The 57,671-nt window shown below is 48.5% G+C and carries 57 protein-coding genes and 1 riboswitch; of the genes, 33 read left to right on the forward strand and 24 right to left on the reverse strand.

The features are described from left to right. On the reverse strand, nt 1–428 hold a 428-nt coding region (locus tag OM95_RS13740), incomplete at its 3' end, for a Rieske 2Fe-2S domain-containing protein (RefSeq protein WP_041874947.1). 236 nt (nt 429–664) lie between these two features. On the opposite strand from OM95_RS13740, the gene OM95_RS13745 reads away from it, so the two are divergent. The 5 genes from OM95_RS13745 (at nt 665) to OM95_RS13765 (ending at nt 4,531) form a co-directional block, all read left to right on the forward strand. After that, nucleotides 665–1,774: a GGDEF domain-containing protein gene (locus OM95_RS13745; RefSeq protein ID WP_041874950.1), complete on the forward strand. Its 1,110-nt coding sequence runs from the start codon at nt 665–667 to the stop codon at nt 1,772–1,774. A gap of 209 nt (nt 1,775–1,983) precedes the next feature. Then, entirely contained in the window at nt 1,984–2,913 is a 930-nt protein-coding gene (locus tag OM95_RS13750) for a S8 family peptidase (RefSeq protein ID WP_291516422.1), read from the forward strand. A 36-nt stretch (nt 2,914–2,949) separates the two neighbouring features. Continuing rightward, nucleotides 2,950–3,426, forward strand: a complete 477-nt coding sequence (locus tag OM95_RS13755; protein WP_291516424.1) for a thermonuclease family protein — start codon at nt 2,950–2,952, stop codon at nt 3,424–3,426. A 257-nt stretch (nt 3,427–3,683) separates the two neighbouring features. Beyond that, a complete protein-coding gene (locus OM95_RS17380) occupies nt 3,684–3,857 on the forward strand; it encodes a VOC family protein (RefSeq protein ID WP_291516426.1) in 174 nt (57 codons plus the stop codon). A gap of 17 nt (nt 3,858–3,874) precedes the next feature. Next, complete coding sequence (locus tag OM95_RS13765; RefSeq protein ID WP_041874952.1) at nt 3,875–4,531, forward strand: HD domain-containing protein; 657 nt, start codon at nt 3,875–3,877, stop codon at nt 4,529–4,531. Nucleotides 4,532–4,547: 16 nt separating this feature from the next. On the opposite strand, the gene OM95_RS13770 is transcribed toward OM95_RS13765, so the two are convergent. The 7 genes from OM95_RS13770 to OM95_RS13800 form a co-directional block, all read right to left on the reverse strand. After that, nucleotides 4,548–5,030, reverse strand: a complete 483-nt coding sequence (locus OM95_RS13770) for a MarR family transcriptional regulator (protein WP_291516428.1) — start codon at nt 5,028–5,030, stop codon at nt 4,548–4,550. A 76-nt stretch (nt 5,031–5,106) separates the two neighbouring features. Further along, complete coding sequence (locus OM95_RS13775) at nt 5,107–5,787, reverse strand: RNA pseudouridine synthase (RefSeq protein WP_041874954.1); 681 nt, start codon at nt 5,785–5,787, stop codon at nt 5,107–5,109. Beyond that, entirely contained in the window at nt 5,784–6,374 is a 591-nt protein-coding gene (locus OM95_RS13780) for an RlmE family RNA methyltransferase (RefSeq protein ID WP_041874956.1), read from the reverse strand. Before OM95_RS13780 ends, OM95_RS13775 begins: the two co-directional genes overlap by 4 nt. A gap of 85 nt (nt 6,375–6,459) precedes the next feature. Next, a complete protein-coding gene (locus tag OM95_RS13785) occupies nt 6,460–7,713 on the reverse strand; it encodes an MFS transporter (RefSeq protein ID WP_291516430.1) in 1,254 nt (417 codons plus the stop codon). Continuing rightward, complete coding sequence (locus OM95_RS13790; RefSeq protein ID WP_291516431.1) at nt 7,682–8,521, reverse strand: ABC transporter permease; 840 nt, start codon at nt 8,519–8,521, stop codon at nt 7,682–7,684. The genes OM95_RS13785 and OM95_RS13790 overlap by 32 nt, the downstream gene beginning before the upstream one ends. After that, nucleotides 8,514–9,338, reverse strand: coding sequence for an ABC transporter permease (locus OM95_RS13795; RefSeq protein WP_041874957.1), 825 nt, complete (start codon nt 9,336–9,338; stop codon nt 8,514–8,516). The genes OM95_RS13790 and OM95_RS13795 overlap by 8 nt, the downstream gene beginning before the upstream one ends. Next, on the reverse strand, nt 9,335–10,213 hold the full coding sequence (locus tag OM95_RS13800; RefSeq protein WP_291516433.1) for an ATP-binding cassette domain-containing protein: 879 nt from the start codon (nt 10,211–10,213) through the stop codon (nt 9,335–9,337). Before OM95_RS13800 ends, OM95_RS13795 begins: the two co-directional genes overlap by 4 nt. Nucleotides 10,214–10,242: 29 nt before the next feature. Between OM95_RS13800 and OM95_RS13805 the strand changes: the two genes are divergently transcribed. Then, nucleotides 10,243–11,289 carry a spermidine/putrescine ABC transporter substrate-binding protein gene (locus tag OM95_RS13805; protein WP_291516436.1) on the forward strand — a complete coding sequence of 349 codons (1,047 nt, stop codon included), beginning with the start codon at nt 10,243–10,245 and terminating at the stop codon, nt 11,287–11,289. A gap of 5 nt (nt 11,290–11,294) precedes the next feature. Here the strand turns inward: OM95_RS13805 and OM95_RS13810 are convergent, their stop codons facing one another. From OM95_RS13810 to OM95_RS13820, 3 genes are all read right to left on the reverse strand, one after another. After that, nucleotides 11,295–11,531 (reverse strand): hypothetical protein, encoded by a 237-nt coding sequence (locus OM95_RS13810; RefSeq protein ID WP_291516438.1) that lies wholly within the window; start codon nt 11,529–11,531, stop codon nt 11,295–11,297. Between the two features lie 148 nt (nt 11,532–11,679). Next, a complete protein-coding gene (locus OM95_RS13815; protein WP_041874962.1) occupies nt 11,680–12,474 on the reverse strand; it encodes an alpha/beta fold hydrolase in 795 nt (264 codons plus the stop codon). Further along, entirely contained in the window at nt 12,474–14,105 is a 1,632-nt protein-coding gene (locus tag OM95_RS13820; RefSeq protein WP_041874964.1) for an ABC-F family ATP-binding cassette domain-containing protein, read from the reverse strand. The genes OM95_RS13815 and OM95_RS13820 overlap by 1 nt, the downstream gene beginning before the upstream one ends. 283 nt (nt 14,106–14,388) lie before the next feature. Between OM95_RS13820 and OM95_RS13825 the strand changes: the two genes are divergently transcribed. The 3 genes from OM95_RS13825 (at nt 14,389) to OM95_RS13835 (ending at nt 17,876) form a co-directional block, all read left to right on the forward strand. After that, a complete protein-coding gene (locus tag OM95_RS13825; protein ID WP_041874967.1) occupies nt 14,389–15,177 on the forward strand; it encodes a hypothetical protein in 789 nt (262 codons plus the stop codon). A 90-nt stretch (nt 15,178–15,267) separates the two neighbouring features. Continuing rightward, on the forward strand, nt 15,268–17,043 hold the full coding sequence (locus OM95_RS17385) for a DEAD/DEAH box helicase (protein ID WP_291516439.1): 1,776 nt from the start codon (nt 15,268–15,270) through the stop codon (nt 17,041–17,043). Nucleotides 17,044–17,210: 167 nt separating this feature from the next. Further along, on the forward strand, nt 17,211–17,876 hold the full coding sequence (locus tag OM95_RS13835) for a hypothetical protein (RefSeq protein WP_291516442.1): 666 nt from the start codon (nt 17,211–17,213) through the stop codon (nt 17,874–17,876). Here the strand turns inward: OM95_RS13835 and OM95_RS13840 are convergent, their stop codons facing one another. Further along, nucleotides 17,877–18,230, reverse strand: a complete 354-nt coding sequence (locus tag OM95_RS13840) for an STAS domain-containing protein (protein ID WP_291516443.1) — start codon at nt 18,228–18,230, stop codon at nt 17,877–17,879. A 221-nt stretch (nt 18,231–18,451) separates the two neighbouring features. Between OM95_RS13840 and OM95_RS13845 the strand changes: the two genes are divergently transcribed. Beyond that, entirely contained in the window at nt 18,452–19,795 is a 1,344-nt protein-coding gene (locus OM95_RS13845; protein ID WP_041874969.1) for a TolC family protein, read from the forward strand. Between the two features lie 27 nt (nt 19,796–19,822). On the opposite strand, the gene OM95_RS13850 is transcribed toward OM95_RS13845, so the two are convergent. After that, on the reverse strand, nt 19,823–20,155 hold the full coding sequence (locus tag OM95_RS13850) for a hypothetical protein (protein WP_041874971.1): 333 nt from the start codon (nt 20,153–20,155) through the stop codon (nt 19,823–19,825). Between the two features lie 205 nt (nt 20,156–20,360). Here OM95_RS13850 and OM95_RS13855 point away from each other — a divergent pair, with 205 nt between their 5' ends. Next, the gene (locus tag OM95_RS13855; RefSeq protein ID WP_041874973.1) at nt 20,361–20,909 is read left to right on the forward strand and encodes a hypothetical protein; all 549 of its coding nucleotides are present in this window, start codon (nt 20,361–20,363) and stop codon (nt 20,907–20,909) included. 15 nt (nt 20,910–20,924) lie between these two features. Here OM95_RS13855 and OM95_RS13860 read toward each other — a convergent pair whose 3' ends face one another. Beyond that, complete coding sequence (locus tag OM95_RS13860; protein WP_041874974.1) at nt 20,925–21,863, reverse strand: hypothetical protein; 939 nt, start codon at nt 21,861–21,863, stop codon at nt 20,925–20,927. A 100-nt stretch (nt 21,864–21,963) separates the two neighbouring features. Between OM95_RS13860 and OM95_RS13865 the strand changes: the two genes are divergently transcribed. Next, a complete protein-coding gene (locus tag OM95_RS13865) occupies nt 21,964–23,529 on the forward strand; it encodes an FAD-dependent oxidoreductase (protein ID WP_041874976.1) in 1,566 nt (521 codons plus the stop codon). On the opposite strand, the gene OM95_RS13870 is transcribed toward OM95_RS13865, so the two are convergent. Beyond that, nucleotides 23,510–24,343, reverse strand: coding sequence for a S1-like domain-containing RNA-binding protein (locus OM95_RS13870; RefSeq protein ID WP_041874978.1), 834 nt, complete (start codon nt 24,341–24,343; stop codon nt 23,510–23,512). The two genes, OM95_RS13865 and OM95_RS13870, sit on opposite strands and share 20 nt — an antisense overlap. A gap of 108 nt (nt 24,344–24,451) precedes the next feature. Between OM95_RS13870 and hflX the strand changes: the two genes are divergently transcribed. Both hflX and OM95_RS13880 read left to right on the forward strand, forming a co-directional pair. Continuing rightward, complete coding sequence (gene hflX, locus OM95_RS13875; protein WP_041874981.1) at nt 24,452–25,879, forward strand: GTPase HflX; 1,428 nt, start codon at nt 24,452–24,454, stop codon at nt 25,877–25,879. Nucleotides 25,880–25,896: 17 nt separating this feature from the next. Further along, nucleotides 25,897–26,325 (forward strand): SRPBCC domain-containing protein, encoded by a 429-nt coding sequence (locus OM95_RS13880; protein WP_041874986.1) that lies wholly within the window; start codon nt 25,897–25,899, stop codon nt 26,323–26,325. On the opposite strand, the gene OM95_RS13885 is transcribed toward OM95_RS13880, so the two are convergent. From OM95_RS13885 to OM95_RS17390, 3 genes are all read right to left on the reverse strand, one after another. Continuing rightward, a complete protein-coding gene (locus OM95_RS13885) occupies nt 26,322–26,831 on the reverse strand; it encodes a DUF488 domain-containing protein (RefSeq protein ID WP_291516447.1) in 510 nt (169 codons plus the stop codon). The genes OM95_RS13880 and OM95_RS13885 overlap by 4 nt on opposite strands. Before the next feature lie 39 nt (nt 26,832–26,870). Continuing rightward, a complete protein-coding gene (locus tag OM95_RS13890; protein WP_291516449.1) occupies nt 26,871–28,985 on the reverse strand; it encodes a TonB-dependent siderophore receptor in 2,115 nt (704 codons plus the stop codon). Next, a riboswitch (TPP riboswitch) is annotated at nt 28,973–29,077 on the reverse strand. It overlaps the preceding gene by 13 nt. A 61-nt stretch (nt 29,078–29,138) precedes the next feature. Beyond that, on the reverse strand, nt 29,139–33,134 hold the full coding sequence (locus tag OM95_RS17390; RefSeq protein WP_291516451.1) for a DEAD/DEAH box helicase: 3,996 nt from the start codon (nt 33,132–33,134) through the stop codon (nt 29,139–29,141). A gap of 152 nt (nt 33,135–33,286) precedes the next feature. Here OM95_RS17390 and OM95_RS13900 point away from each other — a divergent pair, with 152 nt between their 5' ends. The 12 genes from OM95_RS13900 to OM95_RS13950 all read left to right on the forward strand — a co-directional run bounded on the left by OM95_RS13900 (nt 33,287) and on the right by OM95_RS13950 (nt 44,118). Beyond that, a complete protein-coding gene (locus tag OM95_RS13900; protein ID WP_291516453.1) occupies nt 33,287–33,790 on the forward strand; it encodes a DUF6789 family protein in 504 nt (167 codons plus the stop codon). 9 nt (nt 33,791–33,799) lie between these two features. Continuing rightward, on the forward strand, nt 33,800–34,225 hold the full coding sequence (locus OM95_RS13905; RefSeq protein WP_041874989.1) for a hypothetical protein: 426 nt from the start codon (nt 33,800–33,802) through the stop codon (nt 34,223–34,225). Between the two features lie 91 nt (nt 34,226–34,316). Continuing rightward, a complete protein-coding gene (locus tag OM95_RS13910; protein ID WP_041874990.1) occupies nt 34,317–34,505 on the forward strand; it encodes a hypothetical protein in 189 nt (62 codons plus the stop codon). A 59-nt stretch (nt 34,506–34,564) separates the two neighbouring features. Continuing rightward, nucleotides 34,565–35,041: a YbhB/YbcL family Raf kinase inhibitor-like protein gene (locus tag OM95_RS13915; protein WP_291516455.1), complete on the forward strand. Its 477-nt coding sequence runs from the start codon at nt 34,565–34,567 to the stop codon at nt 35,039–35,041. Beyond that, nucleotides 35,041–35,193: a hypothetical protein gene (locus OM95_RS17395; RefSeq protein ID WP_291516457.1), complete on the forward strand. Its 153-nt coding sequence runs from the start codon at nt 35,041–35,043 to the stop codon at nt 35,191–35,193. The genes OM95_RS13915 and OM95_RS17395 overlap by 1 nt, the downstream gene beginning before the upstream one ends. Before the next feature lie 129 nt (nt 35,194–35,322). Beyond that, nucleotides 35,323–36,027 (forward strand): pseudouridine synthase, encoded by a 705-nt coding sequence (locus OM95_RS13920; protein ID WP_041874991.1) that lies wholly within the window; start codon nt 35,323–35,325, stop codon nt 36,025–36,027. A 93-nt stretch (nt 36,028–36,120) separates the two neighbouring features. Beyond that, nucleotides 36,121–37,440 (forward strand): alkaline phosphatase D family protein, encoded by a 1,320-nt coding sequence (locus OM95_RS13925; RefSeq protein ID WP_041874993.1) that lies wholly within the window; start codon nt 36,121–36,123, stop codon nt 37,438–37,440. An 81-nt stretch (nt 37,441–37,521) separates the two neighbouring features. Further along, entirely contained in the window at nt 37,522–38,379 is an 858-nt protein-coding gene (locus OM95_RS13930) for a hypothetical protein (protein ID WP_041874994.1), read from the forward strand. Nucleotides 38,380–38,420: 41 nt separating this feature from the next. Then, nucleotides 38,421–39,635, forward strand: a complete 1,215-nt coding sequence (locus OM95_RS13935) for an MFS transporter (RefSeq protein ID WP_041874997.1) — start codon at nt 38,421–38,423, stop codon at nt 39,633–39,635. A 109-nt stretch (nt 39,636–39,744) separates the two neighbouring features. Beyond that, nucleotides 39,745–41,436: a HEAT repeat domain-containing protein gene (locus OM95_RS13940; protein WP_041875000.1), complete on the forward strand. Its 1,692-nt coding sequence runs from the start codon at nt 39,745–39,747 to the stop codon at nt 41,434–41,436. 49 nt (nt 41,437–41,485) lie between these two features. Continuing rightward, nucleotides 41,486–43,267 carry a M23 family metallopeptidase gene (locus OM95_RS13945; protein ID WP_041875001.1) on the forward strand — a complete coding sequence of 594 codons (1,782 nt, stop codon included), beginning with the start codon at nt 41,486–41,488 and terminating at the stop codon, nt 43,265–43,267. 50 nt (nt 43,268–43,317) lie between these two features. Continuing rightward, entirely contained in the window at nt 43,318–44,118 is an 801-nt protein-coding gene (locus OM95_RS13950; RefSeq protein WP_041875003.1) for a TfoX/Sxy family DNA transformation protein, read from the forward strand. Here OM95_RS13950 and OM95_RS13955 read toward each other — a convergent pair. Further along, nucleotides 44,105–44,368, reverse strand: a complete 264-nt coding sequence (locus OM95_RS13955) for a hypothetical protein (RefSeq protein WP_041875006.1) — start codon at nt 44,366–44,368, stop codon at nt 44,105–44,107. The two genes, OM95_RS13950 and OM95_RS13955, sit on opposite strands and share 14 nt — an antisense overlap. A 142-nt stretch (nt 44,369–44,510) precedes the next feature. On the opposite strand from OM95_RS13955, the gene OM95_RS13960 reads away from it, so the two are divergent. The 4 genes from OM95_RS13960 (at nt 44,511) to OM95_RS13975 (ending at nt 48,070) form a co-directional block, all read left to right on the forward strand. Further along, nucleotides 44,511–45,563 carry a P1 family peptidase gene (locus OM95_RS13960; RefSeq protein WP_041875071.1) on the forward strand — a complete coding sequence of 351 codons (1,053 nt, stop codon included), beginning with the start codon at nt 44,511–44,513 and terminating at the stop codon, nt 45,561–45,563. 24 nt (nt 45,564–45,587) lie between these two features. Further along, nucleotides 45,588–46,685: a PrpF domain-containing protein gene (locus tag OM95_RS13965; RefSeq protein WP_041875009.1), complete on the forward strand. Its 1,098-nt coding sequence runs from the start codon at nt 45,588–45,590 to the stop codon at nt 46,683–46,685. Then, nucleotides 46,678–47,529: a class I SAM-dependent methyltransferase gene (locus OM95_RS13970; protein ID WP_041875011.1), complete on the forward strand. Its 852-nt coding sequence runs from the start codon at nt 46,678–46,680 to the stop codon at nt 47,527–47,529. Before OM95_RS13965 ends, OM95_RS13970 begins: the two co-directional genes overlap by 8 nt. Nucleotides 47,530–47,701: 172 nt before the next feature. Beyond that, nucleotides 47,702–48,070, forward strand: a complete 369-nt coding sequence (locus OM95_RS13975) for a hypothetical protein (protein ID WP_041875013.1) — start codon at nt 47,702–47,704, stop codon at nt 48,068–48,070. A 3-nt stretch (nt 48,071–48,073) separates the two neighbouring features. On the opposite strand, the gene OM95_RS13980 is transcribed toward OM95_RS13975, so the two are convergent. Beyond that, nucleotides 48,074–48,556 (reverse strand): hypothetical protein, encoded by a 483-nt coding sequence (locus OM95_RS13980; protein ID WP_041875014.1) that lies wholly within the window; start codon nt 48,554–48,556, stop codon nt 48,074–48,076. A gap of 11 nt (nt 48,557–48,567) precedes the next feature. Further along, nucleotides 48,568–49,413 carry an NmrA family NAD(P)-binding protein gene (locus OM95_RS13985; protein ID WP_041875017.1) on the reverse strand — a complete coding sequence of 282 codons (846 nt, stop codon included), beginning with the start codon at nt 49,411–49,413 and terminating at the stop codon, nt 48,568–48,570. 101 nt (nt 49,414–49,514) lie between these two features. On the opposite strand from OM95_RS13985, the gene OM95_RS13990 reads away from it, so the two are divergent. Both OM95_RS13990 and OM95_RS13995 read left to right on the forward strand, forming a co-directional pair. Next, entirely contained in the window at nt 49,515–49,970 is a 456-nt protein-coding gene (locus tag OM95_RS13990) for a hypothetical protein (protein WP_041875020.1), read from the forward strand. Next, nucleotides 49,967–51,334: a GAF domain-containing protein gene (locus tag OM95_RS13995; protein ID WP_041875022.1), complete on the forward strand. Its 1,368-nt coding sequence runs from the start codon at nt 49,967–49,969 to the stop codon at nt 51,332–51,334. The genes OM95_RS13990 and OM95_RS13995 overlap by 4 nt, the downstream gene beginning before the upstream one ends. 231 nt (nt 51,335–51,565) lie before the next feature. Here OM95_RS13995 and OM95_RS14000 read toward each other — a convergent pair whose 3' ends face one another. Continuing rightward, entirely contained in the window at nt 51,566–53,275 is a 1,710-nt protein-coding gene (locus tag OM95_RS14000) for an AAA domain-containing protein (protein WP_041875023.1), read from the reverse strand. 213 nt (nt 53,276–53,488) lie between these two features. On the opposite strand from OM95_RS14000, the gene OM95_RS14005 reads away from it, so the two are divergent. Then, nucleotides 53,489–56,056 (forward strand): U32 family peptidase, encoded by a 2,568-nt coding sequence (locus OM95_RS14005; protein WP_291516462.1) that lies wholly within the window; start codon nt 53,489–53,491, stop codon nt 56,054–56,056. On the opposite strand, the gene OM95_RS14010 is transcribed toward OM95_RS14005, so the two are convergent. Further along, a complete protein-coding gene (locus tag OM95_RS14010) occupies nt 56,048–56,347 on the reverse strand; it encodes a chorismate mutase (RefSeq protein ID WP_291516464.1) in 300 nt (99 codons plus the stop codon). The two genes, OM95_RS14005 and OM95_RS14010, sit on opposite strands and share 9 nt — an antisense overlap. Nucleotides 56,348–56,359: 12 nt before the next feature. Continuing rightward, complete coding sequence (locus OM95_RS14015) at nt 56,360–57,577, reverse strand: class I SAM-dependent rRNA methyltransferase (protein ID WP_041875027.1); 1,218 nt, start codon at nt 57,575–57,577, stop codon at nt 56,360–56,362. Nucleotides 57,578–57,671 lie beyond the last annotated feature (94 nt).

A 57,671-nucleotide genomic window follows, 5' to 3' on the forward strand; every position in this document is an offset into this window, starting at 1 on the left:
AACATAACGGCGGCGGCGGTTCCCGCCGCTCCGGCTCCGACGATGACGAAGTGCTGTGACTCTGTGCCTTTGCGTGGCGCAGTCACTGGACTTTTTTTGTCGGTGACGAAGACTTTGTTATCCCGAACCTCCACATGCCAGGCCGAGATCGGGTTTAATGCCGGCGCCTTGATCGCTTCGCCAGTGCGTAAATCAAAACATGAATGATGCCAAGGGCACACGACTTTATCGCCACTGACGATTCCAGCTTCGAGGGGGCCACCGTAATGAGTGCATTTAGCACCGACGGCAAAGTAATCACCTTCGTGACGGACGAGCAGCACCGGCTCTCCGCCGATGTGACCAAGCAGGCTTTCATTGTCTTTAAGTATTTCCTCAGAAACTCCCTTAGAGAAGTCCGGTCCGCTGACTTTTGCACTTACAGCCATGACACATCTCCTTGATGGCCTTAATCATAATCCCATTCCCCGCCCCCCGCAGGCGGTGTCGGAAAGTTGTGCATAAAAACAACAATGCGCTCTGAAAATCACTCGACTCGTGCTTCGACTATGTTGCTTGTCTCAATCCGAAACAGGACTCTTGATTAAAAATCCGTCGCAGACCTTCAATCAAGACCTCAGAATTCCGATGAGAAGCAAGGTTGTTGAGTCGCCAGGAGGCTACGTTGAAACAGTGGATGAAAAAACTTGTCGAGCAGTTTGATATGGACTGGGGCACGCCTTCTTCAGAAAAAGGTCCTTCCCCCACGCCCTCATTGACTGAAGACCGCGCCACTTTGCTTTACATTCTGGATGTTTACAACAAACACCTTTTTGAAATTCAAAATCACTCTGTGCGCAAAGTTCGCGCCAAACTGGACACCTTCGCCAAAGAACTCGTCCAGGCCGATTCGGAAGCCACGGAAAAAACACTGTTTCGTCTGCGGCAGTTTATTTCGAGCTATCGCATTGATGAATACACCTACGTGCAAAACACGTTTGACGACTTCAAACGCATTATCTGGGATTTTGCGGATCACTTAAGCGAAGAAGCCCAGGTGGAAGATGCCTCGCAAGCCGATATCAATCAAAGCTTGGAAGGCTTGCGTGAAGCCGTCGAATCCAATTCCATCGAAGAGCTACGCGCTCGTTCCCGAGAGTTCATTAACTTTTATCTGAAACATCAGAACTCGACCAACGAACGCCGTTCCAAACGCATGGAGTCCATCAAGAAGAACCTGACAACCGTGAAAAAACAGTTGATGGAAGCCAATCAGACCATGCGTCGCGATCACATGACCGGCGCGCACAATCGCCGTAGCTATGATGAGCAAGTACGACGCTATCTGCAGTTACACGACATTGATAAAGATCCGATGACACTCATCCTGTTAGACATCGACTTCTTTAAGAAAATCAACGATGCCTATGGGCACGATATCGGAGATTTTGTCCTTAAGGAATGTGTGCGACTGCTGCAGGAAAGTTTTTCCCGTGAAGAGGACTTCTTAGCCCGCTTGGGAGGCGAAGAGTTCGCTGTAATTCTTCCGGGATGCAACGCGGAAGCCGCCACCAAAATGGCCGACGAAGCCATGGCCCGCATTCGCAAAGAAGTGTTTGTCCATGACAAGCTGGAGATCCGCTTTACGATTTCAATGGGCATAGCTGAAATCACGCAAGGTGAAAATGCCGATAGCTGGTACAAGCGTGCAGATGAGGCACTGTATGAATCCAAACAAACCGGGCGCAATAAGTATACTTTAGCCAAAGCCCCTGGTATTAAGCGCGTCGCTTAAACAGCACCACCTCTCGGTGGTGCTCCCTGTCTCTTGAGGTGTCAAAAATTTAGACAGTTGCCCAGACAGTTCTAGTGACTGAAGTTTTCTGATCACTCGCCGCGATTTTCGGGGTGTTCTGAAAAATCTGAACAGTCGCAGTGAATCTCCAGACGAAATCGAATTGAAGGCGTCGCCAGTTGGCTTTCGCTTTGCTTTGTAGGTTCGTCATGATGACACGAACTCTTCCCCAAAAAATTTTAGTTCTGCTTTTGTTTTTGAATTTAGTGACACAAGCACAAGCCAGCATCGCTGACAGTAAAGACCGCGACATTGTCGTGGCAATCATCGACACTGGTATTGATATCAATCACCCGTTGTTGCGTGATCATCTGTGGGTCAATCCCCAGGAAGAGAAAAACACTTTAGATGATGATGGCAATGGATATGCCGATGACCTCCATGGATGGAATTTTGCTTCTAACAACCGCGATATCTCGGACAATCACGGGCATGGAACTCATGTCGCTGGCATTATTCTGCAAAAGGCGAAAACACATCGTGTGAAGTTCATGATCCTAAAATACTATGATCCTCTTCAGTCAGGGGATGACAACTTGCTGGCGACGGTGAAAGCCATTCGCTATGCAACGAAAATGAAGGCAGACATTATCAACTATTCAGGTGGTGGCGACTCAAGAAGCCCGCTGGAAGAAGCTGCTATTCGTGACGCGCAAAAACAGGGAATCGTTTTTGTCGCGGCGGCCGGCAATGAAGGGCGCGACACCGACCGCGTCGGCTACTATCCAGCGGGCTACCGATTGAGCAATATCATTTCCGTCGCCGCCATAGATTCTCGCAAGCGCCTTTTGGCCAGTAGCAACTATGGCTCCAAGTCCGTAGACATTGCAGCGCCGGGAAAGAACGTGTTCTCTTCCCTGCCTGGCGGTCGTTATGGTTTTATGACTGGAACCTCGCAGGCCACGGCCTGGGTCAGCGGTCTGGTTGCCTCACTGCTGGCCCGAACAGAAAAGTCCCTCAGCCCCGAAGACATTAAAAGATATCTGGAAAAAAGTGCTACCAAAGACCGTTTTTTAACCAAAAAGATTCGCTCGCAAGCGCGCATAGCGGCTTTAGCGACATTGCAGACGACTCCTTAGTTTGACGGCTGACAAAACAGAAGATAGGCTTAATTTATGAATTGGCATCTGCGCACCTTCTTCTATTTTGTCCTGGCAACAACCCCGATCTATTCTGTGGCCTCTGAGTGTCTGCATAACGATACGACGTTTCGCTGTGTGAAGGTTTTAAAGAATTATGACGGCGATACTCTGACTGTGAATATCCCGAACGTTCCCGCTCTGATCGGCAAAAACATTTCTGTCAGGGTTTTAGGAATTGACACCCCCGAGGTGAAAACTAAAAACCGCTGCGAAAAAGAAGCGGGAAAAATCGCCCGCAATCTGGTCGCCAACACCCTGAAGAATGCCAAAACAGTCGAACTTCACAATGTCCAGCGTGACAAATACTTCCGCATCCTGGCGGATGTCATAGTCGATGGCCGATCGTTGAAAGACATTCTGCTGAAGAACAATCTTGCGTACTCTTACGACGGTGGAACAAAGAAGCACCCGGATTGGTGTAAAGTTTTACGGCAACCCGCGAACCAATGATTTGTAACAGAGCCTTGGACAAGTCTTGACTACAAAGACCAGCCAAGGAAAATGGGCCATGAGAATTAATGGCGTACCCCCAAATCTATTTCCCTGGTACCAAAGAAACTTGGGTCTTATGCGGGACTCTGACGGCGCTTTTGTGATTCCCAGTGCGCACCCTTCCCGACTCTACGGCTGTCAACTGCCTTCCCTATGACACGAGCTATTTCTCGCCTTCGCCAACGCGCTGTTTGTTCAACCTTCAGGTGGACAATGTGGCAGCGTTACTGACCTCCATGGCTGAAAACGGTGTTCGTATTGATGATCGGATTGAAGAGAATGAACACGGATTGTTTGCATGGGTTTATGACCCTCAGGGCAATAAAATAGAACTCTGGGAGCCTTCTCACCATAATAAGACGCTGATCAATTTGCCTGAAGCGGAATGAGTGATAGGATGGGGTCCATGGAAAGTCACACGCCCGCATCTTCAGAAGAAAATAAATGGTTTCAACTTTTTAGCAATAAAGCCCGGGTTCTTTATCCCCCAACGGACCCCGCGCACGACTACTTGCACATCATGCGGGTCGTGAACACCGCCAAAAACCTGTGCCTTCACGAAAAAGGTGACTGGAACGTTGTGCTGCCCGCAGCTTTTTTTCATGATTACATCAACGTTCCCAAAGGCGATCCCCGTCGCCCCTACGCCTCTCAGCTTTCTGCAGAATCTGCGATTGAATATCTAAAGTCCGTAGGCTATCCGGAAGAGTATTTCGAAGCGATTCGCCATGCGATTGAAGCCCACAGCTACAGCGCCAATATTCCGGCAAAAACACTGGAAGCTAAAATAATTCAGGACGCCGACCGGTTGGACAGTCTGGGGGCGATTGGTATTGCCCGTTGCTTTGCCACGTCCAGTCTGATGAATCGACCTTTCTATTCTGAAGAGGACCCCTGGGCAGAATCACGCAGCCTCGATGACCGAAGTTTTGGTATTGATCATTTTTTTCAGAAGCTTTTTAAGTTGGTGGAGCACCTGAATACCCCGACAGCAAAAAAAGAAGGCGAGCATCGCATCGCCTTCATTAAAACTTATTTGGATCAAATCAAAAGAGAAATTTAGGAACGACCTTGCTCGTTTATTTCTCTCCGAACATAGGAGCCGTTTCTTCGACAATACCCGCCGCTTGCACAAATTCTTTCATCAGAGCCGCCAACTTTTTGGTCTTCTCTGGATCCATTCTTTGCAAGCTTTCGATCATTTCTTCCTGCACTGTACGAGGGATGACGCTAAGTTTTTTCTCGCCTTCAGGGGTTAAAGAGACGACCACGCGGCGAGAATCTTCTTTGGAAGTCGCGCGGGTTACAAAACCTTGTTCTTCTAATTTTTTTACAACGACAGAAACGGAACTTTGATGAGTGGTTGTGCGAAGTGCGAGGTCATTGATAGAAAGGCCCGGTTCTTCTTTAAGCTGCTTAAGAACAAAAATCTGAGCAGCACTTAATCCAATGTCTTTTTCAAACTGACTGGATGAAACTCGCAGCGCTTTAAAAATAAAGCGAATGCAGTCCATCACTTCTCCAACTTCAGCTCGATAGGGCGAAAAAGATTCTTTATTCATATTTTTATTTAACGACGAGAACTGAATAATAACAAACTTATTTTACATGAGTTCTCATATATGACATTTTGCAAAGTTAAGGAGCGGCAGATACTGCGATCACGGGAGGAAGACCTAGTGCTTCTGCTCCAGGCGCCCGAGTGAAGTCAACTTTGTAAGAGCGCAGAGAAATCTTATTGGCACCACAATCTATACACGAACCATAAAGTGAGTCACCGTGAATGGGAAATCCGTGTCGACTCAGCTCAAAACGAAGCTGGTGCGCACGGCCTGTGACGGGATTTAAATCCCAAACAAGATCCTGATTATTTTTTTCCAAAAAAACTGCCGTGGTCAGACTGGGTTTTCCCTGAGGGCTTTCATAAGCGCGACGCTTTCCGCGCAGAAGGCGCGACCGCCACTCGAAGGTCTGCCCTTCTTTCAACGCGAAGAATTCCCTCTTGTTGGGAACACTTTCTGGAATATGATCAAATCTCTGATTGCAGGTCACGGCACGATATGTTTTCTGAACCTGCTTGAGTTCAAACCACACATTGCCTTTTTTGTGAGCATTCGCATTTTTAGCAAACAGCACAAGACCCGAGACTTCAAAATCTAGACGGTGGATGGGGAAAATTTGCTGTCGTAGCTGGTTCTGAAGTTCGACTCCTAAGCACATCCGATTGTCTTCGGCTTCGTAACGACTGGGTGTCGTCAACACGCCGCTGGGCTTATCGCAGACGACAAAGTTCTCATTCTCAAAAACTATTTGAATCATTTTTTACTGATACCCACCAAAAAAATTTCTTTGGAAATTTTGCGCGTGGAATCCGGCTTCACAGCCTCGCACTTCACAAAAGATTTTTTGATATCATCCCGAAGTTTCGTGAAATCATCACTGTGAAAAAGCTTGCAGATAAAGTGCCCATCTTTCTTTAGGAAACGACGAGCGACATCCAGAGCCAACTCACACAACTCCATGGAGCGGGCCTGATCGGTCATACGTATTCCAGTGGTCTTCGGCGCCATATCAGACATGACTAAATCAAACGGAGGTTCAAAGCCGTGCTCTTTGAAAATCTCTTCCAGATTCAGATCACGCAAGTCGGCCTGAATAAAAACGGCATTTTTCAGTTTCACGGTCACGGGACTTAAATCGACCCCGAGGACTTTCCCCTTATCACCCACCATTTTCGAAGCGTATTGCGACCACGATCCGGGAGACGCTCCTAAATCCAAAACAACTTGCCCGGGCTTAAATATTTTGTATTTCTTGTCGATCTCTTCAAGCTTAAACACCGAGCGCGCGGCGAAATTTTCCTGCTTAGCTTTTTTGAAATAATGATCGCGTGGATTGTAAGTCATATCGGTGGGTTATCTGACTTTCGTGGGCCAAAGTCCACCACTTCTTGCGGCAAACGGCCTTTGGCGGTCGCTTCTTAAAAAAGATTCACTCTTTGGTCTCTTTGACGAGGGCTAAAAGCCCCCCTCCCAAAACAAAGAGGACTAAGAGCCCCATCATTCCCATTCGCGAATTCCCGGTGACTGTCACCCCGACGGCAACGATCAAGGGGCCTAATATCGAAGCGAACCGACCCACCAGGTTGAATAAACCGAAATACTCTCCGCTTTCTTCCGGTCGGATCATACGCCCAAACATCGATCGACTCAGGGATTGCACACCCCCTTGGACCATCCCGATCACCGTCGCCAGAAGATAGAAATGCCACGCTTGCGACATCCAAGTCGCCGCGACGACAGTCAAACTGTAAACCACGATACACGCCAAAATCGGCGCTTTTGTTCCCCAACGTCGTGTGAAGGTTCCAAAAAAATAAGCGCAGGGGAAACCGATGAACTGTGTGATCAACAACGCCGCAATCAGATCTTTGGCTGCGAAACCGATCGAGATACCATAGTCCACAGCCATCGTCATGACGGTGTAAACTCCGTCGATGTAAAGCCAGTAGGCCACCATAAAAAGCAGAAGATTCTTTTCCTGAAGAAGGGCTTTGAAGGTGCGACGAAGAGTTTTTACACTTTCCTGAGTCAAGCGCCATATATTGTGGGACGAAACTTCAACATGCGGCTCGGGAACATTTTTCGCCAAGGGAAAAGAAAATACGAGCCACCACACGGCGACCATCACAAAAGAGATTCTAATCGCCGTCACACCGTCGGGAATTCCAAAAGTGGCTGGGAAAAGATACATCAAAACATTGATCAAGAAAAGAACGCCGCCCCCCAGATATCCCATGGCGTATCCTAGCGACGAGGCATAATCCATCTTTCTTCCCTGGGCCACGAAGGGCAAAAGCGAATCGTAAAAAACGCTGGCCGCATTGAAGGCCGCCATGGCGATTCCATAAGCCAGGATGGCAGCCACCCAATCGCCCATGGGAATGAAGCCCATCCAGGCGCACGAAAGAACTCCGATCACGGTAAAGATCATACAAAAAAGTTTTTTAAACCCTTTGAGATCTGCCACCACGCCCAGCGTGGGACTTAATAGAGCGATCGCCAGGCTGGACACGGAAATCGCCGTCCCCAGACGCGCCGTCGTCACCACGGCATCTGTTCCATGACTCCAGTAAGACTTAAAAAAAATCGGAAAAAAACCAGCCATGACCGTCGTCGAATAGGCACTATTAGCCCAATCATACAGCGCCCAGCTAAAAATTCTTTTCTTCTGATTTGCTTCCATTGGTCCCCCGGCTTTCTTCAAAGAGAACACGGAACGAAGAAGAACGGAAGAAGAAAATCAGGATGAACAAAGTCATTAAAAACATCACGCTAGAAAGAGCATTGAGCTTCGGTGACACCCCCATTTTCATAGCGGTGTAAAGTTTTACCGGCAAAGTATCCTGCCCCACGCCATTGACGAAATAGGTGATAAGAAAATCATCAAAAGAAAGTAGAAAACTCAAAATAAAACCGCCAAGAATAGCGGGCTTTAATAAGGGCAGCAAAACCAGTTTCTGCACTTGCCACGAGTTCGCGCCCAGATCCCGCGCGGCATCTTCCAACGAAGTTTCCAAAGTCGACAGTCGCGCTTGCACCGTCATCATCACATAAGACAGGGAAAAACTGACATGCGCCAGAATCACTGTGCTTCGCCCCAATTCAAACTGCAAAATAAAAAACCAGGACAGCAGCGAAAGGGCAAAGACGATTTCAGGAAAAATCAAAGAAACGACCGACAGCGCCTGCACATTCCGACGCCAGGATTTTTGATTGCGGCGAAGGCCTAAGGCCGCCAAAGTTCCTAACACTGTTGCTAAAACACTTGAGGAAAAACCGATGACAACACTATTCCACAACGCCTGCACGAGCCCCCCATCCTGCAGGACTTCCGCAAATGCCTGCAATGAGAACACAATCCCGCCAGGCGTTTTCTGCACGACCGCGCCAATCAACATCACCGCGATAGGAATATAGAGAGCCGCCAGCACCAGCCACAAAACGGCTTTTGCTATAAGGGGTGCTGCGGGTCGGGACCGTTCCTTACTCACGTGCCCTCCTCATTCCCGCTATAACAACTACGGTTAAAAGAAGAAGCATAAATAAGACGGAAAGAGCCGCTCCAAACGGCCAATTGCGCGCCTTTAAAAACTGTTCGGTGATCAGATTTCCGAACAGCATATTCTTCGCCCCGCCTAAAAGATCCGGGATGACGTATTCTCCCAAAGAAGGAATAAAAACCAAGAGCGAACCACTCCAAAGAGCATTTTTTAAGTTCGGCAGAATGACCGAGGTGAGTGTACGCCACGGCCCTGCTCCCAAATCCTGCGCGGCTTCAACTAAAGAGAAATCAAGTTTTTCAAAGGCTCCATATAACGGCAGAACCATGAAAGGCAGATAGGTTGTAACCATCCCATACAGAACCAGAAATTTATTCTGCGTCAATGCAAAGGGATCAAATGGTATCCCCGCGGTCGTAAGAAGCAACTGCAAAGGTCCCTCGACGCCGACAAAGACACGGATCGCGTAAATGCGAATCACCAGATTTGTCAGAAACGGCAAGGCAATAGCCATGACATAGAAAGAGCGCAAAGAGGCTGTGGAGGTCGCCATGGCCCACGCAACCAAAACACCTAAAACCAAACAGAGGACCGTCGTCACAGCAGCAAGCCACAGGCTTTCAAGAAAAATTCCTAAGTACGCGCCCGAAAAAACCTTGGGATAGTTTTGCCAGGTCCATGACCATTCAAGCCCGCCATAAGTCCCACGGGTTGCAAAGCTCACCACAATGACGATAAGAAGAGGCGCCAGAATAAAGACCACAAACCACAAAAGAGCGGGAAGAAGAAAAAAATCGCGAAGCTTCATTTACTTCGCTCTCCGAACACCAAGGCCTTTCGCACGTAGGCCTCCAAATTCATTCCAACTTTCAGTTGGTCCGGAGGTACGCCGATTTTCCCCCTGATCAAACTGCCGTCCCCTAAACGAATGGTCGCTAGATCGTGACTGACTTCGACCAGCTCCCCTTTGAGACAGCTTGCCGACTCAATAAAGTGCGAGGCAAAAATACTCTCAGGATTTTCATAGATATCCCGAGGCGAGCTGACTTGCTCTAAAATCCCGTGACTCATAATTCCGATACGATCCGAAAGGGCCAGCGCTTCTTCCTGATCGTGCGTGACACAAATAAAAGTAAGTCCAAGCTTTCTTTGCAGTGCGCGCAGCTCCTTCTGCATATGTTCGCGCATTTTCTGATCCAGCGCCGACAGCGGTTCGTCCAAGAGCAAAACTTTCGGTTCATTTACCAACGCGCGGGCCACAGCCACACGCTGGGATTGACCGCCCGACAAAGTTTCGGGTTTGCGATCGCGAAAGGCAGACATTTCTACCAAAGCCAAAACCTCGGCAACCTTGTCGGCAATTTGAGTTTTGGAAAATCCCTTCAGTTTAAGTCCGAAGGCGATATTTTCGCCGACAGAAAGATGGGGAAACAGAGCATGCCGCTGAAAAACCATGTTAAAGGGGCGCCTCTGAGCCGGCAAAGAGTCCATGCGCTGACCAGCCAACAGAATTTGTCCCGACGTCGCCTTCTCAAGTCCGGCAATAATTCTTAAAAGCGTCGTTTTCCCGCAACCACTTGGGCCCAAGAGAGAGAAAAACTCTCCTTCAGCGATAGAAAGGTTGATTCCCTTTAACGCCGTTTGACTGGAAAAACTTTTACCTATATTCAGAAGTTCTAACATTCATTTAACAATAAGAAGGATTTAAAAAAATGTCGAGAATATTGATCGCGACCGCCGTTCTTTCTTTGCTCATTGCGGGTTGTACGAAAAAAGATGCCGCCGACTCTTCGGAAAAAGTGGTGAACCTCTCAATTTGGGGCAACTATCTTTCTCCGGAAATGCAGGCCCAGTTTGAACAGCAGACTGGCATCAAGATCCATATTTCCAATTATTCCTCGAATGAAGAGCTTTTGGCGAAAATGCAGATGGGCGCCTCAGGAATCGATGTCGCCGTGCCTTCCGACTACATGGTCGATATCATGCGAAAAATGAACCTGCTAGAACCTTTAAAACCAGAACTTCTGCCTAACAAGGCACAAATTTCTGAGCAATTTTTAAAGCAGAATTTTGATCCACAGAACGAGCACTCCGTTCCTTACATTTGGACGACGGTCGGCATTGCGGTCAACCGCGAGCTTTACAAAGGCCCGATGAATAGCTGGAAAGATCTTTTTGGAAACAATCAACTTCGCGGAAAAATGGCTCTTTTAGACGACGTCCGCGAAACGATGGGTGCCGCACTCAAAATGCACGGTTACAGCGTGAACACAACCAAACCTGAAGAAATCGCAAAAGCCAAAGCCACACTTTTGGAGGCCAAGAAGAATGTGAAGATGTTTTCTTCAGATACAATTGATATCTTGAGCAATAAAGAAGTTGCCGCGGCTCAAGCTTATTCGTCAGACGCTCTGCAAGCGGCGGCGCGTTCGCCCGGAAAAATCGAATACATCATCCCTGCCGAAGGGGCGACTTTGGCGATCGACAACCTGGTCATTACCAAAGGTGCCAAACATGTCGAGGCCGCGCATAAACTGATTGATTTTCTTTTAAGCAAAGAAGCCGAAATCAACAAGGTCAAGACGATCTTGGGCGGCCCAATTCTTAACAAGACTCAGTCAGAACTTCCCAAAGAGCTGCAAAACAACGAAGCACTCTTCCCTAAGGCGAACACCTTAAAGAACCTCGAGCGCATCCAAGATCTAGGCGACAAGAATAAACTTTACGAAGACGCCTGGACGGAAATCAAAACTCAATAGCTCGATTACTTGGCGGCTCTCTGAACCTCGGGAGCCTGCCCCGCTTCCACCCGAAACTCGGTATACAAACAGACCACGCCGATGATTGTGCAAACGACTCCGGCGCACAAATACAAAAGAACGCTTCTCTTGTCCTGTTTGAAGAGATAATAACACAGCCCGATCAGAATCAAGATCGGGCCGACCACCGCGGTCGACGCTAAAACCTGGCGCAGGGCAAACACCCCTACCTCTGAATTCATAACCACCACCTACGTTCAAAATTCTGGTTATTCTGTAGAACTCTTCGGCAGGACTTTGGGGAAGCTTGATGCGAACAACGAATTATGGTGCCGCCACAAAGCAAAATTAATCTTCGCAGCTCATCTTGAAACTCTGTAACGCGTGAATTTAAAATCGAGACAAATAACTGTCCGGCTTTGAGACAATTGTGAGGTGATTGAGCTCCGGCAAAATCTCAACTGGAATGCGCGCTTTTGTGAAAAGCTCGGAATGGCGGTCCGGAATATCCACTTCGTCTTCCGCACCAGTGAAAACCTTCAGTGGCGGGGCCAGGGTCTTTAACTTCTCCAGGACATCTTCAGAAGGCGATGCCGCCACCAAAAACTCTTTGCTGTACGTCAACTTTTCCTGTCCGCTGCGCAAGGCTTCGGGCATGTTCACGACAAAGCCACCGTCTTCACGCACACTGATCCAGCCGCCATGACCGGGATAGAAGGCCTGCAAATGTTCAGGCAAGCGCGGCGCCAAAGCAACAAACTTGGCAAACTGAGTGCGCAAATCCGAGGTGGCGATTCTAAGTGTGAATCCCCCGCCTAACGAGTGCCCGGCGAGAGTTATTCTGGCAACGGCCCTTTGCATTTTTATGTGGATCAGAAGCTCTTCAAGGTCGATGTCTAACTGGTTAGGAGAAATACGATCAGACGAGTTCAAGCTGGCGCCGTGACAGCGAAAGTCCGGTGTAACTACATTGGCATAACCCGCCTTCGCCAAGGCCGAGGCCAGAACACACATATAGCGACTGTCACTGCCGACGCCGTGGTATAGAACAATCAGATCTTCACACCAGGCAGGATAAAAGCGATAAGATAAAACGTCGCCCTGACGCGTTTTAAAAGTTTCCAACGGGGCTAACTTCCCCAAAGGAATTTTAAAAGAGCGAAGATCCAGGTGACGGCCCGTCATTACGCCTGGGCTTCTTGATGTTTTTTATGCGTGTAATACTCGTAGTTCCCCTCGTAGATGCGGATTTGGTTTTTATCCACCTCAAAAACGCGGGTGGTGATTTCTCTGAGGAAATGACGATCATGGCTTACAATCATCACAGTGCCCGGGAAATTTTTAATTGCTTCCAACAGCACTTCACGCGACTTGATATCCAAGTGGTTTGTCGGCTCATCCAGAATCAAAAGATTCACAGGTTGGGCCAGAATTGTCGCCAACACCACGCGCGACTTTTCACCACCCGAAAGGATCGAGATTTTCTTTTCCGCTTCTTCGCCGGAAAACTTAAAGGCACCTAAAAGACTGCGCACAAAACCCAATCCCGCATTCGGCATGCGTGCATGCACCTCATCCAGGATTGTCGCTTTCGGATCTAAAACATCCAAAGAGTTCTGACTGAAATAGCCCAGATTGATGGAAGCCCCGATGGTCACGGCACCGTCGGTCGGCTCCGCGTGCCCCGCGATTATTTTCAACAAGGTGGACTTCCCCGCTCCGTTCACACCGACCACGGCAATGCGATCCATCCGCTTCACCAACGCATTGGCGCCGGAAAAGACTAATTTTTCTTTGCCGTCGTCACGTTTCCAGATTTTCGAAAGTCCTTCAAACTTCACGACCTCGTCACCACCACGAGGCGGAACGGGCCATTCGAATTTAATTTCGGCCTCTTCCGGCGGAATTTCGATACGATCGATTTTTTCAAGTTTTTTCACGCGCGACTGTACTTGCGCCGCATGTGAGGCCCGCGCAGCGAAGCGAGCGATGAATTCTTCCTCTTTTGCCAACATATCTTCCTGGCGTTTGGCCGCCGCGATCAATTGTTGCAAACGAATTTCGCGTTCTTTTTCGTAGAAGTCATAGTTACCGCCGTAAACGGTGATCGTCTTATTCGCGATCTCCACAATCTTCGTCACCAAACGATTCATAAAGTCACGATCATGGCTGGTCATCAGGATGGCGCCCGGGAAATTTGCCAGCCATTCTTCAAGCCAGATGATGGATTCGACATCCAAGTGATTCGTGGGCTCGTCCATCAGAAGAACTTCCGGATTCAAAGCCAGGATCTTGGCTAAGGCGATACGCATTTTCCAACCACCCGAAAAGCTTTCGGTCGGACGGTGATAGTCCTCAGGACCGATGCCCAGACCCGTGAGAATTTCGGCAGCCCGAGATTCTAAATCATAACCGCCCAAACGCTCAAATTCGCCTTGCAACTCGCCGTACTCTTCAAGAATTTTTGTCATTTCATCAGCGTCAAGTTCTGGATCGGCCAGCTTAGTTTCGCACTCTTGCATGCGCGCCTGCATATCGCCGATATTGCCGACGGCTGATTTCACCTCTTCCAAAGCGGAACGCCCCTGCATAGCTTCGATGTTCTGAGAAAAATAGCCAATCACCGTACGATCGGATTTAGAAACTATGCCACCGTCAACACCTTCTTCGCCTGTGATAATGCGGAAGATCGTCGTCTTGCCGGCGCCATTGGGCCCAACCAATCCGATTTTTTCGCCGGCATTGATTTGAAAAGAGCCGTTGCGATAAAGGATCTTATTTCCGTGTTGCTTCGAGATGTTTGATAAGTGAATCATTCTTGTTTCCTAATTAGTTCAGTTCCGCGAGCCCAGCTCGCTCCACATCCTGCGCGGAGGCGCGAGTAGCGCGTTTTTTATAGCGTGAAAAAGACGAAAGTGCGCCAAAAATTTTTAAATATTTTGCCTAGTTCGTATGCACCTTAAGGAGTGTACACAAAAAATGAAACTTCCGGGAATTTTCTGCTTGGGAAGCTTTAAGAATTTCAAGCACTTCGCCAAATCAACGGCGCGCTCATATGGTCTTAGGGTTGCTTTTTAAGCTCTGTGGAGGGCTTCTGAGATGGCAACCACGATTCGCAAAAGCTTTAAACACAATATAACCGCAGCGACACTGTTTTTTGCTGGGGTCCTGTCGACGGGATGTTCACAATCGGGGCAATTTCCAGTAACTCACCTGGGGGATTCCAACCAAAGTTCAGGCGTTGTCGATCCTGGCCCCGAGACGCCAGAAACCCAGGACCCTGCACCGCCCATTGACGAACCTGCCCCCTCTTACAAAATGGAACCGCTGGCTTGGGAAAGCACAAACTCTCCACAACGCACCCTTTGGTCTCAGTACTTGCAAAAGATCATCACCATGGATTGGAACACCTTGCTAGCGGGCGCCGACGACATCGAAGACTTCTGCCCCACCTACTACAAACTCGATAATGATGAGCGCGCCAATGTTTGGGCGCAGATCTTTGTCGCGATCACCAAATATGAGAGCGCTTACAGTCCGACCTCGCGCATGCAGGAAACGACCATGGGCACCGATCCCGTGACTGGAAAACCCGTGTATTCGGAGGGGCTTTTGCAACTCTCGTATCAGGACATCCAATGGGCTCCCTGGTGCGAATTCGATTGGTCGAAGGATAAAAGCCTTTCCGCCACAGACCCGAAAAAAACCATCTTGGACCCCTATGTGAATTTAGACTGCGGTGTCGGAATTATGGCCAAGCAAGTAAAAAATAAGGGGGCCATTGTGCTGAGCTCAGGGGTCTATTGGGCGGTGATCAAAAGAGGCGGAAGTTATCAAAAGATCAGCTCTATTCAGTCTATCGTAAGATCACTCGCGTTGTGCAAATAGTACATTCCGTATAAAAAGCCAAGAAATAGGGAGCTTTTACTCTCAAGATCGTTTATCTTCGGGGCCACTTATTCTGAAAGGTTCCCTTTAATGACTCCATTGACAACTGTCGATAGTTTCGAAAGCTTTGGTCTGAGCGCGCCGGTGATGGCCGCTATGCTGGACATGGGCTTTACGACACCGACCCCCATCCAACGCCAAGCTTTGCCTATTCTCCTAGCAGGAGCTCAAGACTTCATCGGTCTTGCATCAACAGGCACAGGAAAAACAGCCGCATTCGGTATCCCTCTTGTAGAGTCTATCGATGCTTCCACCAAAGACACTCAAGCTTTAGTGATGAGCCCAACCCGTGAGTTGGCTCTTCAAGTGGCCGAGCAATTGACTTTGCTAGGCAAGAAAAAAGGCCTACGTGTAGTTACGATTTACGGTGGTTCTAGCTACCGCACACAAATCGAAGGTATCAAAAGAGGCGCGCACATCGTGGTGGCAACACCCGGCCGTCTTGTGGATTTCCTAGAGCAAAAAATTATCAAACTGCAAAATGTAAAAACGGTCGTGCTTGATGAGGCCGATGAAATGCTGAACATGGGCTTCAAAGATGACCTTGAGTTCATCTTGAAAGCCACCCATTCTGAGGGCGAGACTTCTCACCGTGCGGCCTGCCGTACCTGGTTATTCTCGGCAACAATGAGCGGTGATGTGCGCCGTATTGCTGAAACGTACTTGGAAAGCCCTGAGACGGTTCAGATCAATAAATCCACTGGCACTGCCGATACGATTGAGCAAGTTTACTACACGGTGAAAGATTCCTCTAAAACGGAAGTTATCGGCCGCTTGTTACAAACACTGCCCGAGTTCTACGGCATCATCTTCTGCCAAACGAAAATGGAAGTGGCAGAGCTTGCGGACATTCTGACTCAACGTGGATTCCCTGCAGATTCTTTGCATGGTGATAAATCCCAACAAGAGCGTGAAGCGACTTTGAAAAAGTTCAAGCAACGCCAAGTAAAAGTGATCGTGGCGACAGACGTGGCCGCACGTGGTTTGGATATCAAAGACCTGACTCACGTTATCAATCACTCTTTGCCTTGGGATGCGGAATCCTATGTTCACCGTATCGGTCGTACCGGCCGTAACGGGCAAAAAGGGACAGCGATCACGCTGGTAAACCCTGAACAGTTGAATCTTCTTCGTCGGGTCATGATCAGCACGAAGGCCGTACTGACAAAAGGTGTTGTTCCTTCTGCAGACGAAGTCGCTGGTCTTAAGATCAAAGATGTTTTGGATCGCGTAAGCACAATGCCGGCAGAAGGTGCTGAGCTGCAATTAGCGAATGATTTGATTCAAGATCTGATTCAAAGCGAAGACATTAATTTACAAAACTTCTCTAAAGAAGAGCTTCTGGCTCGCTTCATCGTGGCTTACTTCCCGAAAGTCTTCGTGAAGAAAGATCAGATGTTGGACTACATGGGCGATCGTATTCCTCGCGAATTATTGCCTCGTGATCCTAACGACAGCCGTTTCACACGCGGTCGTGGAGATAGCGGTGGTGGTCGCAGTGGTGGTTACCGTCGTGGTGGCTATAGCTCTGGTGGCGGCGGACGTCGTTTTGAACGAAGTGAACGTAGCGATCGTGGTGAACGCACCGAGCGCAGTTTTGCTCCGCGCGCGGAACGTCAAGAACGTGCCGAGATCAATCCTGTGACGGGGTATCGCCCTCGAGCAGAGGCTTCAGGTCCTCGTCATACGCCAAAGCGCCAAGAACGCTCTGAGCGTAGCGAGCGCGGTGGCGGAGAACGCAGCGAGCGCCGTGATCATCCCGGTATTAAACGCTTCCGTCCTGGGAAGAAGAAGTACCAAGACTAGTCTCACTCTGAGACAGTCGCATTTTTGGCAATCGCTTGTTCGCAAGTTTGACAATGGGAAGGCTCCTACGCCTTCCCATTTTATTTTGAGATTTAGGCATCATGTTTGCTTTGTACAAAAGTACGGAGATGCCTATGCGAGTTATTATTTTTTCGATACTTTCCATCATGTTTGCATTTCAAGCGAACGCAAACAGAACGCAAAGCAGTGCTTGTGTGGAATGCAGCAGCTCTACGCAAAACATGGCCGCTAAACAACTGCGTGAACTTCGCAACACCGTCACCGCGCAGTCCACCGTGGAAGACTTGATTGATGTGACCGAGGTCATGACCTTCGCCGACAAATGCGACAATTTCGTTGATGAAGACGGTTTAGGCACCTGGGGACAGACGATAGCGCAAGAGATGCACAAAGATCGTTATGAATACCTTTATCAAGGAACTCCGGATCTCGTGGCCGTCTGTCCAGCGTTCAACTCCTTAAATGACAATGGCAAAGAAATGGTGTGGGTGATGATCATTAACACCATGGTGCACTTGGAAAGTTCCTGCGCTAAATCCGTAACGGCGAAAGGTCCCAACGGAACCTTGAAAGGTCTTCTACAACTGCATAAAGGACGAGAGCAAGTTTACGCTGACGGCTGTCGCCGCGGGGACGCTGACTCTCCAGCAGCGACCTTCCGCTGTGGCCTTGCAATGCTGGATAAACAGCTCGAGACCCAAGAGTCCTTGTTTTCAAGAAAGTCCTACTGGGATGTCCTGCGCCCTCAAGCTCGCTCTCAGAAATTCAAAAAAGTCCAAAGGGCCATTAGCAAAATCGCCTTCTGTAAATAGTTAGAACGACAGCAACGCGGTTTTCAGGTCGTCGGCGACCTCCAGACCGCGAACCACTCCCATACGGATAAGTTTTTCCTTCAGACTTTCGCGCAGCGAAGCCAAGCGTAAATCCGCCGGCTTCGCGCGAATCTCCCTTTGCATCTGCGCCAACAACGGGACCGCATCCAAACTGATAGTGTCAACATCTTGAAAATAGATAACGACCCGACTGATTTCCGTTTTACCTAACAACTCTTGTCGACAGGCTTCCAAGGCCGGTATGACTTGACTGGTTATTTCCCCCGTAAGGGACACCACGAGCATGTTATTTCTCTGATTAAAGGCGTACTGAAACGACTTCTGGTCTTCCAACGTGCAACTCCCGCGAAATCGATCTTATTTTTCTGCTTCTTAAGATTTTAACATAGGCGCCCAAGCATTAAAGCTTTCTCATCCTCGTATCCCGCCCTGGAACAGCTATATGAATTCCTCTTGGGACCCCATGGTAATTTGGGTTCCGAATAAAGACGTGTTTGACAACTAGCTCGGCGCCTAATAACTCTGTGGGTCACATCAATGAGGGAGGGTTCCACATGAAATTTCTAACTCTGGTATTGACCTTTTTTTTGGTCGCGACAACAGCCTTTACCGCCCCCAAAAAACAGCAAGGCCCGGTGAAGATCAATCCAACCTCTCTGCGCGAACTTTATCTTTCCCGCAATATCGATATCGCAATTGCTTTGAATGAAGTTCAGCAAGCAAAGACGCAAGTGTCGATCGCGCGCGGCAACCTTCTTCCCTCTGTCAATCTGGGTGCAGTGATTTCCAGTGGCCCTAGCTTCATGCTGACTTCCGTGAGCATGCTCTTGCCTTTCCTTATGCCCAGCAGTTGGTTGGATCTGAAAGAGAACACCTATCTTCTGCGCGCTCAAGGAACATCCTACTATCTGGCGCAGTTGAATGGTTATGCTTCCGCTTACTCTGTGTATTTGACAGTCTTGGGCGACATCGAACTTCGCAATGCCCTGCAAGAGCAGTATGAAAACTACGAGCAGATTGCTGAAGCCCTTCGTCTTCCTGCCGAGGTGGGAATCATCCGCAAGGAAGAATACCTGCAAGCACAGGCTCAGGCGAAAAATGCCTTAGTGCAAGTGTCTCAGGTCGATGAGTTGATCAAAAGAGAAAAAGCCTCTGTACGACAAATGCTCGGGCTTGAACTGACACAGGAAATTGTTTTCGAGCCGGCGAATGTTGCCGCCTCTAGCGCAGAAACGCTCACGCCGATCGCTCTTCTTGAAAAGATTCATGAAAGTTCGCCTGAGACGACGCAAATGAATGCTTTGATCACGGCAGCTCAATACAACAAATGGAGCAAGGCTTTCAGCTTCCTGACCGGCAGCTCTTTGGGAATCAATCGCCCTGCTTCTGGAGGCGCCTTTAGTTCGGTCACTTCCACCGGCTCGGTCAATATGGGTTTTGGCTACTTCCCCAGTCTGGAACTTTCAAATCTGAATGTTGAACAACTGCGTTTGCGCAAGCAAGAGTTGCGCTATGACCAGGCCCAATTGATTGAATCCACCTTGGGGGCGTTGCAAGAAGCGCATCGCCAGTTTGAAGCGGCCTCTGTCGCTGAAGCAAACTTGCGCGAAGTTTACGACGCTGAATACAAACGTTATCAACTGGGTATCACGGACATCCTTCATGTTCTTCAGGCCGGTAACTCATTGACATCGGCACTTCTTAACAAAGTCAAAGCGACGACAAATCTGAATACCCTGCGCATCAGTCTTCATCGACTTATGCTTTCGGATCAGTTCGCGAATATCGAAAAGTGCACCATTGAACGTCAAGGTTCAGGTGGCATTAAAGGCAAACTGGGCCGAATCTTCAAACCAGAAAAATACCGCGTTTCTTTAGATGAAGTTTGCGGAAATTAAATAAGAAAGGGCTCAAGAGCCCTTTCTTTATTGCACTCCGGAAGAACTGGAGTCGTTTGGTCGAGGCGGTCTTCCTCCCTGCGGGCCCCGCCCGAACTTCGGTGGCTCGAAACCTTTTTCCTTCAGACACGCGTCCATTTTTTCCCTTGTCTCTTCGTCAGGAGCCTGCGGTCTTTCTCCTGGGGTTGGCTCTGGCAAACCCAATTCTTCACGACAAGCATCAAATGCCGCACGATGATCCTCTTGAGATCTTCCGTGAAAACCTTCCGTTTGTGCCACCGCCGGAGCGTTTAGCGCCAACACGAGACTTAAAGCCATGAATACTTGCAGATCTGTGACTAGCTGTTTTTTGAATCTCATAAAATCTCCTTCGTTAAAAGCAGAATAAAGCGACACTGTGGAGTCAGAATGGAAAAATCTCAAAACAAGTCGTCGACCACCATGAAGCGGTGGCGGGAGGCCGACCACAAGTTGGGCGTTTTTGCGATCTTTGAACCCGGCAACTCATTTATGTCATAATGTTTCAATAATCTAAAACACACCCCTCATGCGCCGAAGGAAGTAAATGAGATTACTAATACTGCTACTGCCACTTTTTCTAGTTACAGCCTGCTCGACGACCTCAAAGAAGGAAACGTCTCAAACTGTCCCTGTAGAAGCGACAGAAGCTGAAGAAACGTCTGCCGTTGATTACTTGGCGATTCAACGTCATCTTCAGCTTGAAAGGGATCGAGACGCCCTGGGCTTTTCCGAGAAGGCTTTTAATACCTGTGCAACTGGATACGGATATTCCCGCTCCCAGAACTGTCATCAAGAACATCTCGTTGTTATTCACTTCCGCCTTCTTTGCCGCGATTCCGAAGGAACAATTTCGACCATTCTTTCCGAGGCCGACTTGCAGCCTTTGGCAAGTCGTCGGGTGCGCTGGAGTTTAAAAGGCCTTCAAGGCGAAACAACGACCGACAGTTTGGGCTATGGACAAATCGTGACCGCAGCCATTCCTTCGCAACGAACTCAACGCCTGCGTCTTGCTGTCGGTTCTGAGTTTCTGTACATGCGCGCGGGCGAAATTCAAAAGGTCATTACGCCTCAACCGTGGTGCGACTCTTACTAAGATATAAAAAGACCGTTAACGAAGCAGACTGAGTTCTTCGTTTTTTTGGCGCAAGTTCGCTTCTAAAGTCCTTATCTGTTCTTGCTGACGACGGACATTTTCCTGAACTTGTCGAATCTGAGAATTTAGTGTGGACTGGCTGACAATCATCTGAAATTGGGCCTGTTGCATCTGCGCCATCTCCTGGCGCAATGCTGCGATTTCATCACGAATATTCAAGCGTGTTTGCTCAAGGTCCGCTAAGACCTGTTGTTTTTCGTTTTGAATAGCTTGGCTGTTGGCCAACACCTGAGCTGAAATATTCATTCGCTGTTGTTTCAGATTTTCGATTTGCTGTCGTTGCGTTTCCAAAAGACTTTGCAGTTCTGACAGACGGGCCGTTTTTTCGTTGATGTAATTTCCATTGTAAGCCCAAAACGTCCATTGTTCCTGCGTCTCACGCACCGCCGCCTCCATATTGCGAATATCCTGATCCAGCTGCTCTTTCAACATTTGCGCCTGGCTGCTTTGATCTCGCATCAAATCAGCGGCATGGCGATTGATATCCTCTTGGATCCGATCAAAACCTTGGAGATCCTCTAAAAAATCCTGAATCTGATTGGACGTTGATCGCAACTGCGCCCCGTACGATAGCTGAGGCGTTGCCGATGCAGGACTCTGATTCTGTGCAGCCTGAGTGCGCGCGCGCATTTCCTGCAAAAGGCGTTGCTGATTGACCAACATATCCCGGGCCGAGCTGATCTGCTGTTGAAGGACATTGATCTCTGATTGCAACCGCGCTCTTTGGGCCGACATGCGCGAGTCCGGCACCGCCGCCACCGTGCGCGTAGGCCTTTCGGTGCGCTCGATCAGCAGACTTTGCGTTTCGCGGAGGCCACGATTGACATAGAAAAGCCAGACGGAAACGCCGACAACAAAAGCGAGCACCACGTAGAAAAGATTCTTCCTGGTCATGGCAAAAGTTTACTTCACAGGGCATGGAAAACGAATGCCGCTGGACCGACCTTGTCTCTATACATCTGGCCACAGCGGCGCAACACTATAAAATAGAGGCATGAATACATACAATACTCACGAAACACACACTTATTGGCTCGACTCTGTAGAAATGCCGGCAACCAAACCCTTAGACAAAGATCTGATGGTAGACACTTGTATCGTCGGCGGCGGCCTGGGCGGGTTGATCACTGCTTATCTTCTTATGAAAGAAGGCCGATCCGTCTGTATTCTGGAGGCGCACGAACTGGGAAGTGGTCAATCAGGAAGAACAACCGCCCACTTCACCACTGCACTAGATGATCGCTATTTTGAGATTGAAAGATTGCATGGCGAAGAAAAAACCTTCATGGCGGCGGAAAGTCATCAAGCGGCCCTTGAAGAGATTGAAAAAATCATTCTGGAAGAAGGCATCGAATGTGAAATGCAGCACGTAGATGGCTATCTTTTTTTAGCCGAAGGCGACCATCTTACGACTCTAGAAGAGGAATTCCGTGCCGCCAGTCGAGCCGGCCTTATCGTGAAGCTGGTGCAACAGCCCCCCGTGGGTTTCGACTGCGGAACTTGTCTGTGTTTTCCCCGACAAATTCAACTTCATCCGATGAAACTGCTGCGAGGACTGGCGGACGCTATTTTAAGAAAGGACCAGGCCATCTTCACTCAGACCGTGGTTGTCGATGTACAAGGTGGCGAAAAGGCCTTTGTCACCACTCGCGAAGGACACACTGTTCGAGCGCAAAACATCGTCGTGGCGACCAATTCCCCCATCAACGACCTGTTCGCCATTCACACCAAACAAGCGCCCTACCGAACTTACGTGATTGGTGGACTGATCACCAAAGGCCGCTTTCCCCATATTCTTTGTTGGGATACGGGCGACCCTTATCACTATATTCGCACAACTCCCTACTCGGTCACGCATGACTTGATCTTGGTCGGTGGAGAAGATCACAAGACGGGACAAAATTCTCATCCCGAAGAGACCTTAAAAAAATTGGAGATGTGGGCTCGTGCTCGTTTTCCGATCGAGTCCGTGCGCTATCACTGGTCCGGTCAAGTGATGGAGCCTGTCGATGGCATGGGGTTCTTAGGACACAATCCGATGGATAAGAACAACGTCTACGTCATCACCGGTGATTCGGGAAACGGTATGACCCATTGTGTGGTGGGCGGAATTTTAATTCGCGATCAGATCACCCATCGTCCTAATCCCTGGCACGAACTTTATGATCCCGGCCGAGTGAACTTGCGGGCGGCGAAAGAGTTTATTGCTGAAAATGCCAACGTGGCAGCTCAGTACACCGAGTATTTCACGCCAGAGCACGTAAAATCTTTTGAGTCCATACCCGAGGGAGAAGGCGCTGTCGTAAACTTGGGTTTAAAAAAAGTGGCCGTCTACAAAGACGAGGTCGGCCATCTTGAGTTTCTGTCGGCGGTATGCCCGCATCTGGCGGGCATTGTGCAGTGGAACTCGCTGGAAAAATCCTGGGATTGTCCCTGCCACGGTTCGCGATTTGATTGCCATGGAAAAGTTATTGAGGGGCCGGCCTTCGCGGATCTGCCTCCTGTCGGTCATCAAGATCGACCGAAGGATCAAGACAGCATCAGTCCTCCACCAGCCTGATGCCATCGTCCTGAATCGTCACAAGACGTTTTTTATAAAGGCCGCCTAAAGCCATTTTATATTTCTTTTTGCTCACGCCAAAAAGTTTATAAATCTCTTCAGGCGCGGTTTTTTCAGTTAAAGGAAGAAATCCGCGCTTTTGTTTTAAAAGATCCAGAATCTTTTCACCGATATCGTCAGAACCTTTGTGCCCGAGTTGTTGCAAACTGAGATCGATCTTTCCATCGGGACGGATTTGTTTGATGTAACCCTTCACTCTTTCACCATGATAAAGGGGTTGAAAGACTTCGTTCTGATAAAGGACGCCCCAGTGACGGCCGTTGATAATCGCTTTAAATCCCAAATCCGTTTTGGCGGCGATGAATAAGTTCACCGCCTCGCCTTCCTGATAATTCCCCGGTTCTTTTTCGATAAAGCGATCCAGACGCATGGATGCGGTGATTCGATCACTCTTATCCAGGTAAATGAACACGATCACATATTGACCCGCACGCAGTTCGCGGGTTTGTTCACTGTAGGGAAGAAAAAGGTCCTTGGTTAAGCCCCAGTCCAAGAATGCCCCTACTTTTTCTATGGCTTTGACTTTAAGGTGGGCAAAGTCCCCCACCTGCGCAAAAGGCTCTTCGGTGGTGGCTAAAAGACGATCTTCAGAGTCATAGCAGATAAAAACTTCAAGCTCGTCCCCCACTTCACAAGGGTCCGGCATGTATCTTAAAGGCAAAAGAATTTCGCCATCATCACCACCATCCAGAAAAACGCCAAAATCAGCGTGTTTGACGACTTTAAGTTTGTTGTATTGACCGATCTGAACCACGAGTATTTCTTCCTTTAATTTATGGCGGACTATACCCGAAATTCCATTTCGTAACCATGGGAATTCTGCTATAGTGCCGGAAATTTATCCCTTTCTTCACGGTGGCCAATGGACATTCTGAATAAATCAAAATTGAAAGCTGTCCTTGTGGGCGTGCAACTTCCCCGCGTATCTGACGAGGAAACCCGTGGTTCTTTAGCAGAACTGTCCCGGTTAGTAACAACCTTAGGCTACGAAGTGGTGGGACAAACATCCCAGAAACGCAATTCCACTAAAAGTGGCACGGTCCTCGGCGATGGAAAGCTGAAAGAGCTCGCCTCTTGGACCGGGGGCACAGGCGTGATTGGCCCCTTAGTGGTAAAAAAGAAACACAAAGCAGCATTGCGTTTCAAAAACCAAGATGAAGATGAAGCCGATGAATTCGCAGCCGAGGAAGACGACTTTGCAGAGGTGCCGGAAGAAAGTGAAGACCTTTCTTTGGATGCAGACTCTGACGTGCCTCAAGAAAAGGCTCAGGTCGTTATTTTTGACTGTGATCTTTCCCCTTCCCAACTTCGCAATTTAGAAAGCGCCACAGGCGCTCAAGTTTTGGATCGCACCGGCGTGATCATCGAGATTTTCAGTCGCCATGCGCGAACCAAGGCAGCCCGCCTTCAGGTGGAAATCGCTCGCTTGACTTACGTGGCGCCACGCTTGCGCGAAACCAGCGGTGGTGAAGATCGTGGCGGCGGCGGAATCGGCGGGAAAGGGGCTGGTGAAACCAGTGTCGAGTTAGACCGTCGTAAAATCCGTGACCGCATCAAAGAACTGAAACATGAATTGGCAGCGATTTCTCAGGAGCACATCACGCGTCGTTCTCGTCGCAATCAGGAAATTTCTGTAGCGCTGGTCGGATACACCAACGCAGGCAAGTCCTCTTTAATGCGCGCTTTGACCGGAAGCGAAGTTTTAGTCGCGGATAAATTGTTTGCGACTTTGGATACGACCGTGCGTGTATTGTACCCGGAGTCACGACCAAAAATTTTGATCTCGGACACGGTGGGATTTATCAAGAAACTTCCTCATGATCTCGTAGCTTCCTTTAAATCCACTTTGGATGAGGCAGCAAATGCGTCTTTACTTCTTTACGTGGTGGATTCTTCGGACCCCACCTTCCGCTCACAACTGCAAGTGACCCGAGCCGTTCTTGATGAAGTTGGTGCCAGCGATATTGACAGCCTTTTGGTTTTAAACAAAGTCGATCGCCTGTCCGCCGAGGAGCGGGAAAAACTTCAACAGGAATATCCCGAAGCCCTTTTCCTTTCCGCTCATAACAAAGAAGATGTCGCCAATTTGCGCCTTCGTCTGATCAAACATTTTGAAACAGCGATGATTGATCAGGAATTGCTCATTCCTTATGACGTCCAAGGGGCTATCGGTGAAATCCGCGCTAAAATGCGTGTGCTGTCGGAAAACTACGACAATCGCGGCGTCACCTTGACGATCCGGGCCCATATTCAGGATATTGAAAAAATCCGCACGAAGTTTGGCATCTAAATTTGAGGAGTCTCTGCATGAAAGACGTCATCGAACTTTCTATTTCTATTAAAGCCCCGACAGCCTGGATCTGGAAGGCTTTAACGGATTCCAGCGAGCTAGAAAACTGGTGGAGTGATGACGTCATTTTGCAAGCCAAGGTCGGTGGCACATTCAAAGAACCCTGGGAAGATGACGAAGGGGAAAAACAACTGGCTTCGGGTAAAGTCCTCGCGGTCAAAAATGAAAAGCATCTTATTTTTACGTGGCGAGAAAAAAACTGGCCGAAAAATGCCGACACCCAATGCTCTTTCCTGATTGAAGATAAAGGAACTGTGCGCACCCTAACGGTGAAACACGAGGGCTGGGAAAGTCTTCCCGAGACACAACGAGCGTCCGTGATGAAAGATTTTAAAGTAGGTTGGAACTATCACCTGAAAGAACTCAAGTCCTATTTGGACGATTAAGAGTGGCTTTCGACTCGGCCTCTTTTACCGATACTGAAAAGAAAAATTTCTTCCTGATCTTTCAATACCAGATTTTCAACTTTTAATTTTCCTTTTTTATGACGGTTCATTTCCTCGGCGATATAACGGCGGTGACAATCCAACGCATCGGATTCATAACAAAGTAAGGTGAGCCCCTTTTTCTTCGCCATTTTCAAAAGCTCTAAGATCTCGTCCTGCTGTTTTGGTAAAACCTTTTTCACGTAATCGCGAAACATTTTTTCTCTGGTGATCAGATGGGTTTTAGCTTGTTTGCGCCACAAGGTCGGAACTCCCAGACCGGGCATATGAGTGTACGCAATGTCTTTCTTGGCAAGTTCTTCGCCCAGCTTCTTTTTCGAAAACCCCCGTTTACGGCTCAAAGGATTTTTGCGGATGTCCACGACATGGGTGACACCCTTTTCCCTAAGACCTTCTGTGAATTCTTCGATGTCGCAGCCTTCGTAGCCCACGGTAAAGATCTTCATATCCTTAGCTTAAGGCGGCCAGACGAAAAGAGCACTATGTTAAAGTGCGGCTTGCACACTCAACCATAGGGTTCGAGCCTCGCCAGGGTATAGATAAAGATGACCATACTGCTCAGGAGACTCTTTCCAAAAGCGCGTGTCCAAAATATTCTGCACTGACAAATGCCACTGCATCTTGGTTTGCAGGAAAGTCACGGCATAAGAAGCTCCAACATCCCAACGAGTCCAGGCTGGAAGCGTCACTTCATTGTCGGCCGTCACCGCACGAGGACCTTCATGCAGTGCTCGCGAAGACAAGGTCAGACCTTTAAGTTCTGACACCTTGTAAGACACTTGCCCACGCAAGGTGTGACTGGGAACATTAATGGGGGTTTTCTCATTCAAGGTCGCCGCAATGCGCGCGTCCTTGCGGCGCGCTTTGAGTGCCATCGCACTTCCTTCCAAATGCCAGTGTCCCCACTGCACATCTCCGCCGATTTCAAGGCCCTGATGTTCAGCTCTGCCATCGACCTGATACAAAGGCTTTTGATCAAGAATCAACGGACGGTCAATTTGAAAAGCCGTCACGAACCAGGTGTTGTCTTCTAAGCCGCGCAGGCCGATTTCATATTGATGACTGGTCACATCTGGTAAGTATTCTCCGGCATGGACGTAGTCAGCTTTATTTGGAGTTACAAACGATTCAGCGCCCTGACTGGCACTGACGTAGGTCATAAATTTTTCAGATTCATAGGACAACCCCAACCAAGGTAAGAGGAAACCTTGTTCATGCGCCACCGAACGACTGCCGTCGGTACGGATGCTATCGCGCTGGATGTGGCTGTAACGAATCCCTACCCACAAATTCCATTTTTCATAGGTCAAATTGTCAAAAACAAAAAAGTCCGTGGTGACGGAATCACGATGAGTGCCCTCATCGGTCAACGCGGGATCAGCCGGAAGCTGAGCCGTGCCATCGACGTTGCCTACGCCCACGTAGTTATAGGCTTGCTTCTGTACCCGCGTTTTTTGCTGCGACGTCAAAACCCCAAAACTCAGCTTATGCTTTATCACTCCGGTGTGCAGCAGGCCGTCTACTGTGGACTTCAATGAAGAGGTCCGACGTTTTTCCCCATCACTTCTAAAATCGTAAAGATCAAAAGTTCCATCAGAACAATAACGGTCATAGTTGTTTTCACTGGAACAACCGTAGGGATAAGCCAATCTATCATCCGTGGTCAGATCCTGAAAGGCTGTGGTAATGGAGGCACTCCAGTTCGCTGCAAAAGAGTATTTGAAACCAAGGCTTCCTGTCAGACCTTCAAAGACGACGGGTTGACTCCACAATTGATTGTTCAGATTCAAGCGCGGGTCGACCGGTTCGGGAAGCTTTGTCCCTAATAAGCTAAATGCCGCCTGACTCGGTTGTGATCTTCGCGACCATTCAATTTCAGCTTGGAATAACGAGTTTGCGGAAAGATTCCAATCACCCGCAAAGGCCGCCAAGGAGCGACTGCCATCCGCATTCTTTAACTCAGGTCGCAAACTTTCTTGCGCTAAGTTCAGACGGTAACCGAAATCTTCCGCTCCGTACCAGCGACCGCCAACATCCACCGCCGTCAAAAAACCACCACGTTCTTTGACTTCCATTCGGACGTCTCGCAGATCCTGAGTTGTGGGTCTTTTGACTTTGTAATTGATAACACCACCAGGACTCGCGACCCCCACTTGCGCTCCACTGAGTCCCTTTAAAATATCGATCTGTTCTTTGTTCTCTAAGGCGATAAAGGTCTCGGCATTGATCGGCAAAGTGTCGCGTAAATAGCTGGTGCGATTGTCCAAAACGAATCCGCGAATGGACAGCGCATCCCAATAGCCAGCGGCATTGTAGCTGTTGGATACGGCCGCTTCGACTTGCGTCACATCAGAAAGCTTTTGAATATTACTTTCCGTCATTGTTTTCGCGGAAAGAACTCGCAATGATGCCGGAAGCTCTTTGGTCGAGACATCGAAGAATCCAGAGACGTCACTGTCCGTTTCGGCGATTTCCACGACTTTGACGGCAGGAATATCAGATTCTGACACCGTACTTGAGGTCAGATCTTCAGCAAATAATTTTGTGGAAAAAGTCAGTGTCAGAAAGCTGACGAACGCCAGCATGCGTATGTTTTTCATAACCTTCCCTGCGCGAGCATTATCTCTTTCAGGTTCAAAGGGTCATTCTCAGCCAGCAACCCCCATGGTCGCTAGCACCCCTAGTTGTGGCGAAGAACTTCGCGCAGAGAGGGCTCCGGAGTCAATCAAAAACTGTAACTGAATACTGCGGAACTACTTTAAGCCAAGAAGAATATCGAAATCATCTTTGCTGAGCGCGCCCGATCCCGGCCCTAGTTCTCCAGCTGTTTCTGCTGACGAAAATAAAGACTGAAACTTTTTGTCTTTGCGTCCTTTAAGCAACTCGATTTTTTCTTCCAGGGATTCATGCATGATATAGCGGAAAACCTGCACGGCTTTATTCTGTCCCAACCGATGGGCTCGGTCCGTCGCCTGATTTTCCACGGAAGGATTCCACCAGGGTTCCAAGTGAAAGACATAACTTGCTTTGGTCAGATTTAAACCGACACCGCCCGTTTTCAAAGTCATCACCAGGACAGCGCCGCCTTTTGTGGCGTTGAAATCGGCCAATATTTTTTGTCGCTGTTTTGTCGGCACGCCCCCATGCAACGCAAAAACAGGAATGTTCGACTTCTTCAGCAGTTCCACCGTGTGTTCCAATGTCTGAATGAACTGCGTGAAGACCAGTGCACTTTCGCCAGACTCCACCACTTCTTGGAGGGAATCCAAAAGCGCCTCTAATTTTGGTGGTACTCTGTCATAGCGCACATTCGGCAACGCCGCTGGGTCCGAGCATGCCTGACGTAACCTTAACAAGGCCGTCAACATTTGCAACTGCACGCTGGCCTCGGCCTGAGTCAAAAGGCTTTCTTGCACGCGTTGATTATAAGAAAGCGCAATGTCCCGATAGATTTCGCGTTGGCGATCCTCAAAAGCAATGCTGACCTTGGTTTCTTGCTTGTCCGGCAACTGATCCAAAATTTCTTTTTTGGTTCTTCGCAAAAGCAACGGCTTCATTTTCAGCTTCAAGTCTTCGATCTCTTCGCGACTGACCATTTCGGTGTTCACAAACTGGCGACGGAAGTCTTCAAGTCGACCCAAACTGCCGGGAACCAGAAGATCCACCAACGAGTAAAATTCTCCATAATGATTTTCCATCGGAGTTCCCGTCAGGCAGATTTTGAATCGCGCATTAAGGGAGCGGGCCGAGCTGGCTCTTTTGGTGGTGATGTTCTTAAGGTTTTGCGCTTCGTCGAAGATTAAGACCTTCCATTGATATTGATTCAGGAAGTCTTCATTTTCCATCAAAAGGCCGTAAGTGGTCACCATGACGATGTCTTCTTTAAGCTCCAGCTTCTTGCCAATACTATTGCGCTCTTTAGTCGTAAAGACGCGAAAAGGCAGTTCTGGAGTGAACTTTTCCACTTCGCTTTGCCAGTTGAAAATCAACGACGATGGCACCACAATCAAAACCTGTCCCAGTTCTCCTTGAGTGCGCAAATCTTCCAGGAAACAAAGTGTTTGCAGAGTTTTCCCTAAACCCATGTCATCCGCAAGCAAAGCGCCTAAACGCAAGCGATAAAGATCTTGCAACCACTGCACGCCCTTTAACTGGTAAGGTTTCAGATGGGCCTTGACGGTTTTCGGTATACGAATCTCACGATCCTCCAGCCCCAAACTGTCGTAGAACTGACAAAGCTTTTTCCACTCTTCATCACCACGTATTCCCACCCCTGAAGCGCGCAGAGCCAGCAATTCCAAAACTTGGTGTCGAGGCAATTGATAAACTTTGTCGCCAATACTTTTTTTCGCCGAATCTTTTTTACCCTTTTGCAATTTCAACCAGAAGTTTTCAAGACGACGCAACGAAGGCATTTGCTTGCGAGGAACCAGGTAAAGCTTGCCTTGATATTCGATCACTCCCCCACTGCCAAAGTTGCGCATATTCATAGGGTCTATTTCTTCGCCACGCAGGAAGAATTTCGGATTCAGCTCAAACCAATTGATATCACGTTTTTCATCGTCCGATTGCAGAATGAAATCCACTTTGAATTCATCTTCCCGCAACTCTTGCAAAGGCTGACCATTGAAGTAAATCTGAAAGCCAAAAGGTATCAATGCTTGAAAGGTTTCCAGCGTTTCATGCAAATGCGACACGTCTTTTTTGGCCGATGGAAGATGAAAGGTGCCTTTAGCAAGATAAGGGTCGGCATCAGGATCGCCGCTCCAAATCTTTGATAGCAAAGATGTCCGCGATTTCTTAAAGGCTTCGCCGTTTGTGGAAAGCGCCCACTCCTTTAGCATTTCGTAGATCAGGCGAAACTCACGGTCCACCAATCCTTCCATCGTCACTTCGCCTTGTTCCGAATAGAAGGATTCTGACGAATTCAAAACCTCGAAGGTCTTACGGACAAAATCTTCGAAGTTCGTTAAAACGCCCTTAGAGCAAAGTTCTTCCAAGCTCATGTCACGAACCAAAACCAGACCGGAGCCACTCACCAGCAAGGTCTGAATCTTCTCGCGCAAGGCGGCAAAAAGCTCTTCTCGCGTGACGGCGCGCCCATCCGTCAGGGTTCCGCCCGTGAAGTGATGATTTAAAATCTCAAATACCAGATACTGGATAATGCCAAGATGCCTTAATAGCTTTAAATCCCAGTCCCGCTTAAGGCGGCTGCGGGTAGCAACGTCTTTGGCGTCCGAGTTTAAAAGAAAGGCCAACCCTTCTGACATGGCTTGCAGATAAAGTGTCGTGCGCGGAGTGAAACCTTTACGTGAAAGATCTTTTTGACCGTTGATACGGGCTTTATGTTCGACATAGAACTCGCCCTTCTCATCAAGTTGCAAAGCAATGAGACCTTGTCCCGCAGACAGTATCACGCTCGTGCCTGTCACTTTTGCCGGGATCTGGCGAGATCGCAGATATTTCAAAACAGATTTGGCCTCTAATTCGCCGACGACGGACACAATGGGCATTTCCCCGGGATGATGGACCCACGTGACGTTTTCCTGGGACACACTGTAAAGCACTTCTTCTAGTTGATTCCACTCTCGCAACCAGGGATGAACCAACAAGGTTCCGCTTTCCACATCCAACGCCATCGTTTCAAAAAATTGAAAGCTTTTTTTAGTCGCACTGATCAGTTTAAAATCACATTCTAACTGATCTCGCTCAACAAACTCACAGCGCCAATCAAGTTCTGTGCTGGGATCAAACTCAATGTCCTTAATCTGCAGGGCCCGTTGATTTGTGCCTTTGGTTTGCAGAAAAAGATCCATTTTCTTTTGGCGCAATTTTGTCGCGACCGTCGCCAAAAGTTGCTGCATCACTTCTTCCAACTCGCGAAGATTTTGACTAACAAAAAGATGTTCTTTTTGTTGCGTCAATGGCCACTGATTGAAAACCGACATCGTCGAGGCTTTCTGCGGCAAAAGATCCCGAGGCACCACCCGGTGCAAGGGGTGACGAAGAATATCCTTCGCACTGACTTGCATTCCATTGCTGAAATTATAACGAATCATCCCGGCCAGGCGGTTTTGCTCATTGACCTCATTCAGGTAAAAATCAGAATAGGCCGTCAACTTTTTACGAAAGACCTCAGGCATGTTCCAAAGCAGCGGCGATAAAAGCTCTTTTTCTTTGTTAATATCCTGAAGGCGGTATTTGCTAAAATCCTTGTTTAAAAAGGACTGCAGCGGCGCCCCTTTTAATAGGGGATGATCTTCTAAAACCAGACTCAAGGATTCCAGTTCACAATCTTTTGGTATCGCATTGCGAGCCTCGCTGGTTTTTCCCTGACTTAGAAAAAGTGGCGACTTCAAATCATGCGCCAATTTTCTTAAGAGCGGATTATGCTCCTTGCTTTCATGTAAAGTCAGAGCTTGCCATACAGTGACATAGGCCGCCCATTTGTGAGCGCAGTTTTCCGTTTTTGGGAAATGGGTCGCACAGAAGTCACAAGAAAAATTTAAAGCGCCTTGATTCACTTCCGCCACTTTCACTTTCACGCCCTTATTCATTTGCGGATCATGAAAAAACAGGAGCAATTGTAAGGGCTCCTCTTCTTTAGACAGCAGTTCAAATCCCTCGAAAGCCTGGTCCTCTAAAAGTCCCAGTCCATCGACATAGGCCTCGCGTTCACTGAAGGGCACGCGCTCTCCAGAGTCACGAAGCTGAGAAATTTGCAGTAATGTCAATGGCGTTAAAAACACAGACTCATCCTTCTTTTAGCCCCGGCAAAGGGCATCCGACAGAATGGCAAAGTTTTATTAAAAAGTCACCATAGATTCCTGGATCAAGGGCTTCCTAGCGTGATCCTCGGCCCGGAATCACCTATAATGAAGATGAAAAGTGGGAGGCCTGTATGAACACCCTACTGCGCGGTCTTTGGGCCGGAATCATGGCAACAAGTTCGATGACGATGTCTCTTTTTCAAGCCTTTAAAAGCTTGCCCTTCTTACAAAAGGCCCCTTTGCCACCCGCGCTGCTCAGTCAGGAAATCGGCATAAAAACCGGCATCGTTAAAGATTTGAGCACACAACAACAGCAACTCTTCACGATGGCTTCCCATTTTGGTTATGGGGCCGCGGCCGGGGTTTTGTATGCATTGGTGGCGACGAAAATTCCTGGCAATGCCCTTCTCAAGGGAGGCCTTTTTGGTGTTGCTGTATGGATGGCCAGTTATTACGGAATCATCCCCAGCTTAGGTCTTTCCACGTCGGCGTCGCGCATGACCCGGCAAAGAAACTTTATGATGCTAGCCACCCATGTCGTTTGGGGCATGAGCTTGGGTTACACCGAACAAGAGCTGCGCGAACGCGGCGCTAAAATGTTGGATGGAAGAAAAAATCCCATCCTTGCGAAATAGGAGGTTGCCATGACTGAACGAGATCGCACTCCCGTTCCCGAGTTCACCCAGACTTCACGTGGTGAACCCTCGGAAGACACGATGGATGAGAAAAGAATTTTGAACGACCAGGACTTGACGACGAAAAGCAACTTGCGACCTGACGATGAGAATCTAGGCGCGAAGACCCGCTCCTATGAGTCACTTGAAGATGAACCTGGCGATTTTATGCGTGGTGAAGTGGACGTCAAAGAGCAGATGGATCGTGCGGCTGATGCCATGGATGCCTCTTTGCACGGTTATCAGAATCAGGGTGCGGAAGACAGTCCACAAACAGAACTAGGGGCTTCATTTAAATACACTCCTGGCGGTGTTGAGGAAGTCGCCGCAAAAACAGACGAGTATCTAGCTCGTCACCACAAACCTCGCAAAAAGGATCGGAACCTTAGCCAATAGTCGAAGAGCTTTTATTGTAAGGGCGCAAATTGTCGGACCCGTGATTTCCGCTCAAGACAAAAAATGCGATACTTAAAAAAAAGGAGGCGGTATGGCTGAAATGAACAAACCTTCTAATTCAAAAAGAGATTCATTCACTGATAAAGTGGGTGAAAGTCTTGAAAAAGCGGGACGAAAAATTTCTGATATGGGAGCTCCTAAAGTGGGACAAAAAATCCACGACACCGGAGACAAACTAGAAAGGACCCACGAAAATCCGCAGCATCCTGGAAAAGTATAAATCCTTGGAGAAGTCGTCCTGAAAAGGCCGACTTCCCTCCATTTTTTGGGAGGTAGATTGTGCAAACACATTTGACCTTAAGCTCGCCCGTTTTTGAACACCAGGGCGAAATTCCAAAACAATACACCTGCGAAGGTAGCGATATGTCGCCGCCGCTGGAGTGGTATGGCGCACCTCCGGGAACAAAAAGTTATGCGATCATCGTGGATGATCCAGATGCTCCAGACCCTGTAGCGCCGCAACGAACCTGGGTGCACTGGGTTGTTTACAACATCCCTTCGGAAATCCACGCCCTGCCCGAAAACTTTCACGATTTTCCGGAAGAAACGCAAGAGGTCGAAAACGACTGGAAGGCCTTGGGTTATCGTGGCCCCTGCCCTCCCATCGGACGACATCACTATCATCATAAAATCTATGCGCTGAACACCTTTCTGCCACAAAACGGAATTTACACCAAAGATGATTTACTCAAAGCAATGAAAGGCCATGTTCTGGCTGAAGCGGACCTGATAGGAACTTACGAAAAGAGACATTGATGGGACACTTGCAGCATCTCACTTTAGTCGTCAGCACTTGTAATGCCAAAGATTTGACGATCTGGGATCGTGAGGAAACCTGCGAACAACATGAACGCTTTCGTCATACTTTAAGAACTGCAGGAGCCCGCGTCTTGGAGGTGCCGTTCTAGGTGACGGTCACCCCCCTGGATCGCTTTCACAAATCCAGTGGAAGTGCCGCCTGTCTATCGGCCCGAGTTCACGAGCTTCCCTTTCTTTAAAATTCCATTTTCAAATTGCTTCTGTTATGTTGACCGCACATGATTCCATTTAAAATTCTTTTTCAAGACGAAAACTTTTTTGCGATCGACAAACCCGCAGGATTCTTCGTTCACCCCCCGGAGCTTTCTCCTTACCCGGTTCCGCGTGAAAAAATATGTCTTTATCATCTGCGCAAACACTTTAACCAAGAGGTTTTTCCGGTACATCGCTTGGATGCGCCAACCAGCGGTGTTCTGCTTTTTGCGACGAGCCGAGACAGCGCTCGAGAACTCAACCGTCTTTTTGCTGAACGTAAAATGCAGAAAACCTACCAAGCCGTGGTACGGGGCTTTGTTGAAGACGAAGGTCGCATTGAATTACCTTTGGAAATCAATGACGGAAAAGAGATCGTCGAAGCATCGACATTGTATAAAAGACTTGGTGCAGTTGAACTCCCCTTTCCCGTGGGGAAAAAATATCCAACGGCCCGTTATTCATGGGTAGAAGTTCAACCCGTAACGGGACGATGGCATCAAATCCGTCGGCATTTTGATCGCATCGCTCATCCGCTGTTGGGTGATATTGATCATGGGGACTCTCACCACAACCGTTTTTTCCGCGACCACTTAGGTATAAAGGGCCTGTGTCTGAAGGCAACATCTCTACGTATGATTAGTCCCTGGAGTCAGCAAGAGGTCACAATTCAAGCGGACCCATGCGAAAAATGGGACAGAATTCAAAAACTGTTTTCCCAGCAGTCCTAATAATTTGTGCCTTTTGCCAACATGACGAGAACCTAACTTCATTTTTACATAAAGAATTGCTGAACTTGTCTGATCAAAAAAAGGGACTGGTTCATGAAAATCGAAAGACGTAACTTTATGAAGCTCGGCTTATTGCAGGCCGTGACATTCGGCTTTAGTCGCAAGGCACAAGCTTATCAAATACCCAAAGTACTTCGGCGCACGGGGCCCTCTATACTTCAAGGCGCCACCGATGATACCAAGACGCAGTTTTCTATCGTGCACAACAACACCGAAGTTCTGGATGTTTACGCCGTGGACTCTGCCGGTCGCCGCCGCATTCCTGACTTTACCCGCACAGCGGCTTTCCGCGACCATAACAAAAAAATCACCAAGGTATTCTTTTCATTTTTAGACGTGACTGAAACCTACCAGTTGCAATTGGTCAACGCCGTGACCCGCGAACTTTTGGATCAGAGGGAATTTCAAACTCTGGATTTAACCAAACCCGACTTAAACTTTGCGATCTGCTCTTGCATGAATGACCGCGAGCACGCTCCAGAAATCTGGCAGAACCTGGTCGCGAAGAAACCTGATTTTCTTTTATTCATCGGTGATTCAGTCTATGCCGACAGCGACAGTCCCTTGACTGGCGCCGACCCCAGCCATCTGTGGAAGCGCTTCTGCGAGGCTCGCTGTACATTAGAAATATACTACAGTCCCCGACTGATTCCCATCTTTGCGACGTGGGACGACCATGATTTCGGTTTGAATGACACTAACAGTGTCGACTTTAAATATGTGAAGGAATCGCAGGAAAACTTTCTTCATTTCTTTGCGCAAGACACCAGCCATTGCCACATCCTTGAAAAAGGCCCCGGCATTGCCAGCGCCCTGAAGTTTTCAAATCAAACAATTGTTCTTCTGGATGACCGCAGCTTCCGTCTGCGCCGAGGAAGCAAAGAGCGCTATGGTCATTGGGGTCTAGAACAAGAAAATTGGGTGCTAAAGAAGATTCGTGAAAATGCGGGACCCACTTGGCTTATGAACGGCAGTCAATTCTTCCCGAATGTCCCTTGGAAAGAGTCCCTTTCAGGAGATCATCCCGAAAACTTCAAAGGATTCCTTGAAGAGCTTAAGCAAACTCCTCGTAAAGTGATTTTTGCTTCGGGTGATGTTCACTACAGTGAAATTTCCAAGATTGAAAAAGAGGCGCTGGGTTACGAGACCTATGAGCTCACCTCCAGCTCCATACACAGCCGCAATATTCCGGGATCTCCTGATATCATCCCGAACAATCGGCGTATTGCAGGTAACGGACAACGCAATTACCTGTTGGTCAATTCCACACCACAGGAGCAGGGCTGTGCGGTGACCGTCACCAGCTATGGAGTCACTGGAGAGGCTCGCTTTCAATTGGCTTTGCAGATATAGCCTCGCGATACAAAGACCGTCTAGAAGTTCGACAAAATACGGAAACGCACTTTTTAAACTCGATCATGTTAAGATAGCTTTATGATCAAAGAGCTTTGGAGTTCGTTTCCACGTCTATTAGAACAAAGAATCAACGCCCTTTTGGATGAAGCCGAACCCAATCCTATAAAGGCGTTTCAACTCTATAAAACCTGTCAACGAGAAAGCCTATGGAGCGACACTTTTGAGAAGTTCTCCAAACAGCTGGAAACCTTCTTTGCACTGCCGAAGTCCGAGCGAAAAAAGAGTTCTTTGGATGCCTTGCTAGAGCGTCCTGTCGATGTTTTGGTGTGGGAGGACTTTCATCTGAATTTTCGGACGGCGGTGGTCGACAGTCGCTCCGTATCACACTTAGTGAGCTGGGCCCATCATCTGATGCGTGTCAGTTTAAAAACCAACAGCAGTGTGATCTCGGCGGATGTCCTTCAGCGCACCCTGCACTACATCACCAATCCGCCACTTTATGAAAAAGCAAAAGACATCACCTTTGAGGACTTCTGTTCCGCCTGGAAGAAAATCGTGTTTCAGCTTTTCGGAAAGAAACATGACGATGATTTAAACCATATCTTAAAAGAGCTTCACTGGTTGAACACTCAGCTTAAAAATGTCGAACAGACGAAAGAGGGTGGCGCACGCTTTTATCCGACGATCTATTTAACTCAGACTGAAATTGACTGGGTCACAGATGTACAAAAAAGTGTCGTGGCAAACTGCCCGGTACCGAAGTTTCCTTTGTCCCGGGGGCCCCAGAAACAAAGACTGTCGGATTTGGAACGAGCCATTCAACTTTATCGGATCGTGCAAACCACTCAGCTCCCCGAATTATTAGAGCATCGGGACAACATCCGCGTGACGATTCTGGATCGTTGCGCAAACCTTTTGCGGGAAAGAGCTCGTTAGTCATCTTGACGGCAATGCAAGAACGGGTTTAATTTGATCCGATGTCAACTTCGCTGCCTTCTTCGTCTTCCTCGATTTCCAAAGCTCTTATACTTCTTTTAGGTCTTGCCGTCGGCGTGATTGCCGCCAACCTTTATTATGCGCAACCTCTGGTGGGACTTATCAGCAAGGCCCTGCACCTGGAGACCTCTCTCGCGGGACTGATTGTGACTTTAACGCAAGTAGGATACGGGCTGGGTGTTCTTTTGATTGTGCCTTTGGCGGACATCGTTGAAAATCGCAAACTGATTTTAACCATGATCGTCGTAACCATCGCCAGTCTTCTCAGTCTGGCTTTTGCGACAAGTTTGATCCCCTACTTTCTCGCCGCTTTTGCGACGGGATTGGGCGCCTCGACAGTTCAGGTGATTGTTCCCTACGCTGCACATCTGGCGCCTGAAGCCACTCGTGGTCGAGTTGTTGGCAGTCTTATGAGCGGACTAATGATCGGAATAATGTTATCACGCCCGATCGCCAGCATCCTGACGGATCTTTTTTCTTGGCATGCGGTCTTTTATTTTTCGGCAGCGTTGATGTTGTTATTGGGATTGGCCCTTTACAAATTACTTCCCGAACGGCAGCCGAATAGCACAGGCCTGCAATACACGAAGCTGATTGCTTCGATGGGAAATCTTTTTGTTGATATTCCGATTTTAAGAAGAAGAGCCCTTTATCAAGCCTGCATGTTTGGCGCCTTCTCGTTGTTTTGGACCACAACCCCGTTGTTACTGGTCGACGAATTTCATCTTTCGCAAACTGCGATTGCCCTTTTTGCTTTGGCGGGCGTGGCCGGAGCCATCTCAGCCCCCTTCGCCGGGCGCATGGCGGATCAAGGACACAGTCGTCGCGCCACTACCGTTGCCATGCTTTCAGCTTCTGCGTCTTTCTTAGTCACTCACATCTTTACACCAGGATCATCTGCGGCACTAGGCGTCTTGGTTTTTGCGGCGATTTTGTTGGATGCGGGTATCACGGCGAACTTAGTACTTGGGCAAAGAGCGATTTTTGCTCTGTCACCCGAACTTCGCGGTCGTCTAAATGGCTTATACGTCGCCACCATTTTCGTGGGCGGAGCCTTGGGCAGCTATCTGGGTGCATGGGCTTATGCACGTGGAGGTTGGCCACTCACTTCCTGGGTAGGCGTTCTTTTTCCTCTGATCGCATTTGTATATTTTGGTACTGAGAAAATCACGGGATTTCAAAAGATCTCGCAATAGCACTGCCTTCCGTCCAGGTCCGGGCAAATATAATCTTGTGAAAGTTCTTCCCATGCTAAGCTCGAGAAGATTTTTATCACTCGTCGCAAGACCGGGAGGCTTTGACTCAATGAAATTTAATGCCCTTCGCTATTTGATCTTGCCGTGGTTTGTCCTTTTCTGCTCTATCATCGCGGCTTTGATATTAGATGGCACGGTGATTCACTTTCTTCCCTTCGTCTATAAGTACGATCTGGTGCTCATCGGTGCGGGTGTCGCCCTGTGCCTTTATTTCAACTTCCGCACCTTAACGAAAGCAGGCATTTGGCTCGCTTACAACCTTCCCGTCCATCTTCGCACAAACCCCTGGTGGTGGTTTGCCCGTGCGGGAATTGCCATCGCTTTTGCCTATCTCATCTACGGAATGGGCACCGCCGACTGGGCACCTGTGGTCTGGCAGGCAGCCGTGATCCCCGTGGTTTCGATGATTTGTCTTTTCACGGCAATTCGAAGTTTGCTGGGACCGGTTTTAGTGTGGTGCTCTAAAGTCGCCTTCAGTCGGATCTCCGCTTTTGTATTAAGCTGGCCGATTTTTCTTTTAGTTCCCGTCGTCGCGCTTTTTTTAGGAAGAACCATTGCGACCGCGTATCGTGAAAGTCGTCCCGATTTCGCATTCACTCAACGCGCTGAAAACACCGCTTATACGGAACAAGCCAGCCGCGAAGAAGTGACGCCAACATCCCTATCAATTGCCGCGGTTTCAAATGTTGCGAAGGATTTGAAACAAGCCGCTGATGCCGATAGAAGCTGCCACGATAAAAGTAAGCTCATACAAAGAACTTTGACCCCTCAGGGGGATGCCGACGCTGTCTTCTGGGCTATCAAAGCCGTGAGTTGTGCGGAAATAAAATCAGTTGTAGGACTTCCCAAACTTGCGGAAATTATGTTGAAGCATCCGAATTCAACAGTTCGAGCTGCAGCGATCAGTCAGATGCTTCAGTTCGGAATTCCTAACGTAAAACAAATTGGCTACCTGCTAGTAAAAAGAATCACCGAAAAAGAACCCCTGCCGGTGATCGAAGCGTCTTCTTTGGTGATGCTAAAACTAGGCGATGAGGAACGCGCCTGGGTCGGCAAACGTCTGACCAATCTTTTAGATACACCCAAGACAAGTGCTCTGGCTTCGAAAATCCTGGTTTCTGAACTAAAAAAAGAAGATGTCGTAACCAAGTTTGTCGCCAACAATCTGACGGAAGACAGCCCGGAAAAAGATCTGGCGATCAGCATGGTCTGTTCCTTGCCGGCAAAAGCCCGTCAGTTCAGCGAAGAGCAAATCAACGTGATCGTGGCGTCTCTCAAAACCGGTGATCCCCAGGATCCGGCGGTCAAAGCTCTGGTGTGCCTGGGCCCGATGGGCTTTAGGGTCTTGCAAAAAGAGATTTTTACGCCACAAAGAACTGACAAATCCTTGGCAGCACGTGCTTTTGCCACCGTGGAATGGCAAGACAGTCAAAGTGTTCTCGAGACGGCCAGTTCCTGTATTCATGACCAAGACGATCGTGTTCGCGCATGGTGCAGTCAGGCCCTGGGACAGTCAGGTGCGTCGGCCATCCCGAATATCTTAAAGCTTTTGCAGTCTGATGACCAAACCCTCAAGGCTGTAGCCACGCGCGCGCTGAGCTTTTTTGATGATCCTGCGGCTAAAGACAGACTGATGGAGGAACGTACGAAAAATTCCGGTTGGATGGCGAACAAAAAGAATCTGGAATGGGCGCGTGCCATTGATCAGGCTCTGGTGAATATGGAAGTTTCTCAACACTAGACCTTTCACCTTCCTTAAGCTCCTCCTATCTTTGACTTTGGAGGAGCTTATGAAAAACCCACTCACCCTGCTTTCATTTTTTATAATTCTTTCCCTGTCCCCATTCGCCTTCGCCAAAAAAAAAGTGAATTTGCGTGGCGTGTATGACGTCAAAATTTATCAAGGACCTGATCGCCTTTATGAAGATCATGACGATCACGTCGCACGCGATCCCCGCGAACAAAGCCCGCCGGAAAAAGACTTTCCCACCGACAAGGGACTTTGCACCGCCCCGCGGGTGGCCAGTGATTGCTGCAATTACAAAATCTATGACTCTTCCGTTAATAAAGAAGTGACCTACAAGGGGCCGAAGTCAGTTTTTTCCAATGAAACCACCGCACGTAATTGGGCCGCAAAACTGTATCCGCAACTTCCCTTCTTCTTACCTTTCAATGGCACGGAAGTATCGCTGATTCAAGGTTGGTACTATGACAGTGGGGAAGCCCATTCCGGTATAGACTCTTGGCGCGATACCGTCCAAGAAGGCGTCGATGTGGCGTTTGATATTGTCGCTGTGGCTCCGGGCCGAGTGATCACAAAACAGTGGGACAATTGGTTTGGCAACATCGTGGTGATTGAACACGTTGCTAAAAATGGCGCCAAATATCGCAGCATGTACATGCATCTGCGCAACGGCTACACGCACGACCTCAATGCCGCCAGTGCCATCATCGCCCTTGATCCCAATGCTAACGACAGTTGGGCTAAGTACGTGCGTTACACTCGGGCGCATACCAGCAACCTCTACTGGGGTGAGGAATCTCACACCATCGCCATCAATGTCGGCGACTGGGTTAATACCGGCCAATACATCGGCAAATCCGGCAACACCGGTGCGGGAGGCATTGGCACCGGCCTGAATGATGATGGCTCCCCGATGGACAGCGTGCGCGCCAACAACCACCTGCATTTCATGCTTGCCGTTCCCAGCCCCAAAAAATCTTCGGAGTGGATTTTCGTCGATCCTTTTGCCGTCTATGCGCAGATGAATACGGGCTGTTATGCGCCGTTAAAGGCCATTAACTTTCCAAGATTCTTTGCCCCATACTTTCCTGATTTTCACAACGTCAGTTGGAACTTAGTGGATTTTTACAAAGGCTATTACTCGAATATGGGGCTAGGATTGCAAAGTCTCAGCGTCTATAGTTCAAGTGGTTCCATCAAGGCGGCTGGCTCCTTCGATGAAAAAGTGACCGGTCCCTGGGCGGCGGAGGGCTGGCTTACTGCCAACGATTTCAATAAGGCCGTGCATGCCTATGACTTAAAAGGGTTGCGCCCGCGCGAATTGCAAGTGCAGGTTCATAACGGACAACCGCGACTCACGGCTCTTTGGCAACCCCATTTGGGCTTGCCCTACTATGTCTTCACCAACATGAACGATGCCGATTTTCAAACGAAATACGATTATCTCGTCGGCACGCAAGGGTATCGCATCGAAGACTACAGCGCATATCCCCTCGGCGGCACACGCCGTCACGCCGCTATTTTCGTGCAAGACGGACTGGAGTTCCAGCTTCTGCAGGGCCTGGATCAACCTCAATACCTGACAAAATCCAGTGAACTTCTTTTACAAGGTTGGAAATCGGTTTCGGTCACCGCCGGGACTTTCGCAAAGGGCGATAGATTCGGTGGCGTCTTGATGAAGATGCCGGGCGAATGGCAAACGGCTGTGGATCTGACCGGCGCCTCCTATCAAAATAAATATGATGAAATGAGTCAGCAGGGATTTCGTCTTTGGAAAGTTCAAGCCTATTCTGGCGGAACTAAGTTTGGCGCCATCTGGATGAAATAGCCGTTTGATACCCTTTGACGAGTCCGCGGTTTCTGTTTCAGAATTGGGCGATGGCAAAGGAACCGCAAGAACTAAAATGGGTGGAAGAACTTCTTCCTGAGGGCGATTATCGCAGAAAAGCGATGTTCGGTGGTTTCATTTATTATATCGACGAAAAAGCCGTTCTTTTAATTTTCGAAACTGAAGGTGGCAGCCGCACTTACAAAGGAAAAAAGTATGACTTCGATCTTTGGAACGGCTGCATGTTCCCCGTCGACAAAGAGTTTCAGGCAGAAGCCTTAAACCTCTGTCCCTTTTTAACTCCCCATCCGATTTTACCAAAATGGCTTTATTTACCCTTGCACACTGAAAATTTTGACGAGCACGTGACCACTGCTTTAAAGCAAGTTCTTCGGCCCCATAGTTTCTGGGGCAGTATTCCTAAAGCTAAAAATAAAAAGAAGGCCCCAAAAGACCCTTTACAGGAAGTCTCTGTCAGAATGGATACGCGTTACCCCCGCATGTTTTCTGACGAGCCCGCGGCAGAGGTCTTAAAAAGAGCCCACAAGATTTCTGATCTGAAAAATCTAGGCGCCGAAAGTGAAAAGCAATTTCATGCCGCTGGAATAAAAACAGCCCAGCAATTTATTAAACTTGGGTGGAAGAAAACGCTGCTGAAACTGATTGCCGTCCATCCCAAGCACCGCCACTCACTGTATGCCTATGCACTTATTGGGGCCCTAACGAACACCGAGTTCACCCAGATTTCACAAGCGGAAAAAGATGAAGCCCGTGAATTTGTGCGCAGCCTAAAGCCTGCAAAAAAACCGATAAAAAAGAAGTTCGTTAAAAAGAAATCTAAGCCGAAGTAATTCGCAAAATGGACGACAATACAATTCGAGTTCCATCTGACATGATCATGAATTCTTTTTTATTTTCCGTCACGAAATCCAAAATCTTGCCCGCACAAAGACCGGTGTCTGCAGCACCCACCTGGTAAGTCACTTTGACCGGATAACCCTTGACTGAAAGACTCTCCAACTCGTCGGTGAAGTCGCAGGTGATTTGGCCGCCTGGCGGTTTTAGATCAATCTGAATTTTTTCAGAGGATTTCCATTTCATAACGCCTGCCTGATTAAAACTATTTTCTTACCCAAAACTTTACCGCAAAAAAGCCCGTAGCGCTAAGCTTTCCGTATTAGTTTTCGGTTGCTCCTTCCCACAAGAAGACCTTAGCATCAACTTTAACCAAAGGAGTCTGATGATGAAATACAATTTCCGCCCTGGCACCCGCAATCGTATTACTGACGTGGATTCAATTCGCGTGGGACAGGCCGAAGACACACAAGTCTGGAGTGGCGTTTCTGTCATCCTCTTTGACACTCCGGCGGTGGCGGCCGTGGATGTGCGCGGTGGTGCGCCCGGGACACGCGATACCGACGCCCTCAACCCCAGTTGCCTTGTCGATCGCGTCGACGCCATCGTCTTAAGTGGCGGCTCAGTCTTTGGTTTGGGAGCTTCTTCGGCGGTCACAGACACGCTAGCGTCTCGGGGAATCGGCTTTCCTATCGGTCCCGCACGCGCACCGATTGTACCCAGCGCCGTTCTTTTCGACCTTTTGAATGGCGGCAATAAATCTTGGGGCGAAAAATCTCCCTATTGGAATTTGGGACGCTCCGCTTTGGATGCCGCCTCTTTAGATTTCAAATTAGGCAACGCCGGTGCTGGTTTTGGCGCAAAAGCCGGCCCCTTTAAAGGCGGCCTGGGAAGTGCTTCTTCCATCTCGGGGGATGGCTTGCAGATTGGCGCCATCGTCGCTGTAAATTGTGTTGGGAGCGCAGTGATGCCTGGTCAGTCCTCGTTCTGGGCGTGGCCTTTTGAACAAAACAATGAATTAGGTGGACAACCGATTCCGACATCTGCGATTGATTTCAACTCTGCCGCAGAGGCTTGGACAGGATCGCCATTGGACAGTCTGACAAACCAAGCGGGCGAGAATACAACCATCGGGGTTGTGGCGACCAACGCCCGCCTGACAAAGGCGGAAGCACAACGAGTGGCGATCATGGCCCAAGATGGTTACGCGCGCTCAATCCGTCCCGTGCATACGCCTTTTGATGGTGACACGGTTTTTGCCGCCTCGACAGGGACTTGGGGCGCCGACATTCAAGAGCGAGCAGATCTTGTCAATCGCATTGGTCTTGTCGCGGCAGATTGTCTAGCTCGCGCCGTGGCGCGCGGAGTTTATGAAGCCACCGCTTTGGGGGCACTGCCCGCCTATCGCGATGTTCACGGTAAAAATCTGCGGGTAAAATAGTGCTTTCGGGAGAATAAACATACTATGACTCTTCCATCCTATCCATGCACTTACATGCGAGGCGGCACCAGTCGAGCGTTGATATTTCAGGAAAGCGATCTGCCTGGTCATCGCGCGGATTGGGATGATATTTTTTTGCGGGCTCTTGGCAGTCCTGATGTTTATGGCAGACAGTTAAACGGAATGGGCGGAGGAATCTCGTCCCTTTCCAAAGTCGCTATTTTAAAACCCTCCTCTCGCGAAGATGCGGATGTTGAATACACCTTCGCACAAGTTTCCGTGACCGAAAGAAAAGTGGACTACAAAGGAAACTGTGGAAATATCAGTTCCGCCATCGGTCCCTATTGTGTCTTTAACAAATGGGTGAAAGGCGAAGGCTCTGAAGCGCACGTAAGAATTTTCAACACGAACACCCAGAAGGTTATCCATTCCCGCTTCCCTTTGCACAATGACGAAGTGATTTTTACAGGAGATCTGCAAATTCCGGGTGTCAGCGGAACCGGCGCGCCCATCCAATTGGAATTTTTAGATCCCGGTGGAGCCACCACAGGTCGGCTTTTACCGACGGGACAAACTCAGGACCTTCTGAAAACTTCCCAGGGACAAAGTCTTCGCGCCTCAATGATTGATGCGGCGAACGCCTGCGTCTTTGTCCTCGCAAAGGACCTTGGTCTTCGCGGCAACGAAGCGCCAGAAGAACTCAACCGACCCGACCTTTTACAAAAACTTGAAGACCTTCGTTTGCAAGCCTCGGTCACCATGGGCATTGCCGCCAACACGGAAGAGGCCAAACAATCCATTGCCATCCCCTATCTGGGCCTGGTTTCCGAAGCCTATGAAACAGGTATGGACTTTTCTTTGCGAGTCATCGCCAGTGGCCAACCTCATAAGGCCTTGCCGTTGACAGTTTCTCTTTGCGCGGCGGTGACGGCGAAGCTTCCGGGAAGTTTGATTTATGAAATTTTAAAAAGTAAGGATCAAAACGAAATCAGAATCGGCATGCCATCTGGTATTTTAACGTTAAATGCAAAAGTTGAAAAGAGGCATTCGCAGTGGGTTGCTTTAAGTGGAAGCTTCTATCGCACGGCGAAGATTCTTTTTACAGGAAGGGTCTATGTATAAAAACGATGTGGCTCCTGAACATACTGCGGTCCGTGTGGCTCTATGGCGTGCGCTTCATGTGCTCATCGATCCTCCGCCTCATGTCTTCACAGATGAAATCGGCGCACGCATTGTCGCAGAAAACGACTGGGGGCAAAGACAGGACATGGCTCCCGACTTTTCCAAGAGTATGCGCGCCTCTATCGTCGGTCGCGCTCGTTTTATTGAGGACACCTTAGAGGAGCTATTTAAAGTCGGTGTCTCGCAATATGTGATTCTCGGCGCGGGATTGGACACCTTTGTCCAACGTAATCCAGAAATGGCAGCGCAGATGCATGTCTTTGAAGTCGATCAACCGGGACCTCAAGTCTGGAAACAAGAACGCCTTCGTGAAATGGGGTTGCCCACTCCGCCAACCCTACACTTTGTGCCCGTGGATTTTGAAGCCGGCGAATCATGGTGGGATCATCTTCTTGCGGCTGGCTTTGACACCCAAAAGCCGGCGTTTATCGTCTCGACGGGAGTCTCAATGTATTTGAGCAAAGAGACCAACCGAACAACTTTGCAACAACTAGCAAAGCTAGCTCCCGGTTCCACCTTTGCAATGACATTTATGATGGCATTGGATCTTCTTCCCGCTCCTGAGCGGAACATCATGGAGTTTGTGATGAAGAAGGCTGCCGAATCACAGACACCCTTTCTAAGTCTATTTACACCGCCTGAGATTTTAGCCTTGGCTAAGGACGCTGGATTTAAGCAGGCTGAGTATGTCTCGGCTCAAGACATTTACCTGCGTTACTTCTCGCAACGCAGTGACGGACTGAATGCCGGCACGGCTGAAGCCTTCCTTTTAGCTCACACCTAAGCAAATTACGAGTTTGTAAAAGGCTTCGAATATCATGGCAAACCCAAAGGAAACGTGATGACCGTTGACTTTGAAGCCACTGGGCAAAAATTTGTCGCCATCAATGGCGGAAATGTTTAAAATGGTCAAATTCGATATCGAAGCGTTAAAACAAGCTTATCAAAGGTAACACATGAAAAAGTTTTTAGCGGTTTACACAGGCACACCTGAGTCTCTGGAAAAAAAATGGGGTTCACTCAACCCAAAAGAACGAGCTCAGCGCGAACGTCAGGGGGTTGAAGCCTGGATGAATTGGGGCAAGAAACACCAGCTTGCGATCAAGGACAATGGTTCTCCTCTGGGCAAAACCAAGAAAGTCGATGCCCAGGGGATCTCGGATACCAAAAATAATATGACGGGATATGTGATTGTCGAGGCTCCCTCGGCCCAGGAAGCCGCCGAAATGTTTCTTCACCATCCACACTTTACGATCTTCCCGGGCGATGGCGTAGAGATCGTCGAGTGCCTCGACCTGGAAGAAATGATAAAGAATAAGCAGTGATGCCTACTTCGGCATCACCACAGTCATATCCATATAAGGTCCCTGGGGAATTTCGCCGGGAGGCAGTCCTACCGGGACCTTATTCTGACTGGGACCCAACGACTTAATGAATCGATACATCGCTTTTAAGTCATCCTTAGTCATGGCATTTAAGGCATACCAGGGCATTGGTGGACGCGTCTTTAGAGTTTTCGCATACTGAACAAATTCCACTTCATTCATCATGTGCACCCGCTCGCGCAAATTGGTCGGAAACGTTGTTCCCCATGGCCCCTTCCACCCCACTTGATCACCAATCAACCAGTCTTTCTCTGGAATCTCACCGTTTTTCATTCCAAAGAATGGTGTGTGGCAGTCATTACAACCGATGGTCTTAACAAGATAACGACCTCTTTGAATATCGCTTTCACGATTTTTTGCTTCGGCCTTTGCCGACAAAACAAATAGCGTAAAAAAGGCCGATGCGAACAAGCTTGCTTTTTTCATGATGTCTCCCTTTATTTCTTCCAGTTTTGCGTGGTTTCTTTGACGAAATTTTCAAATGCCCTTGGCGGACGATTTAATATTTTTTCCTGTTGGATATAGTCGGTTGCGGTGGCTTTCAAACCTTCGCGCTGAAAATACCTATACATCTGCTTCCAATCACTCAAGAGCCAGGCCGGCAGAAAGGGTTTATTGCTCTTTTCCCAGTGCTCAAGATCATCGCCACCATAGTGGATGGGACGCTCCAAATACTGGCTGTACAGTTCGCAGGTTCGATGGGCCGTGAGGACCTCGGGCCCTACCAATGGGAATATCTGTCCACTGAGTTCTTCGTTCAGCACGGCTTGCACCAGAGCTTCGGCAATATCGTCGGCATCGACCCGACACAGCCCCACGTTCCCAAAGGGCTGCGGATACACGCCGTGGCCAAAAAGGGCTTCTTTGAAAAAGTAGTCATTTTGATAAAAGTTATTTGGCGATACCGTCGTCCATTTCAACCCGGACTTTTGCAACTCTTTTTGAATGGCAATTTTCGCTGCAAAATGCGGAATCGAAGGCGCAACTTCTACTCTGTGAATAGACATGAAAACCAGATGCTTTAAACCCGCGGTTTGAGCGAGTTGGACGAAACGCAGACCCGTTTCAAGCTCCGTGGGGCTTGCTGGGGTAATAAGCACGGCCTTATCGACCTTTTTTAACGCGGCCAAAATAGTACCATAATTATCAAAATCCAAAAGAACCTGATCTTTGTCGCGGGGCTGACGGCTTCCTGCAAAGGTTTCAACCTGAGACTGATTATGCAGCAGTTTTACGACTCTAGAACCAATGGTCCCGGTACTGGCGGTCACAAGAACTTTCATAAGATCCTCCGTCCATCACTTTACGGCTATTCAGGGACCGCGTTTCCTAAATATTTACTAAGTTCTTACGAAATAAATCCTAACCTGCTATCTTGTGTCTTATGTTGAATCAGGAATGGTCCGAATTTTTGGAAAACGGCGTCGCGATGACTTTGGGTTGCTGCGATTCTCAGCTTAAAAGCAAAGGCGCACGATGTGTGGGGGCTGTTGTCGGCCTGGATCGCAAAACTGTCACTTTTTACATTCAAAAAGACTCTGCGCAAAGAGTCCTCGCCATTTTGCAAGAGCGCCCCCAGGTCGCTGTTGTCGCCTCTTTGCCTTCCACTTACAAAACCCTGCAATTAAAAGGAAACTACTTATCACACCGCGAGGCAGATTCCCGCGACCGCCTTATTCTTGAGCGCTATCGAGAATTGTTTTTTGCGGAAACCGACAAAGCCGGAGTGCCGTCTCAAGTGATGAGACTGATGGTGAGCTTTCCCGCCATTGCCGTCGACATCGAAATCACGCAACTCTTTTTGAGCACGCCAGGCCCGCATGCGGGAGCGCCGTTATGATCAGCCCCTTTTCTTTTAAAAATGCCTTCTTAGGAGTCATTCCTTCCACGATCTTGACGGCTTCTCCTGACGGGACTCCCAACATCGCGTACTTAAGTCAGGTTTATTTGTTGAATGAGTCCCAGCTTGGACTCACAACCCAGTTTTTCAATAAGACCAAGAAGAACTTTGTGGCCAATCCCCACTGTACCGTGCGCGTTTATGATCCCGATAATTTTTGCGCGTATGAAATCGAAGCAAAATACAGTCATACCGAAGCAGAAGGGCCTTTATTTTCTCAACTGGCTAAAAAGTTCGATGCGATTGCAGAACATTCCGGTGCTTCACATTTCTTTAAACTTCAATCGATCGAAGTTTTGGATATTGTGAATATCGAAAAAATTGGCAATGAATCCTACACCAGCGAAGAAGCAGCCATTTCACTTCCTGTACGCCGAACCATCATTGACTTTGAAGCCCTGCAAAAAGTCTGTGAAAGAGTCAGCGCCGCGCGAAACTTGGAAGAACTTTTTGATTCGATTTTAAAAGCCATCGATCTGGAATTTGGTTTGCGACACTCTATGATTCTGATGAAACAGGCTGAGGCCGATCGACTTTATACGATCTCCACAAGAGGCTATGATCAGTCCGGTGTGGGCTCAGAAGTTAAAATCGGCGAAGGCGTTATTGGTCGTGCGGCGGAAATGAAAGTTCCTTTCGCTCACGCCTCGTTAACGCGTGAAATTCTTTATGCCCGAGCCACGACCTCTCCCCAAGAGGCAAATTCAGAATCCTTGCTTCACCAGGCCATCCCCCTGCCGGGCTTGAAGATGTCCCGCAGTCAGATGGCCATACCGATCGTTTTGCGCGGCGAACTTTTGGGCGTGCTCTTTGCGGAAAGTGAAAACATTTATGAGTTCCGCGACAGCGACGAAAGCATTCTTAAAACTTTAAGCCATGTACTGGCCTTGGCAATTCAGAATCTTCAGATCAGTCATGAGTTTGAAATCGTCCCGACGGCGGCTTCGCCCGTAGTTTCAGAAACCAAACCACAACCTTCTAAAGAAAAACTGATCTTTAGCTATTTCCACAAAGAGGACTGTATCTTGCTTAATGGGGAATATCTGATCCGCAACGTCCCGGCCCGAATTTTATGGAGAATGCTCAAGGACTTCCATACTCAAGGTAAAACCGAGTTCACCAACCGCGAACTCAGAATGGACTCTTGGTTGCAGCTTCCCGAAATCAAAGACAACCTCGAAACTCGCCTGATCCTGCTACGGAAACGCCTGGAAAAAAAGTGCCCGCAGGTTTCCATCGTCTCGAGCGGCCGGGGCCGAGTCACTTTGCTCGCGGCTAGCGAGATCACTTTGTCGGAGAATTAGAAGTATTGATTTAGTCGCAGGGCGCCAAAAAAAGGACTTTGCTATTCACGGAACCAATGCAAAGCGCACGAATTAATCTTCCATGCAGAAATGCAGACAATGTGGACGATTTTACCGCCACCGTGGCAGTAAAAGAACATTAATAAAAATCCGTACTACAGTTCCGTTCGCCAAAATAAGCGGATCAAACCCACTCTTATCATGGTCGTCCATATTGCGGCTCATTTTTTATTAAGCTGCACGCCTTATATAAGTACGTCTATCTTTTAACCAAGATAGAAATTCTGCAAGTTCCTCCGATTGTGACGCCACTGCATTTTCAACAAGCTTCTCATCATACAGACAGAAAAATCTCGATTTTGCGCGAGTAACCGCGACATTGAGTCTTCTTATATCGGAAAGAAAGTGGAGATCCTCTGACGAGCCTCCATCTCCGCCGAATGATAGAAAGATAGCTTCTCTTTCTTGCCCTTGAAACCTCTCTACCGTATCAACTAAAACTTTCGATGCAGCGGTTGTACCAAGTCTATTTTGTAGGGCCGCATTGACGATACCAGCTTGAATTCTATAAGGACAAATAACCCCTACAGTTTCGGCGTTGTCCCTACTCTTCATTATTCTTTCAACCTTGTCGGTTATAAAATCAGCCTCTTTTTGAGAAAATTTACCCGACGAACCGGAAGAAAAACGTTTTGGCACGACAAAGTCGTCCGTCAAAAAGGCAGGACTTTGGGCAAAGTAGTCGCGGTTGACTACAGACACATGGGGAACGAGTCTACCTTTATAGAACTTTTCCGATGACCAGGCCTGTATTTCCCTTCGCATTCTATACTGTGTTTCCAGCATGGGTGTGTCTTCCCCGACGAACAAAGAAAAGATATTATCATATTGAATATCCGCGTGTTTTGCCGACAATACTGGAGGTAACTGGAATTGATCGCCAACAAGAATGAGCCGCCTGGTCAGTCTTTGAATGAAGGGCCAAAAGTAGACCGGGACTTGCCCAGCTTCATCGACAACTAACAAGTCAACCTTCGGTGCAGACCTATTAAACGCCAGCTTATGAAGTGTCGCCCCAAGAAGCTGATATTCATCTAAACTTTTCTTAAAATCCGGAGAGCTAACAGCGGCACTGCCCTCATTCTGAGTATAGAATTCTCCCCGAATTTTATCAGAATTCCCCACTCGCACCCAATCATAATCGGGGTTCTCTCGAACCACCCTCGCTAACAAGTTATCGACAGCCGCGTTGGTAAAAGAAGTTACGCACACTTTCATTTTAGAGTTCAAAGCCAATGCAATAATCGCCTGAAGAAGCTGTGTCTTTCCTGTGCCAGGCGGTCCCTGAACAGCTCCATTCATGTCGTCACCGATTAACTGATGGACTGCGTTCTTCTGAATGTCATTTAAGCCATCATAAATTCTTCTGAAGTTAGCTCCCTCCACGGAAAGCGGGTACCTGCCCCCACTATTCAATAGGATGGGCGCAGTTGAGGAACCCATCTCGTAAATCTTTTTCATAAGCAGATTATTAAAGACTGAGGAGGAGCTTTTAAATAGAAACACCTCGCGGATATCTTCCTCCTCCAAAGGTTTGATTCCACCAACAGTAACTTCAATCTTCCCCGGCTCGGAGTATCTAACAGTTTCGACGCGCCAGCCGTCGGAAAACTTCACTGAAAGGTCCGAACCCGCTTTCTGTAATCGAATTTCAACCGTGTCTCCCGGTCTAAAACGCGAATAACAAGCTTTGCCTTCAAGTACCCAACGAGCAAAACCAAGCTTCTGCTTTAGAATCAAAGGTCCCAGTGCATCGGCACTGTCACAAACTTGACTTAAAGGCGCATCGACTTCCCCCCGATATCTCGAGTACTCGGCTCTCTTTTCGGCGCGTATCATTTTGATAAAGGAATGCATGTCGATTTTGGCATTTGGTTTCATGTAAACAAACACATCGGAGTTTCATTAGATACCTTTAGCTGATATCCTTGCCGCATGGGAACAAATCCAGTTCCTTCCTAACTCCCCCATATCCAAGGTGCCTTAACGTCTCGGCCCCCATTTCTGTATACTTAAAAGGCACCCCTAGCCTTAATTTTTACAGCTATTTAAATTCCCCTTGCGCCCCGGGGTGGAGGCTGGCTAATTACGGGTATGGAAAAGCAAAATTTGAAACGTCCCGAACTCCTGCTTCCGGTAGGTACAAAAGATATGGCCCTGGCGGCTATTCATAACGGAGCAGATGCCATCTTTATGGGAGTTCCCGGCTTCAACGCCCGTGGACGTTCCTATGACTTTCAAATCGAAGAAGTCAAAGAGATCATCGACACCTGTCACTTGCACGGCGTGAAGGTCAATCTTGCTTTCAATATTCTGATTTTTCAAAACGAACTTCAGGCTGCTGTCGAAGTTTTGGAAAAAATCCTTCCTCTCAAACCTGACGCCTTTATCGTTCAAGATCTGGGCTTGGTCCGTCTGATTCGTCAAATGGCTCCGAACCAACGCGTCCATGCCTCTACCCAGATGAGTGTTACCAATGCCGAAGCGATTCAGTGGCTAGACGATTTGGGCATTCAACGTTTCGTATTGGCCCGCGAAAACTCGCTCAGTGAAATCCAGGCGATCAAACAAAACACCAATAAAGAGATTGAGGTGTTCGTCCACGGCGCTCTTTGCGTCAGTTATTCAGGTCAATGTTTCACGTCAGAAGGCATCGGCGGCCGCTCGGCCAATCGCGGCCAGTGCGCACAAAGCTGTCGCTTTTCCTACGAAATGTATGTCGACGGTGAAAAACGCGATTTGCAAGGGCGCTCTTTTTTGGTTTCCCCTCAGGACCTCTGTGGCATCAATGAAGTGCCGCAGCTTTTAGCGGCCGGTGTGGATTGCTTCAAAGTGGAAGGCCGCCTTAAAACTCCGGAATATGTGGCAACAGCAGCTCGCAGCTTTGATGAGGCGATCTCGGCCGCACAAGCTGGCGAGACGTTGGCTCAGCCGATTTTAAAAAAGAAGCAGATGGCCACCGCATTCTCTCGCGGTTTTTATAGCGGATGGTTCCATGGTGTGAATCATCAGGAGCTTGTCGAAGGCACCTTCAGTGCCCATCGTGGCTTTGAGTTCGGCAAAATATCGCGCATCAATGCCCACTCTTTCGAAGTCGACCTGAACGACGCCACAATTCTTCAAGGCTTAAAAGCCGACTTCATCAAGCCGGGCGACGGCATTCTTTGGGTGTATAAAGATCGCCAAGGTCAGAGTCAGGAAAAAGGCGGCTTTGTTTTTGCAGTGAAGACATTGTCACCGCGACGCTTCGAACTTGAGTTTTCTCGCGACATCGCGATGGATGGCTTATTCCAAGGCGCTCGCGTATTCTACAACCACGACAAAGACCTAAAAAAAGATGTCGCCTTAAGCGTTGAAGATAAACAAAGAAAAAAACGTCTTCCTGTTGCGATCCAGGCGAAGGCTTTCTTGGGACAACCTTTGACGGTGACCTACACCGATGGCACTTACTCGGTCACCGCCTCTTCCGAGAGCGTTTGTGAAGCCGCTAAAACCAAGGGTCTTTCGGCTGAAAGTCTGCAAGAAGAACTTTTCGCATTAATGGGTAGCCCGTTCCGTGGCGAAAAGTTTGCCTGTGAAATCGATCCGACGACGCCATTATTTTTGCCGCATCGCCAGATCAAAGAATTGCGCCAACAGTTGATCAAAGAACTGACGGATCTGCGCATCCAAAATGGCGCGGCCCCGGCAATTCCCCCGAAAGATCTGGTGATGGATTGGGTGTCCCGCCAGAAGACTTCTCAAAATTCACCACAAAGCCTAAAACTGAATTTATTGTTGCGAGACAAGGGCCAGGTGGAGGATGTTGTCCAAGCGATCACGACGGGGGACATCCTTCCAGAGCGCATCAATCTATTTATTTTGGATTTTGAATTCGGGTTGGATTTTGAACCAAGTCTGAATTTATTAAAAGCCCAGGGTCTTAAGGTCGGCATTGCCACCACACGTATTTTGAAACCCAATGAACACCGCAACGTAAAACACTTGTTGCGATTGAATCCCGATGCGATCCTGGCAAGAAATTTGGGAGCCGTTCAATACTTGCAAGCCAATCGCTATCAAGGACAGATTCTGGGCGACTTCAGCCTGAATGTGGCAAATCACTTAACCGCTCAGTACCTGTTGGATAAAGGCCTGACCAGCATTTGTTTGGGCTACGATCTGAACCATCTGCAAGTCAGTGATTTGCTACAAGCGGGACAAGCCGCGCGCTTTGAAGTCACCGCTTATCAGTACATGCCAAGCTTTCACATGGAACACTGTGTGTTCGCGGCTTTCCTAAGTAAAGGGTCCAGCTTTAAGGACTGCGGAAAACCCTGCGAAAGACACGAAGTTAAATTAAAAGACCAGTTCGGAAACTGGCACCAGATTAAACCCGATCAGGAATGTCGTAATACGATGTACAATGGGACTTCCCAATCGGCAGCTCGTTACGTCAAGGACTGGGAGTCGTTAGGACTGGGCTTCATTCGTTACGAGGCACTGAAAGAACGAGGTGCCGAATTAATCACGAAGATCCAGGCTCACCTTGAGTATATTAGCGGAACTCGCAATCTTGATTCTTTGATCAAAGAATTGGGGAACGTTGAAAGCTACGGCCTTTCCGAGAACCACTTCCAAAGAGAAAAAGAATATCAAAGCCGAAAAAAAGACTTAGTTTGAGTCACTGGAAAACTTTGCTTTCAAATATGTCTCGTACTCACGAAGAATCGAGTTCATCACGGCCTTAAGAAGATGCTCAAACTGCGGGTCCTCTTTTTGATCCGCATTCAGGGCCACAAAATCCCTCAGGATTTGCTCTTCGCGTTCCGCATTGAAAAAAGGCAGACCTTGTTCTTGTTTGATCTTCCAAATTTCCATGGTCAAATCACGACGACGGGCTAAAAGGGAATATAGGTCCTGATGAATTTGATCAATTTCTTGACGGAGGTTGGCGATAGTTTTCACAGTCATTTTTCCTTTGCATCAATCTAAACGGAAAAGAGCAAATTTTAAGTAACGCAGTTCTTCCATCGCCAAAGGATACGGATGATCCACGGGCTGACCGCCCATATAAACCAACGTCGCCTTCTTACGCGCTCGGGAAAAGGACTCCTGACAGATCTCCATAAACTGTTGGGTAGAAATATGACTAGAGCAGGAGCTTGCCGCAAAAAGCCCCTCTGGATTGACAAGCTTTATCGAGTTAGAAAACACCTTCGCATAAGCCGCCTTGGCTTGTTCTACGGACTTTTCATTCGGTGCAAAGCTGGGCGGATCGGTGATGACTAAGTCATACTTCTTCTTTTCCGCATTCAGTTGTTCCAAGTAAGCAAAGGCGTCCGTCGCGATGTCGTGATGGGTTGTCTGAAGGTCATTGATTTCGAAGTTTCTTTGCACAGCCTGGATCGCCACCTTGGCAATGTCGACGCTGGTAACTTCTTTCGCGCCCCCTTTTGCTGCAAAAATCGAAAAACCACCCGTATAGCTAAAGAGATTTAGAACAGTTTTGCCTTTGGCAAAATGCTGAATCATTTTTCGATTGTCTCTTTGATCAAGAAAGAATCCTGTTTTCGCCGCATCCCGAATATTCGAGGCGAACAAAACTCCATTTTCAAGAAATTGCACTTCCGGCGCCAAGGTGCCGATGATGTTGAGGCCTTTTTCATCGGCATCATTCCGGCGCTTCAGATACACGCATTTGATCTGCGGAAAAGAGTTCTGAATTTTTTCGGCAATCACCGGGGCGTTCCAGGTCTTTTCCATAATCGCATGATCGTGCTTAATGACCGCGGTGTCGTTATAAATATCGACAATCAAGCCTGGAAAGCCATCACCCTCACCGTTGATCAGACGAAAAGAATTCGTCACCGCAAGATCAAAAGTGCGGCGAATTTCAATCGCCTTTCGCCATTGACTTTCAAAGTAAAGTTCAAGCGTGCGCTTCACATTGTTTTTTCTGAAGATGGGCTCGTCCGCAAGGACTAGAACACGAAAACGCAACTGCGTATCGTTCTGCCAAATCCCCAACGCCAAAGTTTCGCCTTTATAGTTCAGAAGATGAATGCCCGACTTCACGGAGCGACCCTCGTCAAAACAATTGGCAAAAATCCAGCGGTGTCCCTGCTTCAGGTGTTTGGTCACATCACGCTTAAGCTCAAGGGTTTGAATATTCTCATCAAATACAACGGCGGCTGAATTCATCGGGGGTCTCCAAGAACCACAATATTTAAGCCAAATCCCCCACTGGCTCAAGACTTAAACCGCCCCCGAAAGAGCGTTGGCGATTTTACAGGCC

The sequence above is a fragment of the Bdellovibrio sp. ArHS genome (assembly GCF_000786105.1).
Lineage (GTDB): Bacteria > Bdellovibrionota > Bdellovibrionia > Bdellovibrionales > Bdellovibrionaceae > Bdellovibrio.

Bases quoted from the DNA above. Each gene is read 5' to 3' on its own strand.
- OM95_RS13750 (WP_291516422.1), top strand. From the start codon at position 1,984: ATGATGACACGAACTCTTCCCCAAAAAATTTTAGTTCTGCTTTTGTTT.
- OM95_RS13755 (WP_291516424.1), top strand. From the start codon at position 2,950: ATGAATTGGCATCTGCGCACCTTCTTCTATTTTGTCCTGGCAACAACC.
- OM95_RS13765 (WP_041874952.1), top strand. From the start codon at position 3,875: ATGGAAAGTCACACGCCCGCATCTTCAGAAGAAAATAAATGGTTTCAA.
- OM95_RS13770 (WP_291516428.1), bottom strand. From the start codon at position 5,030: ATGAATAAAGAATCTTTTTCGCCCTATCGAGCTGAAGTTGGAGAAGTG.
- OM95_RS13775 (WP_041874954.1), bottom strand. From the start codon at position 5,787: ATGATTCAAATAGTTTTTGAGAATGAGAACTTTGTCGTCTGCGATAAG.
- OM95_RS13780 (WP_041874956.1), bottom strand. From the start codon at position 6,374: ATGACTTACAATCCACGCGATCATTATTTCAAAAAAGCTAAGCAGGAA.
- OM95_RS13785 (WP_291516430.1), bottom strand. From the start codon at position 7,713: ATGGAAGCAAATCAGAAGAAAAGAATTTTTAGCTGGGCGCTGTATGAT.
- OM95_RS13795 (WP_041874957.1), bottom strand. From the start codon at position 9,338: ATGAAGCTTCGCGATTTTTTTCTTCTTCCCGCTCTTTTGTGGTTTGTG.
- OM95_RS13800 (WP_291516433.1), bottom strand. From the start codon at position 10,213: ATGTTAGAACTTCTGAATATAGGTAAAAGTTTTTCCAGTCAAACGGCG.
- OM95_RS13805 (WP_291516436.1), top strand. From the start codon at position 10,243: ATGTCGAGAATATTGATCGCGACCGCCGTTCTTTCTTTGCTCATTGCG.
- OM95_RS13810 (WP_291516438.1), bottom strand. From the start codon at position 11,531: ATGAATTCAGAGGTAGGGGTGTTTGCCCTGCGCCAGGTTTTAGCGTCG.
- OM95_RS13815 (WP_041874962.1), bottom strand. From the start codon at position 12,474: ATGACGGGCCGTCACCTGGATCTTCGCTCTTTTAAAATTCCTTTGGGG.
- OM95_RS13820 (WP_041874964.1), bottom strand. From the start codon at position 14,105: ATGATTCACTTATCAAACATCTCGAAGCAACACGGAAATAAGATCCTT.
- OM95_RS13825 (WP_041874967.1), top strand. From the start codon at position 14,389: ATGGCAACCACGATTCGCAAAAGCTTTAAACACAATATAACCGCAGCG.
- OM95_RS17385 (WP_291516439.1), top strand. From the start codon at position 15,268: ATGACTCCATTGACAACTGTCGATAGTTTCGAAAGCTTTGGTCTGAGC.
- OM95_RS13835 (WP_291516442.1), top strand. From the start codon at position 17,211: ATGTTTGCATTTCAAGCGAACGCAAACAGAACGCAAAGCAGTGCTTGT.
- OM95_RS13845 (WP_041874969.1), top strand. From the start codon at position 18,452: ATGAAATTTCTAACTCTGGTATTGACCTTTTTTTTGGTCGCGACAACA.
- OM95_RS13850 (WP_041874971.1), bottom strand. From the start codon at position 20,155: ATGAGATTCAAAAAACAGCTAGTCACAGATCTGCAAGTATTCATGGCT.
- OM95_RS13855 (WP_041874973.1), top strand. From the start codon at position 20,361: ATGAGATTACTAATACTGCTACTGCCACTTTTTCTAGTTACAGCCTGC.
- OM95_RS13860 (WP_041874974.1), bottom strand. From the start codon at position 21,863: ATGACCAGGAAGAATCTTTTCTACGTGGTGCTCGCTTTTGTTGTCGGC.
- OM95_RS13865 (WP_041874976.1), top strand. From the start codon at position 21,964: ATGAATACATACAATACTCACGAAACACACACTTATTGGCTCGACTCT.
- hflX (WP_041874981.1), top strand. From the start codon at position 24,452: ATGGACATTCTGAATAAATCAAAATTGAAAGCTGTCCTTGTGGGCGTG.
- OM95_RS13880 (WP_041874986.1), top strand. From the start codon at position 25,897: ATGAAAGACGTCATCGAACTTTCTATTTCTATTAAAGCCCCGACAGCC.
- OM95_RS13885 (WP_291516447.1), bottom strand. From the start codon at position 26,831: ATGAAGATCTTTACCGTGGGCTACGAAGGCTGCGACATCGAAGAATTC.
- OM95_RS13890 (WP_291516449.1), bottom strand. From the start codon at position 28,985: ATGAAAAACATACGCATGCTGGCGTTCGTCAGCTTTCTGACACTGACT.
- OM95_RS13900 (WP_291516453.1), top strand. From the start codon at position 33,287: ATGAACACCCTACTGCGCGGTCTTTGGGCCGGAATCATGGCAACAAGT.
- OM95_RS13905 (WP_041874989.1), top strand. From the start codon at position 33,800: ATGACTGAACGAGATCGCACTCCCGTTCCCGAGTTCACCCAGACTTCA.
- OM95_RS13910 (WP_041874990.1), top strand. From the start codon at position 34,317: ATGGCTGAAATGAACAAACCTTCTAATTCAAAAAGAGATTCATTCACT.
- OM95_RS17395 (WP_291516457.1), top strand. From the start codon at position 35,041: ATGGGACACTTGCAGCATCTCACTTTAGTCGTCAGCACTTGTAATGCC.
- OM95_RS13920 (WP_041874991.1), top strand. From the start codon at position 35,323: ATGATTCCATTTAAAATTCTTTTTCAAGACGAAAACTTTTTTGCGATC.
- OM95_RS13925 (WP_041874993.1), top strand. From the start codon at position 36,121: ATGAAAATCGAAAGACGTAACTTTATGAAGCTCGGCTTATTGCAGGCC.
- OM95_RS13930 (WP_041874994.1), top strand. From the start codon at position 37,522: ATGATCAAAGAGCTTTGGAGTTCGTTTCCACGTCTATTAGAACAAAGA.
- OM95_RS13935 (WP_041874997.1), top strand. From the start codon at position 38,421: ATGTCAACTTCGCTGCCTTCTTCGTCTTCCTCGATTTCCAAAGCTCTT.
- OM95_RS13940 (WP_041875000.1), top strand. From the start codon at position 39,745: ATGAAATTTAATGCCCTTCGCTATTTGATCTTGCCGTGGTTTGTCCTT.
- OM95_RS13945 (WP_041875001.1), top strand. From the start codon at position 41,486: ATGAAAAACCCACTCACCCTGCTTTCATTTTTTATAATTCTTTCCCTG.
- OM95_RS13950 (WP_041875003.1), top strand. From the start codon at position 43,318: ATGGCAAAGGAACCGCAAGAACTAAAATGGGTGGAAGAACTTCTTCCT.
- OM95_RS13955 (WP_041875006.1), bottom strand. From the start codon at position 44,368: ATGAAATGGAAATCCTCTGAAAAAATTCAGATTGATCTAAAACCGCCA.
- OM95_RS13960 (WP_041875071.1), top strand. From the start codon at position 44,511: ATGAAATACAATTTCCGCCCTGGCACCCGCAATCGTATTACTGACGTG.
- OM95_RS13965 (WP_041875009.1), top strand. From the start codon at position 45,588: ATGACTCTTCCATCCTATCCATGCACTTACATGCGAGGCGGCACCAGT.
- OM95_RS13970 (WP_041875011.1), top strand. From the start codon at position 46,678: ATGTATAAAAACGATGTGGCTCCTGAACATACTGCGGTCCGTGTGGCT.
- OM95_RS13975 (WP_041875013.1), top strand. From the start codon at position 47,702: ATGAAAAAGTTTTTAGCGGTTTACACAGGCACACCTGAGTCTCTGGAA.
- OM95_RS13980 (WP_041875014.1), bottom strand. From the start codon at position 48,556: ATGAAAAAAGCAAGCTTGTTCGCATCGGCCTTTTTTACGCTATTTGTT.
- OM95_RS13985 (WP_041875017.1), bottom strand. From the start codon at position 49,413: ATGAAAGTTCTTGTGACCGCCAGTACCGGGACCATTGGTTCTAGAGTC.
- OM95_RS13990 (WP_041875020.1), top strand. From the start codon at position 49,515: ATGTTGAATCAGGAATGGTCCGAATTTTTGGAAAACGGCGTCGCGATG.
- OM95_RS13995 (WP_041875022.1), top strand. From the start codon at position 49,967: ATGATCAGCCCCTTTTCTTTTAAAAATGCCTTCTTAGGAGTCATTCCT.
- OM95_RS14000 (WP_041875023.1), bottom strand. From the start codon at position 53,275: ATGAAACCAAATGCCAAAATCGACATGCATTCCTTTATCAAAATGATA.
- OM95_RS14005 (WP_291516462.1), top strand. From the start codon at position 53,489: ATGGAAAAGCAAAATTTGAAACGTCCCGAACTCCTGCTTCCGGTAGGT.
- OM95_RS14010 (WP_291516464.1), bottom strand. From the start codon at position 56,347: ATGACTGTGAAAACTATCGCCAACCTCCGTCAAGAAATTGATCAAATT.
- OM95_RS14015 (WP_041875027.1), bottom strand. From the start codon at position 57,577: ATGAATTCAGCCGCCGTTGTATTTGATGAGAATATTCAAACCCTTGAG.